The sequence below is a fragment of the Mesobacillus maritimus genome (assembly GCF_023715205.1).
GTDB lineage: Bacteria > Bacillota > Bacilli > Bacillales > Cytobacillaceae > Mesobacillus_B > Mesobacillus_B maritimus_C.
On record NZ_JAMBNR010000024.1, the window covers coordinates 1 to 43,088 of the forward strand.

Genomic DNA, 43,088 nt, shown 5'->3' on the forward strand with positions numbered 1-43,088 from the left:
TTGAAATCACTTGGATACCACCTACATACATTTGATAACAATATTATAAAGTAAAAAGGCAGTTGAAAGTTCATTAGATTGAACTTTCAACTGCCTTTAATAAAAATTAGACTTTTTCAGTGCCCTCCATCTAGTCAGGTGGTTCTTTTATAAGGTTCTTTTCACAAACTTTGTGCTGTGAAGGAAAAATATGAATGTATGAACACTGTTATGGCTATAATAGCTTCATCTTTAATAAACTTCTGGTAAGTTATGGACGGATGATAAATCAATTTCACTTGAAGTTAGTTCATTCTCACTTAAGTTAGCTGTAGCGAGGCTTCCACCTTCAATTTCTGCAAGCGCTTTTCGGTAGGAAATCACTCTTCCTTCAGAAGTTAAGAAAGAGATCGCTTCTCCTGCATGGTTTCGGTAGACTCCTGTTAATTGTTCTCCGCTCATTGTATCACTCCTATTCATTAATCTAGTATTCCTTATTTTTCAGGAGTTAAACAATTCTTATGATGATTTCCTAAATTTAAAAGTCTTTTCCCTAGAGTTTCTATCCTGGTTAAACTCGTATTGGTGTCGTTCTTGAACTGCCCATACTCTAACTAATTTATGTGAATACTATAGTTAAACCTTGGTAATTATTGGATGGTAGACAGGAAGATTCGTGGGGCACACCGCCTGTAGAAAGTGAAGTACCTGGAATGGAACCATAGTTAAATCATTCTATATTTTCTTTAAAAAGTAATAATGGTTGAGAAACGAGCCTAAAAAAGACTGTAGTCATTCCGAATTCCATCGAAATTGTCTACAGTCTGAAAAGAGCAGTCTCTATAAGAGAATGCTCTTTTGGCTCTTTCATTTCCACTCAAATGGAGTTTCTTGGTAAACATAGTAGTTCAACCAGTTCGAGAAGAATAAATGTGCATGGGAACGCCAAGTGTTAACCGGTTTTTGTGCTGGGTTATCATCAGGAAAGTAATGGGAAGGAATTGGGACAGTGAGCCCTCTTTCCAAATCTCGAATATATTCTTCGGCTAAAGTATCGGTCTCGTATTCTAAGTGGCCGGTTACCATGATATGTTTCCGGTCTAAAGATTGAACAATAAATGGACCTGCTTCTTTAGAAGAAGCGAGTAATCTTAGTTCAGGTGATTGAAGTATCGCATTTTCCGAGTTGTCTGTATGGCGTGAATGTGGTGCGAAAAAGACATCATCAAAGCCGCGCAGCAACTTTTCTTTGTTATCAAAAATTTGATGGGCATAGATTCCGGAACATTTCTCTGGTAACTCATATTTATCGATCCCATAGTGGTAATAAAGAGCAGCTTGTGCTCCCCAACAAATATGAAGGGTAGAGGTAACATTTGTTTTCGTCCAATCAAAGATAGTTTCTAATTCATTCCAATAACTAACTTCATGGAAAGGAATTAATTCCACCGGTGCCCCAGTAACAATCATACCATCAAACTTTTTGTGCCTAATTTTTTCAAAGGTTGTATAAAACTGTTCCAGATGATATCGGCTAGTGTTTTTAGATTCATAAGTAGCTGTTTTTAAAAAGGTAATATTAACTTGGAGCGGCGTATTGCCAAGTAAACGTAAAAACTGTGCTTCTGCTTTCTCTTTTTCTGGCATTAAATTTAAAATTAAAATATTTAATGGTCGTATATCCTGAGTACTTGCCCTATCTTCATCCATAATAAAAATATTTTCTTCTTCAAGAATCTCCCGTGCTGGAAGGCGCTTGGGAATAGTAATTGGCAATTCAAACCCCCCTTAATCAAAACATTCGTACGATTAATTATAAAGGTACTTACACTTTCTAGCAATTTAAGAATCCTTATTTTTTGGAAAATTGTTTTTTTCACTTGAATTCTAGTAGTGGTACAATGGCCATATCTAATAAGAATAGGTGATAAAGAAATGTTTGATCCAACAGCTTTTGATAACCTTAAAGTAATTGTAGAAGGCGCTATTTACGATCGAGACCTTGAAGGGGAAGTATTAGTCATTGACAGAAAAGATTTAGTCAATTTAGCGAATATGTCTAGAGACTTTCGCATGTCTTTTCGAATGAAGAATGAACAAAGAAATTCAATTTATGCTGAGCTGCAGCTTAAAGCAGATTTAGAAAATCTTGCGGCAGAATTGCTTGAACATAATCAACAGCAGAATCTCTCAGGATGTATCGTTTCAGTCGACTTCGTGTTAAGGCATCGTCATGATGAAAAAATATACAAAGATATAGAGACGAAACTGGAAGAAATTTGGGGTGTTGAAAGGTCGATTGAGCAAGTGATTCAGGTAAACCCTCTGAAAACAGATCCACAAATCAATAATCGAGTTTCAATTCAGTTCAACCGCCTGGTCTTTGAAGACCAAGTAGATGATCTTGTGGAAATGTTGAATTATATCGTTCTTTCTTTACAGGAATTAACACCTCTTATAACGAAATAAAGCATATGATTATACATAAGGGAAGGGGGAAGTATCATGAGGAAAATAGCATGGGTTACAGATGGTACAGCCGTATTGGATGAAGAGCTTCAAAATCATCCGGATTTATACATTGTTCCGTTATCCGTTATTTTAGATGGGGAAGTGTATACAGAAGGGGTAGATTTAACAGCTGAAGAATTATACGCAAAACTGAAGGTATTATCAGAACCTCCAAAAACTTCACAACCTGCCATCGGAGCGTTTAAAGAATTATATGAAAAGCTTGCGGAGGAGTATGATGAGATCATTGCTATTTTACTTTCTCAAAAGCTTAGTGGGACTTTGGACTCAAGTGAACAGGCATCCAAATTGCTTGAAAAGCCTGTAACGAATATTAACTCAAAAATTCTAACCTACCCGCAAACAGCTTTAATAAAAAAAGGGATGACACTTGCTAGAGAAGGGGCATCTGTTCAGGAAATAAAACAGAAATTAGAAGAAATCCGAGACCGGAATGAAACATATGTTTTGATTGGAAGCCTTGAGCAATTGCATCGAAGTGGGCGGATGTCGAGTGCTAAATTTTATTTGGGAAGTTTATTGAAAGTTAAACCAATTATTTCGATTCAAGATGGAGCTCTTGAAGTTACAGAAAAAGCCAGGAGTGAGAAAAAGGCGAAAGAGAAAATTTTTTCTCATTTGAGAGAGGCATATAAACGAAATAAAATTACGGAAGTTTGGCTGTTATACGGATTGTATCCACAAACTGCCAATGAATGGAAACGAGAATTGGAAGCGGAGTTTACAGAAATTCAGTTTAGCTGTTATCCATTAGGAGCCGTCATCGGAGTACATGCGGGGGAAGACACAATCGGGATAAGTTGGTATAATGAATTGCAGTAGGTGCCATTTGATGTGGCGCTTTTTTTTGGCTAAAAAGCGAATGGCTGTATAGCATTTGAAACGTGTTAAAATAACACTAGTAGAAGTAGAGGTGTACCGATGCAGGATCTCATAAAAAAGACAGAAGCGTATGTTCGAGAAATGCTAAAAAACGAAGGTACGGGTCATGACTGGTACCATATTGATAGAGTAAGGAAAAATGCCCTGTTGATTCAGAAGCAAGAAGGGATTGGTGATGTGTTTGTCATTGAAATGGCCGCTTTGCTTCATGATATCCCAGATGAAAAATTAAATATTACGGAAGAAGCAGGTTGGAGGAAGTTAGACACATACATAGATACCTTGGAACTTTCCAGTACCAAAGTCCAACATATAAAAGATTGCATTGAATCGGTATCTTTTAAGGGGGGGAGAGAAACAAATTTACGAACAATCGAAGCGGAAATTGTTCAAGACGCTGATCGTTTAGACGCGATTGGTGCAATCGGAATTGCCCGAACTTTTGCTTTTGGTGGAAAAAAAGCGCAACCCCTTTTTGATCCAGAAATTTCTGTCCGTACAGAGATGACAACGGAAGAATATCGAAATGGAAAAAGTTCCTCAATTCATCATTTTTACGAAAAATTACTAAAGTTAAAAGACTTAATGAATACTGCGTCTGCTCGCCAAATTGCGACCAAACGGCACGAGTACATGGAAGAGTTTTTAAATCAATTTTACAAGGAATGGAATGGTCAAGTTTGAAAATGATCTCGATTGAACAAGTAACGAAGTCTTATGGTGAAAAAGTGTTGTTTCAAGATATTGACTTTACAATTGGTGAACGTGACCGTGTGGGTCTAATAGGAGTGAATGGAACAGGGAAATCTTCTTTACTAAAAATTGTTGCAGGTATCGACCAAGCGGATAAGGGGGAGTTAACTTGTCCTAAAGATTATCAGATTAGTTACCTGGCTCAACAGCCAGACTTAAACCCCGATTTTAGTATATTAGAACAGGTTTTTTATGGAGATGCTCCAATCTTAAAATTGATGAAAGACTATGAGTCCATCATGATAAAATTAGAAAAGGACCCTAATAATGTGTCTGTTCAGGAAGAGTTAATGAACATACAACAACATATGGATCGGGCAGATGCATGGGATGCCAATACGGCAGCAAAAACCATCCTAACGAAACTTGGCATAACCGATTTTGATAAAAAAACATCGGAACTATCTGGTGGACAAAAGAAACGGGTAGCGCTTGCTCAAGTTTTAATTGAAGCACCTGATTTGCTTATTCTTGATGAACCCACCAACCATTTGGATTATGAAACTGTTAAATGGCTTGAAGAATATTTAAGTCGTTATCTTGGAGCTTTATTAATTGTAACACATGATCGGTATTTCCTTGATCGAGTAACCAATCGCATCTTTGAGTTGGATGGGGGATCTCTTTATAGCTATAAGGGGAACTACGCTAGTTTTTTGGAAGCGAAAGCAATTCGCGAAGAAAATGATGCGGCCACCCTAGAGAAGAAAAAAAATCTGTTTCGCAATGAACTAGAATGGATCCGTCGTGGAGCAAAAGCAAGAACGACAAAACAAAAAGCGAGGATTCAACGATTCGAAACATTGGAGACACAAGTTTCGTCGGGAAAGACAACGGACAAACTGGATATATCGTTAAGTGGGAGTCGGTTGGGTAAGCAAGTATTAGAGCTGAAGTCTGCTTCGAAATCTTTTCCGGATCGAAAGATACTAGATAATTTAGATTTGCTTATCAAACCCAAAGATCGCTTAGGAATTATTGGAAGGAACGGGACAGGGAAATCCACATTACTAAATATTCTTGCAGGAAGGATTCCGCTTGACTCGGGAGAATTGGTGACTGGCCAGACGGTGAAAATTGCCTATTATACACAGGAAAATGAGGACCTAGATGAAAATAAACGGATGATTGAGTATTTGAAAGAAACAGCTGAGATTGTCCATACTTCCGATGGGAAAACGATTTCTGCTGCACAAATGCTTGAACGTTTCTTGTTCCCACCATACACACACGGCACCCTGATTCGAAAACTATCTGGGGGGGAAAAACGCCGCTTATATCTATTGAAGCTTTTGATGGAAGAACCAAACGTTCTATTATTAGACGAGCCGACAAACGACCTTGATACCCAAACGTTAACAATACTGGAAGATTACCTTGAAGATTTTCCTGGTGTGGTCATTACTGTTTCACATGACCGTTATTTCCTTGATAAAGTGGTTGATACTTTATTAGTGCTTGAAGGAAACGGAGAGTTATCCTTGTATTTTGGTAATTACACGGATTACTTAGAAAAGCAATCCCAAAGGGAGATGGCACCGACTCAGGAAGCGAAAAAGCAACCGACCGAGTCAAAAGAAAAACCAAAGAAAAAGAAACTATCCTATATGGAAAAGAGAGAATGGGAAGAAATTGAAGGGAAAATTAGTGCAACAGAAACTCGACTAGAAGAAATAACAAAAGAAATGGCTCAAATCGGAAGTGACTTTGAAAAAGGTCAAAGATTAATGACTGAAGAGGTTGAGCTAAATGAACAGCTTGAATCATTAATTGAAAGATGGAGTTATTTATCGGAGTTAGTTGACTGATTATAGATGGCGGCCTTACTAGGCAGAGTCCATGAACATCCTATATGCTTGTGTTAAAATAGGTTTTATCCCGCATTAACTAAAAAAGTCAAAAGCCCGATTAGAAGAATTAATCAGGCTATGCGCGACTAACATTCAGTGGGGAATGAATAAAACCCCATCGTATGAAGTTTCACATTATCTAAAAAACATGTAGGAGTGGGAATATGAAAATTGTATCAATCGAACCAACTCCAAGCCCAAATACTATGAAGGTTAATCTCGACGAAGAACTTCCAATGGGAAAAAGCAATAACTATAAAAAAGATAAGCAAGAAGGTGCACCTGAAGTTGTTCAAAAGATTCTTGAGATTGAAGGGGTAAAAGGAGTGTATCATGTAGCGGACTTTTTAGCAGTCGAACGGAATGCTCGCTTTGACTGGAAAGTGATTTTACCCGAAGTTCGTAAAGCATTTGGCCAAGAGCAATCGAACGAAAGCGGCCATAACCATGAAATTGATGAACACTTTGGTGAAATTAAGGTCCAAGTCCATATGTATAAAGGGGTTCCTGTTCAAATTAAATTAACAGATGGCACAGAAGAAAAACGTTATGCTCTGCCTGAAACGTTTGCTAACGCAGCACTTGAAGTTCAGGGGCCTGACGATAATCTTGTCATGGTACGTCGGTGGAAGGATTATGGTGTACGTTATGGTGAGTGGGATGAAATTGGCTCGGAAATGAAAGAAGAGTTAATGGCAGCTTATCCTCCAGAGAGACTGAAAGCTCTAGTGGAGCAAGCAAAAAATCCTGAACATTATGCAATAGCCAAAGAACGTATACGTATCTCTTTAGAGGAGTTTAATCATCCCGATTGGCGTGTACGCTACCAATTATTAGAGCAAATGCCAGACCCAACTGTAGAGGATTTATCTTTACTTGAAAAGGCATTGGAAGATGAAAAAGCATCGATTCGTAGACTTTCAACTGTTTACTTAGGGATGATTGAGGATGAAGCTGTTCTTCCTTATCTCTATAAAGCATTAAAAGATAAAAGCGTAACCGTAAGGAGAACTGCGGGGGATTGTCTATCAGATCTTGGGTTCCCAGAAGCAATGGAAGCGATGATGGAAGCTTTAGAGGATAGCAGTAAACTTGTCCGTTGGCGTGCTGCGATGTTCTTATATGAAGTAGGAGATGAACGAGCACTTCTTGCTCTAAAAGAAGCAGAAAATGATCCTGAATTTGAAGTTAGCCTCCAGGTTAAACTTGCTATTGCCCGAATTGAACATGGGGAAGAAGCAAAAGGTTCAGTTTGGAAGCAAATGACTGAGGCTAGGAAAAATCAATAAACTTTAAGCCTGTTTCTTTCGAGAAGCAGGCTTTTTGCTAGGCAAAACCAATACATTTCGCAGTTTTCGTTGCCCACTAGCTTTTTGACTTCGACAAAATTAGGATAATTTAAGAAAGCCTATGTTAGAAAACAGCAAATCCTTTAAAATAATGTCAGAATACTAGAGAAAGAATCGATGGAAGTGGGTTTAAAACCTATTAGAAGTTTGTTAAATTGAAAATAATACCAAGTAAGGAACCATCTCCGTAAAAAGAAGTCAAATAAATAGGCGATTACCGCTTGTTAAAGGAGAATTTTATGGCGAAAAGAGAAGTTCTTACGCTTTTATTAGCTGGTGGAAAAGGAACAAGATTAAAAAAACTAACAGAATCAATGGCAAAACCTGCAGTTCCTTTTGGCGGGAAGTACCGAATCATTGATTTTGTCTTAAGTAATTGCCGGAATTCAGGAATGAGTACAGTAGGAATTCTGCTACAATATCAACCTCATACACTCCAAAATTATATTAGTAATGGGGGCACTTGGGAGTTGGACCGTAGAGAATCTGAAATCACTTTTCTCCCCCCATTTCAATGTGATGATATGGATCGCTGGTATGAAGGGACTGCTCATGCGGTTGCCCAAAATCATCAATTCATTGAGTCATATGATCCCGAATTTGTTTTAGTGCTTTCAGCTGATCAAATCTACAAAATGGACTACTCAAAATTAATTCATTTCCATAAACAAAAGGCTGCGGAGGTTACGGTTGCTGTGACTTCTGTCCCTTGGAAGGATGCTTCACGCTTTGGAACCATTCAGATAAATTCTAAAACAAAACGAATCCTCAAATTTGAAGAAAAACCTAACTCTCCTCAAACAAATCTCGTATCGATGGGGATCTATCTTTTCAATTGGCAAGCATTGAAAAATAAAATTTTGCAATTCCAGAATAAAAAAGAAACCTTCCATGACTTTGGTAAGGATATAATCCCTCAAATGCTCGAGTCCCGACACCGAATGTTTGCTTATGAATTTCATGATTACTGGAAAGATATTGGTACAGTTGAAAGTTATTGGGAAGCGAATATGGACTTATTATCTGCAAAAACAAATCCAATTCTGCGACAAAAACATTGGCCAATCTACACAACTGAATATTCTTTACCACCAAGTTATAACGACGAAACCGCTAATATTAGCCAATCAATAATTGGCGAGGGATGTGAAATTTATGGTGATATTCATAAATCCGTTATTTCATATGGATGCACCATAGGGAAGGGTTCGGTTATTAAGAATTCAGTTGTACTACCAAATACTGTTATTCATGAAAATGTCGTATGTGAAAATGTTGTAATATGTGGCAATACGGTGATTGATAGTTATCTAAAGATTAATCAAACATTTAGCAGTGTTCTCTCAATAGATAAAGAAAAAATAAAACACCAATGGTGAATAGAGGATCATTTCATCTTGATTGCATTACTTGGAAAAAGATAGTATGCTAACACTGCAACTAAAAATTGGAGTGATGAATATGTCAATGGCCTATGAAGAATATATGAGACAAATAGTCAAGCCAATGCGTGAGGAACTAGTTCAAGCAGGCTTTAAAGAATTATTAACACCTGAAGAAGTTGAGGGTTATGTAGAAAATGCAACAGGTACAACTTTAGTAGTCGTGAACTCTGTGTGTGGATGTGCGGCTGGATTGGCTAGACCTGCTGCAACGCAGGCACTGCTGCGTTCAGAAAAAAAACCAGATCATTTGGTTACTGTTTTTGCTGGACAGGAAAAAGATGCAACAGCAAAAATGCGCGAGTATTTCACAGGAATTGAACCTTCTTCTCCTTCGATGGCTTTGTTAAAAGGAAAAGAAGTGGTTCATTTTATTCCACGGGATGAGATTGAAGGGAAATCAATGGAAGAAGTAATGGAAAACCTTCAAACTGCTTTTGAGACAAATTGTTAAGAAGTTGAATGTTAAGCAAAGGATGCGATACATCCTTTGCTTTTTCTAATAGAATCTTATTTAACTTTTAAATGCAGGTGTTAATTATGTTGATTACAACAGCTGGTCGTACAGATGAAAAGATGATTGCAAGAGCACAGGAATTAGCTCACAAGTTTAACGCTCGGTATGTTCCAAGGAATAAAAAATCCGTGCTCATGATTATGAATGAATGGAAGAACGATTGTATTGTAGTTGGGAAAAACCGTTTAGAACTCTATCCTTTCGGAGAACAAGGGAATCCTTTTTTCTTCCATCCAAACTCCTCAATGTTTCGGATTAAGCGATTGCAAAAAGGTGAGTGCGATCCTTTTATAGATGCTGCCCGGTTGGAGTCAGGAATGAAGCTATTAGATTGTACCCTTGGGTTAGCTTCTGATAGTATTGTCGCTAGTTACATTGTCGGCTCAACTGGTAGTGTTATTGGGGTAGAGGGAAACCCATTTCTTGCTTATTTAGTAAAAGAAGGGTTACAAAGATGGGATTCAGAGGTAGATGATATAAATCGTGCCATGAGGAGAATCGATGTCATTCATAATCATGCACTAAATGTACTTAAGCAACAACCTAATAATAGTTTCGACTGTGTTTATTTTGATCCAATGTTTGAAGAGACCATCGTTGAATCTGATGGAATAAAAGGATTATCTAAATTTGCCTTGCAAGAAAGTCTCTCAGAAGAGCTGATTAAGGAGGCTCTCCGGGTAGCAAGTAAACGAATAGTTTTAAAAGATCACTTTAGAAGCAAAAGATTCTACCAATTTCCTTTTTCAATTATTAGAAGGAAAACAAGTAAATTTCATTTTGGTGTCATTGAAAAAACCTGAAAAATTTCTTTTCAGGTTTTTTAGGTCATTAATCTGTAGCGGTTAAATAAACAAAATACGCAAGCATACCTAAGCCGATAATTGTAACTGCCCAAGTCATGATAAAATCCCCCTTTACTATTTCTTAAAATTATGTACCAACAATGATGAGTTATACTTAAAAGAGAGATTTTCTTCACTAAAACCAGGTTATCTATTACCTAAAGAAAAAAATGCTGTATAATAAATTTATAAACTATTGATTTTAGAAAATAATAGATATTCCATAATTTCTATTGGCTAACAGAAGGGGGCAAGTTTATGCCACTATGGTTACGGAATTCGCTTGTAGTATTAATTTCGATCATAACATTTGGTTTGGTATCGCCAGCTCAGGCATCGGAACTATTATCACTTGAACCAAAGACGAACCATCAATCTGATACGTATGAAAATGTAACAGTTGAAGAAGAAGTATTTCAAAGCCAATCAGAGGAAGAGTCACGAAGTCTCTTTGTTCAGCGAATGGTGAGGGAAGCGGAACAAAAGTCTCTAGAAAAATTTGGAAACCGGATAGGTCCCGTCATTGAAGATGAATTTCGTCAACTTATTCTTCCGAATATGGAGATTGCAATTGCATCAGTAGCAGAGCAATTTCCACGAGAAGATTTAGAAACTCTTGAAATAACAGAAGTACCCAGTGGCGGTGTTGCTGAAAAGATTTTTCATATTATAAATGCGGAGAACAAAGATATTATTCGTTTCCACGTAAGAAGAGACCACCCACCACTTGAAGGTTATTGGTTTAACTTTCATTATCATACCCATCATGATCAGTTTCAAAAGCATTATGAGTTAGGGTTGATTTATTGGGATAAAAATACCCCTCCTAAATGGAAGAGTTGAGGGTAGTGAAGAGAGCATACATTGCTCTCTTTTTTTTGTTAATGGATAGTAGGAGCCGAGTCCTCAATTCGTTTTGTAATTCCCGAATATAAAAGTAAAAAATCGGCTTAAACACATTTACGCGATTCTTCTTTCAAGCTACTGAGTTCTCTTTATCTGCATGTGTAGAGTGAGTGAAATGATGAGATAGAGGTGAAATAGAATGGTTATAGGTACATAAATACTTGCTGGAATGTAAATGACCATGAACACAAAGAAAATGAGATAGATAATTACATCTAAAAGAATGAAATAACCTGAGGTTGTTACCTGTTGTAACAAGTTTAAATCTTCTGCAGTAGCGTTCCGTTGTTTTAAATGATTTTGTGTCATTGTTTGTTTCACCTACTTTTCTGTGTACTGAACTATATGCAACAGAAGGGGATTTGGTGAGGAATTCGGAAGCCTTCCTTATTCTGTAAGTTTTCTGTCGGACACCGATGTATGAAAAGGATATGTTATAATTTTAATAGTTTAATAACAACGAGAATTTAAGGGGGGCGATATGATGCGTAGACTGAGTCATATTCTCCTAATTACTGTCTTTGCATTAATACTCCCAAGTAGCTTACATGCAAATATTAATGGATTACCGTTAAAAAATCTTCCTAAACAATCTTTGTTATATGATTATTTGGAGATCAATCATATTGATTTGCTCGGAGAAATTATACTATTACCTGAAGAATCATTTGACCATCATGAAGTGGCTGCTATCTTATCCCGTTTCGATGCACTTCCAGAATCTATTTTGAGGAAGGTTATTGAGGAACGGATTTATGTCTCATTATTTAATGGGAAACTAACAGATAATCCGTCCGCCCGGAATTTGAGTGGGATCACTCCAAGGGGGTATAACTTAGGGAAAACATGGGATGAGGTCCCAGGTGTCGGTGGATCAAAAATGGTATTGGTGAAAATCGGAAGCAGTGATCGCGGATCAGGTCATGGTTCGGTAAATCTTGAATTACATGAACTTGCCCATTCCTTGGATCGACATGTGTACAAATTAATACGTGAAGACCCGGAGTTTCTTGGTATTTGGAAAATTGAATCCAAATTATTATTTCCAGGTAGGGATTACTTTTTGAATTTTCCCGAGGAATATTTTGCTGAAACGTTTGCAATGTATTATCTTGGTGGAGAATATCAGCAATTACTAAGAGAGATCGCGCCTCAGACGTATGGATATATTCATAAATTAAAGTGAGTTTGGCGGTAAGCAATTGTTTGCCGTCATTTTTTGGCTGGATTTGCCGGACTTTGTATTCTACAATATAGTAGATGTAATTAAGGTGGGTGATTTGATGAAACAGTATTTAGATTTATGCAAACATGTTTTAGAAAATGGGACAAAAAAGGAAGATCGTACCGGTACCGGAACCATTAGTACATTTGGATATCAGATGAGGTTTAATTTAAAAGAAGGATTTCCAGTTGTCACAACCAAAAAACTTCATCTGAAAAGTATTATTCATGAATTGCTCTGGTTCCTAAATGGTGATACAAATGTCAAATACCTACAAGATAATGGTGTGCGAATTTGGAATGAATGGGCGGATGAAAATGGAGAATTGGGTCCTGTATATGGCCATCAATGGAGATCTTGGCCGACACCGGATGGAAGAAGTATTGATCAAATCTCCAATTTAATTCACCAAATAAAAAATAACCCGGATTCTAGAAGGTTGATTGTCAATGCGTGGAATGTCGCGGACGTCGATAATATGGCACTCCCGCCATGTCACTGTTTGTTTCAATTTTATGTAGCCGATGGGAAACTTTCATGTCAGCTCTATCAAAGATCTGCAGACATTTTCTTAGGTGTACCTTTTAATATTGCTTCCTATGCATTGTTGACAATGATGATTGCACAAGTATGCGATTTGGAGCCTGGTGAATTTATTCATACGCTTGGAGATGCACATATCTACACAAATCATTTGGAACAGGTAGAACTACAATTAACTAGAAATCCGCGAGCTTTGCCGAAAATGAAATTGAATCCTGAAGTTAAAGACATTTTCAGTTTTCGCTTTGAGGATTTCACATTGGAAGATTATGACCCACATCCACATATCAAAGGAGTCGTGAGTGTATGATATCGCTAATTTGGGCAATGGATGAAAAACGGGTTATCGGAAGTTACAATAAACTCCCGTGGCATCTACCTGAGGATTTAAAGTTTTTTAAAAGAGTTACCATGGGACATCCGATTGTTATGGGACGGAAAACATATGAGTCAATCGGCAAACCTCTTCCTGGGCGTGAAAACATCATTATTACACGAGATAGACAATTTAAATGTGAAGGATGCACGGTTTTTCACTCCATTGATGAATTGATAGCATTCACATTAAATAAGGATGAAGAGGTCTTTGTAATTGGTGGAGCGGAAATTTTTAAAGAAGTAATTCAACATGCAGATCGTCTGTACTTGACAATAATTCATCACCAATTTGAAGGAGATACTTACTTTCCTGTCTTCCATATGGATGAATGGGAATTGGATTCACGCCAAATGGGTATTAAAGATGAGAAAAATCCGTATGACTATGAATTCTTACTTTATAAACGAAAACAATGAGGCAGCCACTGTGCTGTCTTTTTTCTTTATCTCGAACCCTTGATTAAACCCTCCTAATTTGAAGTAGCGTGTGGAAAATAAAAATAATGACAATTCGCGCAATAAGTTGTTTATTAGGTATAATGGGATTTGGCAAAAAATGAAGGAGGAATCAAATGCTTCGGTTGTTGTTCGTTTTCTTTTATATGAGTGCATACTTGGTATACAGTATACCTAAGTTAAAAAAAATGCAGGCGCTGCCTGAGGAGATGTCTGTTAGGGACCGTGACTTCCTAATCCATATTACACCTCAAAAATGGTCTAAACAAATTATGAAAATGACGGGTTCTAAAATTAACGTTTTAGGGGAGAATCATTTACCTAACGGCCCTGTTTTATTAGTAAGTAATCACGAGGGAGATTTTGATATCCCTTTACTCCTAGGCTTTATCAAAAAACCCTTTGGCTTTATCTCGAAAGTCGAAGTGAAAAAGGTTCCAATTTTATCGAAGTGGATGGAAATAATGAATTGCGTGTTTTTAGACCGTAGAGACCGACGTCAATCTGTTCGCTCAATTAGGGAAGGGATTAGCCATTTAAAACAGGGACATTCCATTCTAATATTCCCAGAGGGGACTCGTAGTAAAGGTGGGCCGATTGGAGATTTTAAATCCGGTAGTTTTAGATTAGCTAAAGAAGCAAAAGTGGCTATTGTCCCGATCTCTATTCAAGGGACTGCAGATGTGTTTGAGAAGAATAATCGACTGATTAAGCCGGCTACTATTACTCTAACCATATGTAACCCAATTTCTTACGACGAATATAAAGAGAAGGATTTAAGTAGAGTAGCACAGGATGTTAAAGGAATTATACAAACATGTCAAACCTCTAAAAAAGTAGCTTAATTAAATAAAAGAAATAGTACAGAAAATCATTCCTATATCAATTATCAGAATCCCCTAGCACATTTGTTGTGCTAGGGGATCTCTTTTTTTCGGAAGTGAAAATATTTTAAAATTTTCTTCAATTAATGATTTTTCATGATATAATGTACCAATTAATTATTTTATAAAAAGCGAGGGTGCTGTATGGAACAAAAAACAGTGACAAAAAAAATTGTGCAAGTTGAGGATATCTTGATTGCTTATAGGCATCTAAAAGAAATTGTAGCCCATACACCACTACAGAAAAATGAACGGCTTTCTGAAAAATATGGGTGTACGGTTTATTTAAAAAGAGAGGACTTACAGCATGTTCGCTCATTTAAGCTTCGAGGCGCCTATTACTCAATGAAACTATTAGGTGACAATCTTGAAAATGGAGTTGTATGTGCCAGTGCCGGCAACCATGCTCAAGGAGTAGCATTTGCTTGTAGACAGCTAGGAGTGCAAGGGAAAATTTTTGTACCTGCTACAACTCCGCAACAGAAAGTAAAACAAATTGAAATGTTCGGACGTGAATATATCGAAATAATCCTTGCTGGAGATTCTTTTGATGATGCTTACAATGAAGCGGTAAAATGTGCAGAGAAAGAAGAGCGTACGTTTATTCATCCTTTTGATGATGAACAAGTAATCGCTGGTCAAGGGACGGTTGCGGTTGAGGTAGTAAATGATTGTGAGGAACCGATTGACTTCATCCTTGGTAGTATTGGCGGAGGCGGCTTAATGTCAGGTGTAGGCACTTACATAAAAAGTGTTTCTCCGGGGACTAAAGTGATTGGAGTTGAACCGGAGGGAGCCGCATCAATGAAGGCTTCTATTGCCAATGAGGCGGTTTTCCCTCTAAATAATATTGATACCTTTGTTGATGGAGCGGCTGTTAAATGTGTAGGCTCGAAAACATATGAAATTTGTAAAGAGTTGCTTGACGATATTGTGGTTGTTCCAGAAGGAAAGGTTTGTACGTCGATTCTTCAGCTGTATAACGAACATGCAATTGTCGCTGAACCTGCAGGGGCATTACCGTTTGCGGCATTAGATTATATAAAAGATGAAATCAAAGGGAAAACGGTTGTTTGTGTGATTAGTGGAGGCAATAATGATATTAGCCGAATGCAGGAAATTAAGGAACGTTCGCTTCTATTCGAAGGTCTCCTCCATTATTTTATCGTTGATTTCCCACAACGAGCGGGAGCACTAAGGGAATTCCTTGATGATGTTCTTGGTCCACAGGATGACATTACAAGATTTGAATATACGAAAAAGCATAATAAAGAAAGTGGACCAGCTTTAGTGGGTATTGAATTGAAAGATAAAAATGAATATCCTCGTTTGAAAGAAAGCCTGAATCGTAAGGGCTTTTCATACCTTGAGTTAAATAAAGATAATCAATTATTTAATTTACTTGTTTAATAACAATAATAGAGATAAAATGACAAATGGAATCAGTTAGAAATGTTACACTTTCGGCACTTATTAATTTTATGTGAAAGTCTTATGAACATTTCTTCAAAAACTCGCATCGTAATAACAAATACACTATAATTATGGTAGATTTCCAATATGAAAGGGGATGTTGATCAATGTTGTCGAACATCGGTGTACCCGGATTAATCCTAATCCTTGTTTTGGCCTTAATTATTTTTGGTCCCAAAAAACTTCCAGAAATCGGGCGTGCTTTTGGTCAAACGCTTCGTGAATTTAAAAAATCTACTCGTGAGTTAACAAGTGATGTCATGGATGATTTTGAAGAAGAAAAAAAAGAAGTCCAAAAAGCACTAAAATAAGCTAAATCAATTAGTTATTGATCGAGATGATTATTGAGAATCTAAAAGCTACAGCGCATAAGGTGTGCTGTAGCTTTTCTAAATAGCATATAGTTTGGCAGGGGAGACTTATGGAAGATAAAGAATTAAATGTAGTAGACCACCTGGATGAATTAAGAAAAAGGTTAATTATTACGGTTTTTGCGTTTTTAGTCTTTTTCGTTGTAGGATTTCTCTTTGTGGAGGAAATCTATCAATTCTTTGTTCGAGACTTGGATGTTAAGCTTGTTGTCTTGGGACCAAGTGATATTGTTTGGATTTATTTTATGATTGCCACAGTCATAGCTGTTGCAGGAACGATTCCCGTGTTGGCTACACAAATTTGGCTTTTTGTAAAACCAGCCTTAAAACCAATTGAAAGAAAAGTGACACTCTCCTATATTCCAGCTCTTTTTATTCTCTTTATTGTGGGGTTACTTTTTGGTTATTTTGTGATTTTCCCTACCGTATTAAATTTTCTGATTGAACTTAGTGGTGAAATGGTAGCGACAAACTTTACTGCTGATAAATATTTCCGATTTATCATGACAATGACAATTCCATTTGGGGTGTTATTTTTAATGCCAGTTGTGGTGATGTTCTTAACATCTTTGGGTATTATTAATCCGTATGTATTATCAAAAGTACGAAAGTATGCTTACTTTGTACTTGTTGTGATCGCAGTTGTTATTTCACCTCCAGATATGATGTCTGATTTTCTCGTAACCATTCCACTTCTATTCCTTTATGAGATTAGTATTAATCTCTCGAAAGTGGTTTATAAGCGAAAGTTGAAAAAGGAGAAGGAATGGGAAACTCAGATGGAATACGATAAGGAAGATAAGGATTCATAATGAATCAAATATGGAAGTAGTACGAAATTGCATAATTCGACACATTTGAATATTTTTAAGGTATAATATCTTTAAATGAATGTAATAAAGCTATTTGTTGTTAAACTGCAAGATATGGTTACTAGCACTTTTTAAAATTGAACGAGAGAATTGCCAAGAAGCTTTGCTCATTTTGAGATTTAAAACTGTTTGAAAACTCCTGGTCTGAATTATTTTACAGGTTTCTAAGTTTGAGATATTTTAGCCTTTTGGTGCCTATCACAGGCACCTTTATTTTTATATTTCTAGCTTCACAACATTATCAAGAGACTAAAAAATTGAGCTTTTAGGAAGTGTTAAACCTTGGTTAAAATTAAGATTGTTACTGATTCTACTGTGGATTTAAGTCAAGCTGAAATTGATACATATGGGATACATGTCGTTCCATTATCCATTTCCATTAATGACGAGCATTATTTAGACAGGGTTGATATTACCCCAAGTGAATTTATGCAGAAAATGCGCGCGTCAGAAGAGTTACCAAAAAGTTCGCAGCCACCAGCTGGTGAGTTTTTGAGAGTATATGATTACTATGCTGCAGAAGGCTATGATATTTTGTCCATTCATATGACAGGTGGGATGAGTGGGACAGTAAACTCCGCGGAAAGCGCTGCTGGGATGACGAAAGCAAACGTTAAGGTGATGGACTCTAGATTTATTTCAAGAGCCCTTTCCTATCAAGTTCTGGAGGCTGCCAAAATGGCGTTGCTAGGAAAGACCATGGATGAAATCATTTCAAAAGTGGAAGAAATCAAAAGTCAAACACAATTATATGTTGTGGTGAATACGCTTGAAAATCTTGTAAAGGGCGGACGGATTGGAAAAGGAAGGGCGATGATTGGTTCGTTATTAAACATTAAACCTATTGCATCATTAGAAGGAGGCGTATATACGCCAGTTTCTAAGGCTAGGAGCCATAATCAAGTCGTTAAATTTCTCGCAAATAAGTTTGTTGAAGATACAGAAGGTAAAGAGATTAAAGCCGTTAGCATTGCCCATGCGGACGGTTATGAGCTTGCGCTTAAACTAAAAGAGAAACTCATTGAGCTTACACAATATAAGAATATTGAGATTGGAGAGACCACTCCAATTGTGAGTACACATACAGGACCAGGGGCAATAGGGTTTATGTATTATTTTGGTTGAGGTCTTCTGTAAATTAGGTAAAACTTTTAAACTTTTGTTTTGGATTTAAATGGTTCCTTGGTAATGGTCTCTGATAGAATGAAATTGCTCTTATTAAAAATAATGATGGTGGGGGAAGGCATGAAGAAACGAGTGCTTACAGTTACAATTATAATGGCTTTATTTCTGTTATCGGCATGTGGTCAAAAACTAGAAGGAGCTTTAGACTGGCCGATAGAGGAATTCAAATTTACTAATCACAGTGGCGAAACATATTCACTGAATGATTTAGACGGAAAAGTATGGGTAGCAGATTTTATTTTTACAAACTGTGCGGATGTTTGTCCACCAATGACAGCGAATATGAAAAAACTCCAAGATATGGTGAAAGAAGAAGGACTTGAAAATGTTGAGTTTGTTTCATTTACTGTTGATCCTGAGGTGGATACACCAGAGGTACTTAAAGCTTATGGGGAGCAGTTCCATGTAGACTTTTCAAACTGGAACTTCTTAACGGGTTATGGGCAAAAGGATATTGAAACATTTGCGATGGACAATTTCAAAACCATAGTCGTTAAACCAGAAGAAGGTGACCAAGTCGTTCATCAAACGTATTTTTACCTTGTTGATCAAGACGGTAAAATTCAAAAACAATATTCTGGTTTAAATGATATTCCATTTGAAGAAATCATTTCAGATATTAAAACGATTCAATAGGAATTCTCTATTCTTAATGGATCAGGAAGCATTTAAAGCTCGCCAAATGGCGAGCTTGTTTTTGGCTATAGACAGTTTCGTGTATTCCTGCTTTTTTCATTCAATAGCTAATAGGGGCGAGTGTAAAGATAAGTTTGGGATGATATAATAGAGTCAACATTCAGGTTATAAGAATGAAAAAACACTGAATGCATAGAGAATCATTAAGATAAGATGAAAGAAAACCACTTAAAGTCATCTTTTTTGAATCTGATGGATTTAAATTGTTAAAATGAACAAGTAATCCGAGAAGATGGGATTTCGAGAATGCTTTATAGCTTTTTAGGACGATTCACTTAACAAACTAAAGTAAAAGGTAATTAGTGCTTAAAGAGAAAGGCGTAGATAAATGGATAATAAGTGGAAAATAAGTTTTTTTGTTTTACTTGGGATTGTAATTTTTTTTCTTGTCTCAATCTTAATAATGGTGATGAGACCTGTTCATTCCCCAGAAGATTCAGTTGAGCGGCAGCCACTAACTGAATCAGGAGAGAAGCAAGTATCATTTTTGGTTCGAACCAATAAAGCGGACTTAACAAGAGTCATTAATCATTATTTAGTCTCAGAAGGTTTTACAGGACCAATTGATTATAAGGTGATTGTGAAAGATGAAGTAGAATTGTATGGGACATTTCCGGTTTTTGGTCAAGAATTGGAAATGATGTTAACCTTTGAACCGCAAGCTTTAGAAAATGGTGATCTTGTACTAAATCAAAAATCGATTTCACTCGGTTCATTAAATTTACCGGTATCTAATGTTATGAAAATAATCCAAAGTAATTATAGCCTTCCAGATTGGGTGCGTTTTCAACCGAATGAAAAAAAAGTATATGTCTCCTTACAAGAAATGGAGTTAAAAAGTGATATAAAGGTAAGAGCGACTTCCTTTGACTTAAAACGGGATGATATTTCCTTTACTTTACTGATTCCAGTTGACTAAAAAGCGGGTTGTTAAACTGTGTACCGAGTTATGCTTTGATGTACAAAATACGAATTAACATTATTTATCGTATAGGAATTAGCACTAGAATAAAAGCAATTTAGCAAGTAAGGCAGTAAAGGAAATGCTTGGAGACATATGATTTGCTCCAAGCATTTTTTATCCTAAGATAAGCACAGATTCAGCGATTTCCAAACCTCAAGAATCGCCAGAAATTAGGTGCTAAACTAAGCGGAAAAATTCCTCTTATTGAGGAGTTGGGACGATAAATAGATAAGAATAGACGGAAAGATTCTGCCTATTTAATCGAAAATCATGAAAATGAACCATTTTGCTTTTCTTAACAGGAAATTCTCCGATTTTATCTTCCGAACCGAGCTCTGTTCAACAGCTAACCGGAAAACCTCCGATTATTTTAATTCTCAGAGGTTACTAATTAAGGATAAGAAAGAATGTCTGCTTCATTATCTGCCTCTCAGACATCAACACCCTCCCCCTGATTGATAGTTAAATATCATAATTAGCACATGCTTGGAAATTCCAACCCGTTGATTTGCTTTCAACCCGAGAAAAGAGCGTTTAAGACAGAAAAAACCCCAGTATATAGTTTGTACTGGGGAACATTAAAAATAATCACGAACTAACTCAATTTCATCATCAGAGAGCATCGCGGTGTATGTGACGTTAGCAAATAAGTTAAACTCTGGAAGCTTTTTGACAACCTCGTTTGTACCTGCTTTTCGAATTTCTAGATTCAACTTCATTGGATTTAAACCAAGATATGTTGTTGCGTTCATATAAGATAAGTTCGAAAAGATAACATCTCTGTTCTGTACAGCTATGTCATAAGTTTCGTTTTTTTGATTGAGGTGGATAAAACGTAGTTTCGCTTCACCGCTAGGTACAAGCGGGTGATCTTCAAAGCCAAATACTTGTGGTTTTTGTTGATCTCCTGTCACAATTAAAGTATAAAATTTACCTGGTAACAATTGTACTTTTTTTACATAAGTAGAGATTTCTCGATCTGTAGGAGCTAACTCAATGGTATGCTCTCCTGGACGAATACACATGTAATGATTATATTCTCGATAGGATAAGGGAGTGGCAAATGGAAATCCATCAACTTGGATTGATAATGATGGACAAATGGGGTTTGAGTGAAAAATCCTAATATTTGCCGGCTGTTTATCATCTTTGGAATTACTGCTTGGCTTCCTATTTATGTTTTTTATCTTATTCAGGTCATAATATAAGGGGAGACTTGGATTATGATACTCATTGAGAATCGGTAAATTTGGGTACATGGCCGCTTGGTACGAAGCATTATGCTGACTTTGGTTCACGGTCATATCCTTCTCCTTTTAGATTTTTCTTAGTTGTGACTGCTCTTTATATATTATGGAATTCAAGCAGACTTGTGCCAGAAATTAAGAGTAAGCATTTTCTAGGATGTGAATAAGTAAAGGTGATAAAGAGTAAAATACATCTATTCAAACGAACTATATTGCTCCAATATTTTTAGTTTCACATATAGAGGTTCCCTTCATAATATGTTTCGATTCAATATGGTGTCAGTGCGTATTAGTTGACAACCTTTAGATTGAATCTTAAAATGAACATTTCAGGTTATTGAAAGGATGTATTGTTCTATGTTGAAAAAGTTATTTGGAAAGAAAGAAGTAATCAAAACCATCCAAGTATTTTCTCCAATTACTGGGACTGCTTTGTCTCTTGAAAACGTTCCAGATCCAGTTTTTGCTGAAAAAATGATGGGGGATGGATTAGCAATTGACCCAAGTGAAGGGATTGCCGTTTCACCTGTAGATGGCGAAATTATTCAAGTCTTCCCTACAAAACATGCCATTGGCATTCGTGCAAAAAACGGTGCGGAAATTCTTATTCATATTGGTTTAGAAACTGTTTCATTAAGCGGTGAGGGTTTCGAGACGTTTGTTAGCGAAGGAGACAAGGTAAAAGTTGGGGACAAGCTCGTTTCTTTTGACCTTGATATCATTAAATCGAAAGCAAAGAGCACTGTAACACCATTAATTATTACAAATACAGACCAAGCAGCTTCCTTAAAAAAATTAGCAGAAGGTCAAGTAGAAAAAGGCGCAACGCCGCTCCTCGAAGTCACGTTCAATTAATCTAAAGGTGAGTACATTACGTACTCGCCTTTTTTTTGTGAAAATACATCTTTCTCTACACTATGGCTTTAATTTCCTTACGAAAGGCGAATTTGCGTTTTACTCTCCTTTAGGAATTTAACAACAATTTTTTCAAAATAGCCATCACCAAATGTTTATTTCTGTTCATACAGATAATCATTTTAATAACAAATAGGGAACCAACTTTTGGTTAAAAGATAAAATAGGCAGATGCACAAACAGGTCAAGTACCCACAGCATAGAGTAAGAGTGTAAGAAATATAGTAAAACAGTGAGGAGAGATGTTCATGCATTACACTCATCATCAATTTGACAATGTTGCACCTGCGGTTACCGCACCTGTAGCAGGGGTTGCGGATTATGGCTATTGTGGCTACCCTTATGCCGGCCCTGTAGCTGGAGTAGGTTATGGCGGATGTGGTACTTTTGTACTCGTGGTCGTATTATTTATCTTGTTAATTATCATTGGATGCAGCTGCGGTACTTGGTAATAGATTGGAAATTGCTCGGAATTACCGGGCAATTTTTTTTTGTCGATTAGACAGTAGGATATTAACTTTATTCGCTCTTAGAATAAGCGAGTATACTTTATTTCATTTTAAGGGGTCCTATTAACGGAAAAATATGGTTTAATGGTAGAAAAGAGGGAAAATTCGATTGACATCGACAATTTAATAGCTTATATATAAATCAGAATCTTGAAAAATTTAAAAATATGACTAGAGGGATAATAATGAAATTTGCCACGAGGTTGTACATAGGGTTTGGGATTATTATTTTCATGATGACTATTTTAATTATTGTCAATATAAATGTACAAAGCAGACAAACAGAGGAAATTAAAGAACTTGTTAAGGAACGGTATCAAAAGGTGAAATTATTAAATGAGGTTAGGGAAGATACCTTTTATGTTCATGCCGAGTTGGAAGGAGATTATACATCAGAGACGGACAATAATCTAAAATCGATGAATGAAATCCTTTTTGAGGTGAATTCCAATATTGATTCTCTGATTGATATGAGTTCCACACCAACTGAAAAAGAGGAATTATTGCAATTAAAGTATAGAATTGAAAGGTTTGAAGAAAACACCAATAAAATAAATGAGGATATGGCAGAGTTAGCTAGTATCGACGAAGGTCTTCGGTTAGTGCGGCAAGACCGTGATGCAATTCTCTCTTTTATTACCTTATTAATCGAGAATCAAGAGACTGAAATGGACAAGGTGATTTCAGAAACCGAGCAGAGAATGAAGGCTGCAGTCAATGTAGGAATGATCTCAATTGTGACAGGGGTTGTTTTAGGAATTGCGCTGTCCTTTTGGTCGATTTATACGATTACCTATCGGTTAGGAAGACTTAAAGAAGTAATGAAGAGTGTAGAGAATGGGCTAAAGGAACTTCCACGCATCAATGTTACAAAACCAGATGAAATTGGTGAAATTGCCACGGCTTATAATCAAATGGCGTCGGCGTTAGAATCCCACGAGAAAACAGAAACCCTTTATAAAGAGAGTATGAAAGAACAGCATATGATTAAGACACATCTAGCTGAACTATCCATTTTATCTCAGGATTTACATGATTTAAAGAGTTTAGGTAAAGCCTACTTGCAAGCTATTATTCCTTCGATTCAAGCTGGTTACGGGGTCCTTTATTTAAAGGAGGAAAAAGGAAGACGGCTCTATTTAAGTAAATTAGCTTCTTATGCTACGTCAACGGTTAAAGAAACAATTGAGATGGGAGAGGACCTAACAGGACAATGTCTTCAAGATGGTAAGGCGAAAAAACTGTCTCAGCTTCCCGATGACTATATCTCGATTTCCTCAGGGATAGGGGAAGCATCCCCTAAAAATCTTCTGATTTTACCAGTAGAGTTAGAAGGAGAAGTTTTAGCAGTTTTAGAAGTTGGAAGTTTATATGAGTTTACCCAAACACATGAAAGCTTATTAGAGCAAACAACAGAGCAGTTGGGAATTATTATTAATCGAATCCAGAAGCAAATGCAGGTCAAACAATTGTTAGAAGCAACGAAGACACTAAATGAAGAACTTCAGAATCAGTCAGAAGAGCTGCAGTTACAACAAGAAGAATTAAAAACAATGAATGAGGAGCTTGAAGCACAATATCGTCAATCTGAGGAGAGATCCAATGACCTACAAGAAGCGAAAGCTGCATTAGAAGAAAAAACGAGACAAGTGCTATTAAGCTCTCAATATAAATCTGAGTTTCTAGCAAACATGTCCCATGAATTGAGAACACCACTGAATAGCATCCTAATTTTAGCTCAAATTCTATTGGAAAACAAAGAGGGAAACCTTTCCGAAAAGCAAACAAATTATGCGAATACCATCTACTCTTCTGGGAAGGATTTGCTAGAATTAATTAATGATATTTTAGATTTATCTAAAATTGAGTCGGGAAAATCTCAACTTGATATTGGTGAAATAGATATACGAGCGATTGTTTCTTTTGTTAAGAACCAATTTACCCCAGTCGCAGATCAAAAAGGAATTTCTTTTATGGTTGAGATTCAGGAACAAGTACCAACGATTCTTTATTCAGACGAACAGAAAATATATCAAGTACTAAAAAATTTACTCTCAAACGCTTTAAAATTCACTCAACAAGGATCTGTTCATTTGGCCGTATCGATATTACAGCAAGATAATAATGTAGATAAAAACTTGCTCGTATTTACAGTCCGGGATACAGGTATTGGAATTTCTCAAGATAAACAAGATTTAATTTTTGAAGCTTTCCAGCAGGCAGATGGAACCACAAGCCGTAAATTTGGTGGGACGGGGCTAGGTCTTTCGATCAGTAAGGGGCTCGCAGACCTCATTGGTGGTTTTATCACGGTTGATAGTAAAGAAGGGGTAGGAAGTACTTTTTCATTCTTTGTGCCACTCAACCAATCAGAAACGGAAAGACCTATTATTCATTTAAATGAAGTTGCCGTATCGCTTGAAGAAGAGAGAGAAAAGGTAAAACCTGTACGTCCTGATTCTAGTCATCTAATTCAACAGGAAGGACTTAGTCTGATTAAGGGGGACATCTTATCAGGAAAACATATCCTGTTAGTGGACGATGACATGAGAAATGTTTTTGCGCTAACTACTGCCCTGGAAGAAGTTGGCCTTCAAGTAAGCTTTGCTGAAAATGGGAAAGAGGCCTTGGAAATTTTAACCGAAAAGAAAGAACTCGATTTAGTTCTAATGGATATTATGATGCCGGAAATGGACGGATACGAGGCAATGCGACGAATTAGGACTTTAGAAGCTTTCAAAGAACTACCAATTATTGCACTAACTGCAAAAGCAATGAAGGATGATCGTGAAAAATGTTTAAAGGCAGGTGCTTCAGACTATATTAGTAAACCTGTCAATCTTGAACAACTTCTCTCTTTATTAAAGGTTTGGCTATATAAATAGGTTGGAGGTTTTCGTCATTGTTAACTTAATAAATGAAAAGGACCATATAATGTCCGACCAAAATGATGACCTAGAAAGACTTGAAATACAGCTTTTGCTAGAAGGGATTTATCAGCATTATGGATTTGATTTTCGTAAATATTCTTTCTCCTCGATTCAACGTAGAATATGGCATCGGATTAAAACAGAGAAACTGAAAACCATTACTGCCCTTTTAGATAAGGTTTTACACGACCCTATTATGATGGAAAAATTATATCTAGATTTTTCTATTAATGTAACAGAAATGTTTAGAGATCCATCCTTTTTCAAAGCGATTCGAAATGAGGTTTTCCCCTTGTTACGTGACCTTCCCAATATTAGAATCTGGCACGCTGGTTGCTCTACGGGAGAAGAAGCCTATTCGATGGCTATTCTTCTTAAAGAAGAAGGTCTTTACGATAAAACAAGAATCTATGCAACAGATATGAATCATCATGTAATTAGGCAGGCTAAGCAAGGCTATTTTGCTTTGAAAAAGATGCAGGGATATACATGTAATTATGTTCATGCAGGTGGAAAAAATGATTTCTCAGAATATTATACAGTCAACAACAATTATGCTGTTTTCCGTGAAGAGTTATCTCGGAATATCATATTCGCTCAGCATAATCTTGTAACGGACGGGTCGTTTAATGAGTTTCATCTAATAATTTGTAGGAATGTTCTAATTTACTTTAATCATGAGCTTCAATCTAGGGTCCATGAGTTATTTCTTAATAGCTTAAGTTCAGAAGGATTTTTGGCTTTAGGAAATCGTGAAGGCTTATCCTTTCCGAAACATGAACAATATTATGATCACTTTAATTGTGAAGAAAAAATTTATCGAAGGACGGAAGGAGGGCAGAATGGAAATGGATAATCAAATTGTTAAGATATTACTGGTTGATGACAGGGAGGAAAATTTATTAGCTTTAGAGGCTGTTCTTACTTCTCCTAAATATCAGCTTATCAAAGCCCTTTCAGGTGAAGAAGCATTAAGGTGGGTGCTCCGCGAAGAGTTTGCCGTTATTATTATGGATGTACAAATGCCTGGAATGAGTGGCTTCGAAACAGCAAAATTGATTCGGCAAAGAGAAAAAACAAGAGATGTTCCAATCATTTTTGTAACCGCATTAAATCAAACGGATGAAAATGTCATGCAGGGGTATTCAGTTGGTGCTATAGATTTTATTATTAAACCGTTCAACCCCAATATTCTCAATTGGAAAGTAAATGGATTTGTCTCTTTGTATTTAAATCAGAAAAAGATCGAAGAACAAGCAAAGGTGATTGCGAAGCGAACAGAAGAATTAGAGCAAGCAAACCAGGCGTTAAGGGATAATGAAGAAATGCTTGAAGCGCTCGTAAAGGAAAGAACAAATGAATTACTAGTTGCGAATAAGAAACTTCTGGAGAGTGAAAAAAAGTATCGTAAGCTTGTTGAGGAATCGCCTGAGGCAATCATTCTGACCGAAAAACATAAAGAGAAGCCCTTTTTTGTGAATCAAACGGGTGTCAAACTTCTCAAGGCGCAAACGAAAGAGCAAATTGAGAGACAATCTTTATTTGATTTTATTCATCCAGAAGATCATAAAAAGGTAAGAAAAATATTCACACTGAATCGTAGCGGACGAAATATGTATGAATGTCGATTAATTTGTCTTACTGGGGAAGTAATTCATGTAGAAGTGAAAAGCATACCCTTTGATTATCAAGGTGTTTCTTGTTTACATATTTTGGTTCGTGATATGACTGAGTTAAAGCAAAGCCGAGAATTTATGCATCAGACCGAAAAGTTAACAGTTGTAGGAGAATTGGCTGCTGGAATTGCTCATGAAATTCGAAATCCACTAACAAGTTTGAAAGGGTTTACGCAACTGCTTGGGGATAAAATCGATTCTAATCACGATTATATGGAAATTATGATTACAGAAATTGAAAGAATTAATACCATTGTGAGTGAGCTGCTATTATTAGCAAAACCAAGAAAACTTGACTTTAAGAGAATTGATATTGGGGTTATCTTAAAAAATATTATTACGCTAATGGAAGCGCAAGCTAATTTATATGGAGTTACCATTCAATGTTCTAAAAATCAGGGTCTTCCAAGTCTTATCATTCATGGTGAGGAGAATAAGTTAAAACAAGTATTTATTAACCTCCTAAAAAATGCAATTGAAGCAATGCAAGATGGGGGAGAAATTATTATTTCTATTGAACAAATCGGTAGCGAAGTGGAAATTAAAGTCATTGATGGCGGGTGTGGGATTCCCACAGAATTATTATCTAAAATTGGTCAACCTTTCTTTACAACAAAAGATAAAGGTACTGGTTTAGGGCTAATGGTATGTCATAGTATTGTAGAAAGTCATCAAGGAACTATGCAGATAGATAGTATCAAAGGGAAAGGTACGACAGTTTCCATCAGGCTGCCTTTGTATCAAGAAAACATGGAGTATAAGGCTCTTTAAGAAAGTCAAATATAGTAGGTAATGAGGGGAATTCAAATGTTTGCACAAAGATTAACACCAGGTGACGAAATTCGAGTAATTGCACCCTCGACAAGTATGGCTGTTGTGAAAGGGAAACAAATAGAATTGGCCTTGAAGAGGCTAAATGATTTAGGGTTTGTTGTGACATTTGGCAAATCAACAGAGGTCCATGATGAATTTTTTAGTTCATCTGTAGAAGAACGTTTGATCGATTTGCACGAAGCTTTTGGAGATCCACAAGTCAAAGGGATTTTTTCTGCTTTTGGGGGATATAATGCGAATCATCTTTTGCGTTCCATTGATTACCGTTTAATCTCTCAAAACCCTAAAATTTTCTGTGGACACGGAGATATAACGGCTCTTCAGTTGGCGATGTACCAAAAAACAGGTCTTGTTTCTTATTATGGTCCACACTTTTCAACCTTTGGAATGAAAGGCGGTCTAGACTATACGTTACGGTATTTTCTTGAAGCTGTAACTAATGATGCCCCTTTTGAAATTGAGCCTTCTGAAACTTGGTCTGATGACCCATGGTATTTAGAAATCGATCAACGTACATACATGAAAAATGACGGGAACTTGGTTCTTCAAGAAGGAGAGGCTTCTGGGATTTTAATTGGTGGAAATTTAGCGACTATGAGTCTTCTTCATGGAACTGAATTGATGCCTTCGTTGAAGAATGCAGTTCTATTCATAGAGGATGATGAAGAGACACATGCTAGAATCTTTGATCGGCAACTACAATCTTTATTATATCAACCAGGAGCACATGAAATTAGAGCAATTTTAATCGGACGTTTTCAACAAAACTCCCAAATGACCAATGATGCATTAAAGAAAATCATTGCTTCAAAACAAGGGTTACAAGGAATTCCAATTATTGCGAATGTTAATATTGGTCATGTCCATCCTTTCGCGACAATTCCAATTGGTAGTGTCGTTAATGTTTCTGCAGTGGATGGGGAAGTAGAAATAACAATTGAACAGACAGAATAAAAACAAAATAACGTTTTCCCATAAATATTAACAGCCCCAGTTCTGTATTATGAACTAGGGGCTTTTGTGTTGTAAAATGTAGCATCATTTATGAGGCACTTTTCTAAAAAGCGTTGTTTTAAGAATGAGGCTGTTTTCGTAAAACGCTGTTAAAATCCTAAAGTCAATTTTAACGAGTAATAAGCTTTTCTCTGCGTTACTACTTAGTTTGTAAGCTCTTTTCTCCTCTAGCAAACAAATTGGAATGGAATAATAACTAAATCATTCTATGATGGCTTAAAAAAACAACAATTTTTGAGAAAAGAGCCAAAAATAAAAACTCTTAGTAAACATAGAAGCCATTTAGTCAGTTATTTTTTAAGAATGAATCTTCTATGAAAGAATAATCGAATTCGTTCATACAATTTTAAAGAAAGCTGTTTTAGTGAGATCCGATCATAACGTAAAGGTCATTTTAAAGGGAAATAGGCTGTTTGTTCGTGAAGAAATTTTTAAATGCCTCTTTTTAAATCCTATTTACTGTGTGCACATAATTAATTGGCTGTGTTAAGTTACGTTTTCCGCTCAATGTACTTCGCTATCCGCGGCAGATCTCACTCCTCCTAGTCGCTTTGTTACTTGGGCTCTCTTTTCATCCACTCCCGCAGAAGTATACGTACCATCAGCTGCAATCAATCTGCTCAAAATCAACAGGAAAATTACACAGCCATATAAAAAATCTTGACTAGTTGAGATAGAGGTTCAAAGAATGAGCTTTAAGAATTGAAAATGGGTAAATAAAGGGCGGATTGAGAATGGATCGAACTTATCTAATTAAGCCTAATCTTGAGGAACAGTACCCAATGATTTCCTATGGAAAGGGGGTATATTTATACGACGTGGCTGGAAAACAATACTTGGATGCTTCGTCAGGTGCTGTTACAGCGAATATTGGCCACGGCGTTCAGGAAATCATTAAAGCAATGAATGACCAGGCCTCAAAAGTATCTTTTGTTTACCGGTCACAATTTACCAGTGAAGTTGCTGAGGAACTGGCTAAGAAAATTGCCCACTCTTTCCCTGGAGATCTAAATTGGAGTTTCTTCGTCAACAGTGGGTCTGAAGCAACAGAGACTGCAATGAAGATTGCCATTCAATATTGGCAAGAGAAGGGATTACCAACAAAAATAAAAATTCTTTCACGCTGGGTAAGCTATCACGGAATAACTCAAGGAGCATTATCGATGTCCGGGCATCCTATTCGAAGATCCAGATTTGTCCCAATCTTAGACGAACTCCCCGTAATATCCCCGCCTTATTGTTATCGTTGCCCTTATAATAAAAAACCAGATAGCTGTCAATTAGAATGTGCACAGGAACTTGATATTGCGATTAAGCGGATTGGTTCCCATTCGATTGCAGCATTTATTGCTGAACCGATTATTGGTGCCGCTGGAGGTGCAATTACACCACCTAAGGGGTATTACAAGCTGATTAAAGAAATCTGTGAAACACATCAAATTCTTTTTATTGCTGATGAAGTTATGACAGGATTTGGGCGTGCAGGAACCATGCTCGCCTGTGAGTTCTGGGATGTCGTTCCTGATATCGTTTCTCTTGGCAAAGGGATGGGAGCTGGTTATGCTCCGATTGCGGCGACTTTGGTAACGGAGGAGGTATTAGAACCCATCCGAAAAGGATCAAAGAGTATCATGGGAGGACATACATTAAGTGCAAATCCTCAATCGTCAGCCATTGCTTTAGCAGTATTGAATTATTTGAAACAAAATCAAGTGATTAAAAATGTTGAGTCAAAAGGAACCTATTTACTGAGTTTGCTTGTAAAATTACAAAAACAGTTTCCTTTTATCGGTGATATTAGAGGTAGAGGATTACTTATTGGTATCGAGTTCGTTCAAAATAGTGCAACCAAAAAATCGTTTAAACGTGAGTTAATGGTGACGGAAAAAACAGTAAAGATTGCACAATCCCTGGGACTTTTACTTTATCCTGCTTCGGCGGGATTGGATGGTAAGAGCGGAGATGCAATAATCATTGCCCCTCCGTTAACGATAACAAAGCGAGAAATTGAAAAGCTCGTTAACCTCTTAACTTCTGCTTTAAAATTATTGGGGAAATATATAGAGGAACAAGGAGTTTACTTAAATGATTGAAATCGAGAATCCGTTTGGTAAAATCGCTACTCTGGAACAAGCGCTTGCTTTTTTTAAGGAAGAGATGACCGTCATGTTTGGGGGATTCGGGGGTGTAGGGTCCCCTCCTAATTTAATTGAGGGCATTCTTGCTAAAGAGATAAAAAACTTAACGTTAATTGGGAATGATACAGGATTTCCGAATATTGGGATTGGAAAACTTGTTAGTCAAGGGCGAGCCAAAAAAGTGATTGCTTCGCACATTGGCTCTAACCCAATTGCAGGAAAATTAATGAATCAAGGCGTATTAGAAGTGGAATTTTCTCCACAAGGAACGTTAGTGGAGAGAATACGAGCAGGCGGTATGGGGTTGGGGGCAATTTTAACGGATGTGGGGCTGGATAACACAAGTGTTACAAAAGGGAAACAGCAAATGGAGTTGAACGGAAGGTCGTATTTGGTAGAAACAGCTTTAACTGCGGAGGTTTCGATTGTATACGCTGAGAAAGCTGATCCTTATGGAAACTTGGTTTATGACAAGAGTGCTAGAAACACCAATCCTCTTGTGGCAATGGCTGGGGATTTTACAATTGCAGAAGTTAAGGAAATTGTTCCTTTAGGAGGATTAGATCCGGAAGAAATTGTAACACCTGGGATTTTTGTTGATATGGTGATTCTATCTAATGGTGTGAATTGGAAATGGGTTTGGGAGGAAAATTAAGGATAAAGAGGGATGTCGATGGCCTCAGAGCTTGATATTAGGAATCTAATGGCGAAAAGGGCTGCGAGGGAAATCGTTGGAGGGATGGTTGTAAACCTCGGTATTGGGATACCGTCTCTTGTTCCAAATCATCTTCCAGAAACAACTAAGGTAATGTTTCATGCAGAGAACGGAATTCTAGGAATGGGACCTAGCCCGGGGAGTGGGTTGGAGGATGGAAATCTATGCAATGCTGGAGGATATCCAGTTACGATTGTTCCAGGTGCTTCTTATTGCGATAGCGTAACTGCTTTTGGAATGATAAGACGTGGCAGGATAGATGTTTCTATTTTAGGTTCTTTACAGGTCAGCCGACAGGGGGATTTAGCGAATTGGATTATTCCAGGAAAAAAGGTTCCCGGAATGGGGGGAGCAATGGATTTGGCTTCAAAAGCAAAAAAGCTAATTGTATTAATGAGCCATACAGATAAAAAAGGCAATCCAAAAATTCTGGAGCAATGTACATTACCCCTTACAGCAACTCGATGCGTTGATATGATTATCACTGATAAGGCAGTTTTTGAGATAAAAAATTGTGAATTGGTGTTAATGGAGTATTTTTCGACAACGTCCGTAAGTCGAATAACGGCGCAAACTGCTTGTAGATTCTCAGTTAGCGAGGATTTGAAGGTTATAGAAGTATAGCTTAAGTGGAAAGGGGCAAAGTTGTATGGAGGGTGAACTTAGAAAGGTAAAAGAGTATATTTGCACCCACAAAATCAAGGGAGCGGAGTATCTCCAAAGACTTGTCCAAGAAGGGAGTGTTCGTGGAAGGGAGAGTAGTGCCCAAGCAATTATCATCGAGAAGTGCCGTGAACTTGGGCTGAAGATGGATATTTGGGAACTCGATAAAAAAGAACTAATAGACCATCCTGCATTCTGTTCGGATCGTGGTGAATTTGCGGGGAATCCTAATGTAGTGGGAGTTTTAGCCGGAACGGGTGGGGGCAAATCACTCATTTTAAATGGCCATATCGATGTAGTACCTGTTGGCGATTTAAGTTCTTGGGAACATGATCCTTTTAGTGGATTGATAAAAGATGGAAAGCTATATGGACGTGGCTCAACGGATATGAAAGGTGGTACAGTATCGATCCTTCTGGCAATGGAGGCCATTATTCATAGCGGGATACGTTTGAAAGGAGATGTTATTTTTCAAAGCGTCATAGAAGAAGAAAGTGGTGGTGCTGGTACGCTAGCAGCGGTTTTAAGAGGATACAAAGCAGATGGTGCGATTATCCCAGAACCAACAAATATGAAGCTTTTTCCGAAGCAACAAGGGTCAATGTGGTTTAGGATTAATGTCAAAGGAAAGCAAGCCCATGGTGGCACTAGGTATGAAGGAGTTAGCGCTATCGAGAAGGCAGAACAACTGCTACGAGGTATTCGAGAGTTAGAGACGAAAAGAAATCAACACATAAAAGATCCCTTGTTTGCGAGTATCCCGATTCCGATTCCGATTAATATTGGTAGGATTCATAGTGGAGACTGGCCTTCTTCGGTACCAGATCTAGCGGTCATTGAAGGCAGGATGGGTGTAGCGCCAGAAGAAACGACGGAAGAAGCAAAACAACAAATGGAGGAAATGGTTCAAAAAGTAGCCAAACTAGATCAATGGCTTAAAGATAACCCACCAAATGTAGAATGGTTTGGTGCAAGATGGCTCCCTGGCGATCTTGAGGTCGACCATGAATTGGTATCAGTGCTGCAGAAAAGCTTTGAACAGGTTAAAGGAAACCTTCCTGTAATTGAGGCATCTCCATGGGCTACAGATGGAGGGATTTTGAATAAGGTTGGAGGAGTTCCAGTTGTCGTCTTTGGACCGGGGGTTACGAAAATGGCCCATGATGCCAACGAATATATAATTTTGGAAGATGTATTTGAAACAGCAGAAATTATTGCACTAGCAATCTTGAACTGGTGTGGAATTGAATAAAATGAAAGAGGTTGACCTGGCTCTCATTTGCCAGGTTTTTTGAAAAGGATTCATTAGTTCACAAAAAAAGAAACTACGCCTTAGAAAGAGGGGTTAGCTAAAAGGAGGGAGAGTTGTTTGCAAGAAAGTAAATCGGTTGTCCACAAGCAAGAAGATTTGCTAATAAATATTTATTTAGACCCTTATAATAAACGTGTCCGTGTGGAAGACTCCCAAGGAAATTTATCTAAAATTATAAGTGAAAGTGAGAAAATAGCCAAGATTCATAATGCCGAAAAACTAATTTTTAAAGCGCGTAAGGAACAAATGCAAATGCTTTTGGAGCGAGGGTTTCGCTTTGAGGGTATCATTGATCGGTATTTCCTTGGGTCTGATTGTTTCTTATTTTCGAAGTTTTATAGAAGTGAACGTTATGCTAATCACCATTGGGTAAAAGAAGATGAAATCCTCCATCATGTTTTGTTATTGGAGCGACAATCCGAAATAATAAAACCTCCTATTGTTTATCAATTTCATAAACTAGGGGAAGCTGACGTATCTGAACTAGCTAATCTATATCGGAGCGTGTTTGAAGTTTATCCAACGCCCTTGAATAATCCAGATTTTATTCGTAAAACGATGGAGGATGGAACGATTTATGTAGGGTTCAAGGTTAAAAATAAAATTGTTAGTGCAGCATCAGCTGAGGTTAACTCGCTTTTTCAGAATGCAGAATTGACGGATTGTGCCACGCTTAAAGAACATCGGAAATATGGTCTAATGAAAGTTCTGTTAAAAAAACTTGAAGAAGAATTGATAACAAGAGGGATTTATTGCGCATATTCCCTTGCGCGATCATTGTCATTTGGGATGAATGCAGCCCTTTTTCAGTTAGGATACTGCTATCGTGGGCGTATGACGAATAATTGCTATATTTATAATAAACTCGAGGATATGAATATATGGGTTCGGGATTTAAGCTCTTCAAGCACCTCATTCGGTAACCTTCCAAAGGTTGAGATTACCGAATGATTAAATACTGTTTTGAGTTCTTTAAAGGGGACAATTTTAATGAGCTGTATGAGTTGCCATTGCAGAATAATGCCAGATGCCTTTTACTTGTTTCTTTTTAATTTTCCCTTGTAGTTCTAAATAGTCTAGGTGACTGACCACTTCTGACATGACTAAGGAAAATTGTGCTAAGTATGTCTTTTTATAATAAGTTTCAGCAATTTCACTAGCTGTAGAAAATCCTGTTAGGATAAGTTGATAAAACCGCTCTGCCTTATCTTCAATCCGTTCTAGCCTCAATTGGATGAGACGATTCGGTTCAGAGATGACTTGACCATGACCGGAGAAAACAATTTCAGGTTGGAGCTTTAAACATTTCAGCAAAGAGTCTCGTTGTTGAATAAGAGTTTGAAGTCGATTGCCATTTTCATCCGGTTCAATAAGAGCATTACTGGAAATATGTTCGAGTAAAAGATCGCCGGAGAACAGCCAATTCCTTTCTTTATCCCAAAATGCTAAATGGTCTGGTGCATGGCCGGGAATTTCAAGCACCGAAAAGTGTTGGAAGGTGGATGCAGTGATTGGCGAAATCTCACATTGTAGGGCTTGATGTTTATTTTTTTCTAGTGCTTTATTTAGATATTGAATTTGTTTTTTGCCTAATTCTCCACAACCCATTTCTTGATAAAACCTTTCATAAAATGCCAATCTATTCTTCATAAAAACCGAATCTCGTTTTAAACGCTTGATAGACAGAGGGGAGGCGTAGACGGGAATAGGATGCTCTTGAACAATTCTATTTACTAAGCCAATATGATCAAAATGATGATGGGTAAGGATGATTTCGGTTATATCCCTAATACTAAAACCGTTCTCATTTAAAGTTTTGTTTAATGCACCCCAGCACAATTCATCGTCTATCCCTGCATCAATTAATAATAGTCTTTTTTCTTTTCTAACTAAAAAGAAATTAATGGTTTTCAACCCATACTCTACTGGCACAATAATGGGAAAAACCTCACAATCTTCTTTCACGTAGCTCAAAATCAATCACCTCATCTATAATTGTTTGAAATTTTAATAAATTTTATTAGCCCAATCATACATGATGACAAGGATTTGACCAAGTATTTAGTCTCAATGAAGAAAAAATGGAGTTTGAAATACTTAAAAATGGATTTGAGCCGAAATTTTTGCTATGAATGCCAGATTTTTTGCACCATGTCCATTGAAACAATGATAGGGAGTTGAACGAATGGTACTATTGCCCAAAATTTCAGAGGAGTTTTTAGTTGCAATCTTGGCGAGTATTGATGAGGCAATTCATGCGGTCAATACCGACGGTGTTACGATTTATTACAATGAAGTAGCCGCCAAGCATGACGGCCTCCGAATTAATGAGGTTTTGGGGAAGCCATTACTTGAGATTTTTCCATCTTTAAATGAAAAGTCGAGTACACTCATAAAAGTATTAAAGACCAAGAAACCAATCTACAATCAATCACAGAGTTTTATTAATTTATACGGTAAAAAGATAGAAACGATAAACACAACCCTCCCAATTTTTTCAAGTGGTAAATTCCTAGGGGCCGTGGAGATTGCTAAAGACTATTCAAAAATCAAAGAGCTTGCTGAAAAATTAGCAGATATCCAAAAAAGCTTAAAGGTAAAATCAACAAAGGAAACGGAGCCGCAAGCTCATTTTCAATTTGAAGATATTCTTACGAAAAATAAGGTTTTTCTAGAAACGAAAAAAAAAGCGGAAAAACTGGCAAAGTCTCAATCTCCCATTCTTATTTTTGGGGAAAGTGGCACCGGAAAAGAGTTATTTGTGCATGCCATTCACCAGGCTTCAACAAGGCAGAAAGGTCCTTTCATCGCACAAAATTGTGCAGCTATACCGGAAAGCCTCTTAGAAAGCATCTTGTTTGGAACAACGAAAGGAAGCTATACAAGTGCAGTGGATCGACCAGGACTATTTGAACTTGCAGATGGAGGTACCCTATTTTTGGATGAGTTGCATACGATGCCGCTTGTGCTCCAAGCAAAATTATTACGCGTACTTGAAGACGGTTCCGTACGAAGAGTTGGTAGTACTAAAGAACAAAAAGTAAATGTCAGGGTTGTATCAGCAATGAACATTGACCCACTGAAAGCGTTAGAAAATAAGCTGTTAAGAGAGGATCTATTTTACCGTTTAAATGTTTTGACTTTCGAGCTAGTCCCTTTAAGAGAGCGGAAAGAGGATATCCTCTTTTTAACAAACAGGTTTATTCAGTCCTTTAATCTTCAACTGGTAAAAACGGTAGAAGGTTTAGATGAAGAGGTAAGTTCACTTTTTTTATCCCATGCCTGGCCAGGGAATGTAAGGGAGTTAAAACACACCATCGAATATATGATGAATTTATGTGAAGAGAGATTACTAACGACTACAGATTTGCCACCGATTTTCAAAACAAAAATCTATGAATCCTCCAAAGAGAAACCTAAGAATTTAAATACTAAATTACGTCAATATGAGAAAGAGTTAATTGAAGAAGCACTTAATGAAAGTGGCGGGAATATTCAACAAGCAGCCCGTTTACTGGGAATACCTAGGCAAACTCTACAATATAAACTGAAAAAATAACAACAGTCTGCTCAAAAATCGGCAGGCTGTTTTCTTTTTTTCTTCTTTTGCTTACTCTCTTCCTAAAATACATTTTGGCATGGTAATTGCATGTATATAAATAAACTGTTTTTAGGGGGAGCACATCATGAAATCATTTGTTTATAAACCTTCGCGTCATTGGAAGGAGATTGAACTATGGAAAGATGTAACGGAAGAACAATGGAACGATTGGCTATGGCAATTGACAAATACGATACGGACTTTAGATGACTTAAAAAAAGTCATTCATTTAACTCCAGAAGAAGAAGAAGGTGTTCGAATTTCAACGAAAACGATACCCTTAAATATTACTCCTTATTATGCTTCGCTTATGGATCGAGACGATCCTCGATGCCCTGTGAGAATGCAATCCGTTCCAATTGGAAAAGAGATCTATAAAACGAAATACGACCTTGAAGACCCTCTACATGAAGATGAGGATTCACCAGTACCGGGACTTACGCATCGTTATCCAGACCGCGTTTTGTTTCTTGTTACCAATCAATGCTCAATGTATTGTCGGTATTGTACAAGAAGAAGATTTTCAGGGCAAATTGGCATGGGGGTACCGAAGAAACAACTTGATGCTGCAATCGATTATATCCGAAGTGCAGAAGAAGTTAGAGATGTCCTTATTTCTGGAGGAGATGGATTATTAATTAACGATACGATTTTGGAATATATTTTGAAGAACTTACGGGAAATCGACCATGTTGAGATTATCCGGATTGGAACGAGAGCACCTGTTGTCTTTCCACAAAGGATAACAGAAAACCTCTGTAATATTTTGAAGAAGTATCATCCGATTTGGTTAAATACACACTTTAACACTTCCATCGAGATTACAGAAGAATCAAAGCGTGCATGTGAAATGCTCGCAAATGCTGGAGTTCCTGTTGGAAATCAGGCTGTGATCCTTGCCGGAATTAATGACAGTGTTCCGATTATGAAAAAGCTTATGCATGATCTCGTAAAGATTCGAGTTCGTCCTTATTATATTTATCAATGTGATTTGTCGGAAGGAATTGGCCATTTCCGAGCTCCAGTTTCGAAAGGGCTCGAAATTATCGAGGGATTAAGAGGACATACAAGTGGATACGCTGTACCGACTTTTGTCGTCGATGCGCCTGGTGGTGGAGGCAAGATTGCCCTTCAACCCAATTATTTAATTTCACAAAGTCCGGAGAAGGTTGTATTGCGCAACTTTGAGGGGGTTATTACTTCCTATCCAGAACCGGAATCGTATGTTCCAGGGCAAGCCGAAAATTATTTTAAGAAAATTTATCCAGAATATGATAAGAAAAAATCAAATGTTGGAATTGCTGCGGTAATGAATGACAGTAAATTTAACTTAGTCCCTGAAGATTTACAACGTCTAGATAGACGACAAAAATATGAAACCGATCCAAAACACGCATCCTTAAAAGATAAGCGACAAAAGCGGGACGAATTAAAAGAAAAGAAGTTCCAAGCCCAGCAGAAAAAAATTAGTAGTGATAGTAGTCAACCTGAGCAGAAAGGGGATTGAAATGGATAATAAAACGAAGAAAGAACAAGTTTGTGATTGGTGTAGCAGTTTGGCAGAAGAAGAACAGCATACGGTATTTTGGGAATTACCAGATGGTACAAGAGCAATTGAAATTTCGAATGTACCTTGCATCCATTGTTCAAGCTGCGGAATGATTTACTCGACTGATAAAATAACAAAGGATATAGAAGATCAATTATTATTAGTTGATACGAAACAAATACCAAAGACCATCAATTATAACGAATTGATGTCGCTACCGAGATTATTAAAACGTAACTATTTTGACTTTTTTTCTTGATAAAGAATTCCCATTTGGGGAATTCTTTTTTTGTTGTTTTTTAAATTTATTTGACGAAGTTTATGAATAATAAGTAGAAAAATTATCTTAAGTAAATGGAGAAACTTTTCCGGGGATTTCATCTTTAAATCCCTAATAGCATTGTTCTTATAATAGGTAAGGTTAAGATTTCAACCTGACTTATAATAGACGTTATTTTGTTAAAAAGAAAAGGCGTTATGGTAAAGATTGTTGATAAAATCCTAATAAGTTAGTAGGCTCTTTTCACCTAATGTAAAGTTATTTTCCAATGGAAACTTTGCTAATTCTTAACATTTTTTCTCTAAAAGCGTTAAAGTTTAAGAAAAAAGCCATAGAAAAAAGGATTGTTATATGGTCACTTAGTATGGTATATTCGAGAACGTGTTGTTAAGTTTATTTCAGAATATTAACGGAGTTATTTTAATTCACATATAAATGATTTTCCGTTGTCTATTATTACGTTGTTCGCAATATCGTAAAAGTTATTTGGAGGGCTTTTCTTGTCTAAGAATCAGACTAGTTCTATTGTGGTTATTTTGGGGTTTACGCTGTTTGCCTTGTTTTTTGGAGCAGGAAACCTTATTTTTCCTGTAATGCTTGGACAAATGTCGGGTACGAATGTTTGGATAGCTGTAGCAGGTTTTATTGTTACAGGGGTTGGACTTCCGCTCCTAGGTGTTCTTGCTTTTAGTTTTGCGGGGAGTGGTGATTTACGAACCATATCAAACCGAGTTCACCCTGTATTTGGACTTGTATTCACGACAACCTTATATTTAGCGATTGGACCGCTATTTGCAATTCCTAGAACAGGTACAGTGTCCTACGAGGTCGGAATTAAGCCATTTATTACAAACGTGGACAGTCCTGTTCCATTAGCTATTTTCACCGTGCTATTCTTTGGAATTACTTGTTATCTTTCGTTAAATTCTTCGAAAATAGTGGATCTCATGGGGAAAGTTTTGACTCCTCTGTTATTAACAAGTATTAGCATATTAATTATAACGGCATTATTAAATCCGGTTAATCGCCTTTATGCTCCAGTTGACTCCTTTGAAAAATCAGCTTTTTTTAAAGGTTTCCAAGAAGGATATTTAACGATGGATGCTTTAGCATCGTTTGTCTTTGGCATTTTTATCATTCAGGCGATTAGAGAAAAAGGGATTACGGAAAAAAAACAAGCGATGGTGATTTCCCTAAAAGCCGCGCTTTTAGCCGCAGCTTTGTTAGCAATCATTTATGCTTCGCTTGCCTATATTGGTGCAGGAAGTGTTGCAACATTAGGATATTTGGAAAATGGTGGATTGGTTATTAGTAGAGTCGCAGAGCTATATTTTGGCTCATTCGGTCAACTTCTATTAGGTGGAATTGTAGTCGCAGCCTGTTTGACGACAAGTGTGGGCTTAATAACTTCCTGTGCGTCATATTTTCATCAACTAATCCCTGCTGTTTCATACAGAAAGTTCGCGATCTTATTTTCTTTGCTTAGTGGAATTTTTGCTAACGTTGGCTTAACGGAACTCATTTCTATATCTGTTCCTGTTTTGACGACCATTTATCCTGTTGCAATAGTCTTGATGGTACTAGTGTTTCTGAATCGTTTTATCGATGGGAAGTCTAATATTTATCTGACAAGCATTGTCTTCACATTATTTGTGAGTATATTTGATGGGTTGACCGCTGCGGAAATTCATTTTCCTGTTATCAATCACTTATTCAGTGAATGGCTGCCTCTTTATGATGTGGGTTTGGGATGGACTCTGCCAGCGATTATTGGAGGGCTCATTGGGAGTTTAATTGAATGGATTAAAAGTAAAAAGCATTTTCAATACAAAGGTATAACGATACAGAAAAACACCTCTTATAAATAATAAGAGGTGTTTTTCTGTATCTCTAATAATAAAAGCTTATAAGGATAAATTTTTCGCATCTTGACTTGAAATAGGTAAGGAAATAACTTTTCCTCCAATTTGTACATGGATGGTATCCTTGAAAATAGCCTTAACAATTCCTTTAAGAGATATAGTCGAATCTACAGATAGTGTGTTTTTTTCTTGATTCTCTGCTTTCATCTGATTATCACCTTCCATAGGTTTTTGTTAAAACTGAGGTTTAAACATACTATAAGTTAAGTTAATTTAATTCAATTTACTGCCCCTTCATGCTAAAACATGAAGTGTAGTTCAAGTATTCCATATGCAATAACCATTGTCAATAAAAACACTTACATACTGTTGGTTGCCTGGAAAGTTTTATTTCCGTTGATCTGCATGTTACTCCCCATCCCTACTCATACTAAAATAAAGCTACGATGATAGGGGTTGTTAGATGAGAAAATATATCATGCTTTTCATCTTAATACTATTTATTACATCAGCTGGTGCCTTGGTTGTGGCCAACCCACTAACTAAAAGGAGTTCTAATAATAATGCAGATATAAGGATAATTGATCGTAATAAAACCAATCAACCTATCCAACTAGAAGCCAACATCCCCTACAAAAAAATTGGAAAAAAACAGCTAGCTATTCATTTGCTTATTCCTAAAAATACGAAAAAGGAACTCCCTCTAATAATATTCATTAAAGGGAGTAGTTGGGGAAAATATCAGCCACAGGATACCTATCAATTTATTCCACAACTCGTTAAGCTAGCCGAAAGGGGTTATATCGTCGCTAGTATAGAGCATCGAACTAGCCATGAAGCAAAGTTTCCTGCGCAACTGGAGGATGTAAGATCCGCTGTTGTATTTTTAAAGGAATATGCCCATAAATACAACATAAATCCAAACGCTATTGGTTTATGGGGGACTTCTTCTGGAGCACATTTGTCAGCTCTATTAGCGACGAGTTGTCAAAGTAAGGAATTTGTGGTGAAAGGTAAGCCATCTAGTGATACCTGTGTCCAAGCAGTTGTGGACTGGTATGGTCCAACAGACTTTTTGCAAATGACGAAGGCTTCCCAATCCTACAATGCAGAGCATCCAAAATCTGCTGAGTCATTGTTAATAGGTGGGCCAATTCTTGAACATAAGGAATTGGTTAAAAAGGCAAACCCAATTACTTACGTTACTCCAGATGCACCACCTTTTTTGATTATGCACGGAGATAAAGATGAAAGGGTTCCATTTCATCAAAGTGAGTTATTGTATAATGCCTTAAAAAGAAAGAATGCTGATGTGACTTTATATAGAGTTAAGGGTGGAGGTCATGGAACAACGAGTTTTTTAAGCCAGGAAATTTTAGAAACCGTATATCAATTTTTTGATGAACACTTAAAATCTAAATAGTATCACTCATGAAGGAGGTTCTTTCTTGAAAAATAAACAAAGTTATTTAGATCAAAGAAATGATTTTACTGGTCCAGAAAAAGGGAAACGAGGCTATCCTAATCGGCCGGAAAAAGTTCAAATTAAAGATGAGAATGCAAATAAATCAACCAAATAAAATAGAATTTACTCAAAAAACTGTCATAGTTGACAGTTTTTTGTGCGACGGGCAGTCGCATTGAGTGTTGACTGAAGTCAACACTCTTCTTGCATTTTCGGACAGAGACGTCATTTCGATGAAACGACTGAAAGAAGAAAATGTAATAGAATCCCAGATGG

At 37.0% G+C, this 43,088-nt stretch carries 42 protein-coding genes; 36 read left to right on the plus strand and 6 right to left on the minus strand.

Translation table 11 applies throughout. The features are described 5' to 3' along the window. Positions 1-231: 231 nt before the first annotated feature. On the minus strand, positions 232-441 hold the full coding sequence (locus tag M3182_RS23470; protein ID WP_251436812.1) for a hypothetical protein: 210 nt from the start codon (positions 439-441) through the stop codon (positions 232-234). A gap of 405 nt (positions 442-846) precedes the next feature. After that, entirely contained in the window at positions 847-1,755 is a 909-nt protein-coding gene (gene metA, locus M3182_RS23475) for a homoserine O-acetyltransferase MetA (RefSeq protein WP_251436810.1), read from the minus strand. A 159-nt stretch (positions 1,756-1,914) separates the two neighbouring features. Between metA and M3182_RS23480 the strand changes: the two genes are divergently transcribed. From M3182_RS23480 to M3182_RS23520, 9 genes are all read left to right on the plus strand, one after another. Next, the gene (locus tag M3182_RS23480) at positions 1,915-2,448 is read left to right on the plus strand and encodes a hypothetical protein (protein ID WP_251436808.1); all 534 of its coding nucleotides are present in this window, start codon (positions 1,915-1,917) and stop codon (positions 2,446-2,448) included. 36 nt (positions 2,449-2,484) lie between these two features. Next, positions 2,485-3,333, plus strand: coding sequence for a DegV family protein (locus M3182_RS23485; RefSeq protein ID WP_251560317.1), 849 nt, complete (start codon positions 2,485-2,487; stop codon positions 3,331-3,333). Positions 3,334-3,432: 99 nt separating this feature from the next. Then, positions 3,433-4,077, plus strand: coding sequence for an HD domain-containing protein (locus M3182_RS23490; RefSeq protein WP_251436804.1), 645 nt, complete (start codon positions 3,433-3,435; stop codon positions 4,075-4,077). Continuing rightward, a complete protein-coding gene (locus tag M3182_RS23495; protein ID WP_251436802.1) occupies positions 4,074-5,954 on the plus strand; it encodes an ABC-F family ATP-binding cassette domain-containing protein in 1,881 nt (626 codons plus the stop codon). The genes M3182_RS23490 and M3182_RS23495 overlap by 4 nt, the downstream gene beginning before the upstream one ends. A gap of 206 nt (positions 5,955-6,160) precedes the next feature. Then, positions 6,161-7,285, plus strand: coding sequence for a conserved virulence factor C family protein (locus M3182_RS23500; protein ID WP_251436800.1), 1,125 nt, complete (start codon positions 6,161-6,163; stop codon positions 7,283-7,285). A 299-nt stretch (positions 7,286-7,584) separates the two neighbouring features. Continuing rightward, positions 7,585-8,724: a glucose-1-phosphate adenylyltransferase gene (locus M3182_RS23505; RefSeq protein WP_251560319.1), complete on the plus strand. Its 1,140-nt coding sequence runs from the start codon at positions 7,585-7,587 to the stop codon at positions 8,722-8,724. Positions 8,725-8,806: 82 nt separating this feature from the next. Continuing rightward, on the plus strand, positions 8,807-9,241 hold the full coding sequence (locus tag M3182_RS23510; protein ID WP_251436796.1) for a BrxA/BrxB family bacilliredoxin: 435 nt from the start codon (positions 8,807-8,809) through the stop codon (positions 9,239-9,241). An 86-nt stretch (positions 9,242-9,327) separates the two neighbouring features. Continuing rightward, a complete protein-coding gene (locus M3182_RS23515; RefSeq protein ID WP_251436793.1) occupies positions 9,328-10,107 on the plus strand; it encodes a class I SAM-dependent methyltransferase in 780 nt (259 codons plus the stop codon). 300 nt (positions 10,108-10,407) lie between these two features. Continuing rightward, complete coding sequence (locus M3182_RS23520) at positions 10,408-10,992, plus strand: YpjP family protein (protein ID WP_251436791.1); 585 nt, start codon at positions 10,408-10,410, stop codon at positions 10,990-10,992. 138 nt (positions 10,993-11,130) lie between these two features. Here the strand turns inward: M3182_RS23520 and M3182_RS23525 are convergent, their stop codons facing one another. Continuing rightward, the gene (locus M3182_RS23525; RefSeq protein WP_251436789.1) at positions 11,131-11,364 is read right to left on the minus strand and encodes a hypothetical protein; all 234 of its coding nucleotides are present in this window, start codon (positions 11,362-11,364) and stop codon (positions 11,131-11,133) included. Positions 11,365-11,536: 172 nt separating this feature from the next. On the opposite strand from M3182_RS23525, the gene M3182_RS23530 reads away from it, so the two are divergent. From M3182_RS23530 to M3182_RS23575, 10 genes are all read left to right on the plus strand, one after another. Next, on the plus strand, positions 11,537-12,241 hold the full coding sequence (locus M3182_RS23530) for an anthrax toxin lethal factor-related metalloendopeptidase (RefSeq protein WP_251436787.1): 705 nt from the start codon (positions 11,537-11,539) through the stop codon (positions 12,239-12,241). Positions 12,242-12,338: 97 nt separating this feature from the next. Then, positions 12,339-13,133, plus strand: coding sequence for a thymidylate synthase (locus M3182_RS23535; RefSeq protein WP_251436785.1), 795 nt, complete (start codon positions 12,339-12,341; stop codon positions 13,131-13,133). After that, positions 13,130-13,618 (plus strand): dihydrofolate reductase, encoded by a 489-nt coding sequence (locus M3182_RS23540; protein ID WP_251436783.1) that lies wholly within the window; start codon positions 13,130-13,132, stop codon positions 13,616-13,618. The genes M3182_RS23535 and M3182_RS23540 overlap by 4 nt, the downstream gene beginning before the upstream one ends. Before the next feature lie 155 nt (positions 13,619-13,773). Next, on the plus strand, positions 13,774-14,502 hold the full coding sequence (locus M3182_RS23545; protein ID WP_251436782.1) for a lysophospholipid acyltransferase family protein: 729 nt from the start codon (positions 13,774-13,776) through the stop codon (positions 14,500-14,502). Positions 14,503-14,685: 183 nt separating this feature from the next. Continuing rightward, the gene (ilvA, locus tag M3182_RS23550) at positions 14,686-15,951 is read left to right on the plus strand and encodes a threonine ammonia-lyase IlvA (protein WP_251436779.1); all 1,266 of its coding nucleotides are present in this window, start codon (positions 14,686-14,688) and stop codon (positions 15,949-15,951) included. Positions 15,952-16,121: 170 nt separating this feature from the next. Continuing rightward, the gene (locus M3182_RS23555; RefSeq protein ID WP_251436776.1) at positions 16,122-16,325 is read left to right on the plus strand and encodes a twin-arginine translocase TatA/TatE family subunit; all 204 of its coding nucleotides are present in this window, start codon (positions 16,122-16,124) and stop codon (positions 16,323-16,325) included. Between the two features lie 110 nt (positions 16,326-16,435). Beyond that, positions 16,436-17,197, plus strand: a complete 762-nt coding sequence (gene tatC, locus M3182_RS23560; protein ID WP_251436774.1) for a twin-arginine translocase subunit TatC — start codon at positions 16,436-16,438, stop codon at positions 17,195-17,197. A gap of 342 nt (positions 17,198-17,539) precedes the next feature. Next, entirely contained in the window at positions 17,540-18,382 is an 843-nt protein-coding gene (locus tag M3182_RS23565) for a DegV family protein (protein WP_251560321.1), read from the plus strand. A 120-nt stretch (positions 18,383-18,502) separates the two neighbouring features. Further along, positions 18,503-19,078 (plus strand): SCO family protein, encoded by a 576-nt coding sequence (locus M3182_RS23570; RefSeq protein WP_251436768.1) that lies wholly within the window; start codon positions 18,503-18,505, stop codon positions 19,076-19,078. Positions 19,079-19,466: 388 nt separating this feature from the next. Continuing rightward, positions 19,467-20,057, plus strand: a complete 591-nt coding sequence (locus M3182_RS23575; RefSeq protein ID WP_251560323.1) for a YpmS family protein — start codon at positions 19,467-19,469, stop codon at positions 20,055-20,057. 623 nt (positions 20,058-20,680) lie between these two features. Here M3182_RS23575 and M3182_RS23580 read toward each other — a convergent pair. Beyond that, a complete protein-coding gene (locus tag M3182_RS23580) occupies positions 20,681-21,406 on the minus strand; it encodes a DUF4397 domain-containing protein (protein WP_251436762.1) in 726 nt (241 codons plus the stop codon). Positions 21,407-21,706: 300 nt separating this feature from the next. On the opposite strand from M3182_RS23580, the gene M3182_RS23585 reads away from it, so the two are divergent. From M3182_RS23585 to ablB, 11 genes are all read left to right on the plus strand, one after another. Then, positions 21,707-22,204: a PTS sugar transporter subunit IIA gene (locus M3182_RS23585; protein ID WP_251436760.1), complete on the plus strand. Its 498-nt coding sequence runs from the start codon at positions 21,707-21,709 to the stop codon at positions 22,202-22,204. Positions 22,205-22,512: 308 nt separating this feature from the next. Beyond that, positions 22,513-22,716 (plus strand): YjcZ family sporulation protein, encoded by a 204-nt coding sequence (locus M3182_RS26535; protein ID WP_432806648.1) that lies wholly within the window; start codon positions 22,513-22,515, stop codon positions 22,714-22,716. 242 nt (positions 22,717-22,958) lie between these two features. Continuing rightward, on the plus strand, positions 22,959-25,658 hold the full coding sequence (locus M3182_RS23595) for a response regulator (RefSeq protein ID WP_251560325.1): 2,700 nt from the start codon (positions 22,959-22,961) through the stop codon (positions 25,656-25,658). Positions 25,659-25,707: 49 nt separating this feature from the next. Next, positions 25,708-26,559: a CheR family methyltransferase gene (locus M3182_RS23600; protein ID WP_251436754.1), complete on the plus strand. Its 852-nt coding sequence runs from the start codon at positions 25,708-25,710 to the stop codon at positions 26,557-26,559. After that, entirely contained in the window at positions 26,546-28,150 is a 1,605-nt protein-coding gene (locus tag M3182_RS23605) for an ATP-binding protein (RefSeq protein WP_251560327.1), read from the plus strand. Before M3182_RS23600 ends, M3182_RS23605 begins: the two co-directional genes overlap by 14 nt. 36 nt (positions 28,151-28,186) lie before the next feature. Continuing rightward, the gene (locus tag M3182_RS23610; protein ID WP_251436748.1) at positions 28,187-29,167 is read left to right on the plus strand and encodes a S66 family peptidase; all 981 of its coding nucleotides are present in this window, start codon (positions 28,187-28,189) and stop codon (positions 29,165-29,167) included. A gap of 794 nt (positions 29,168-29,961) precedes the next feature. Continuing rightward, positions 29,962-31,320: an aspartate aminotransferase family protein gene (locus tag M3182_RS23615; RefSeq protein ID WP_251436745.1), complete on the plus strand. Its 1,359-nt coding sequence runs from the start codon at positions 29,962-29,964 to the stop codon at positions 31,318-31,320. After that, on the plus strand, positions 31,313-32,020 hold the full coding sequence (locus M3182_RS23620) for a CoA transferase subunit A (protein ID WP_251560329.1): 708 nt from the start codon (positions 31,313-31,315) through the stop codon (positions 32,018-32,020). Before M3182_RS23615 ends, M3182_RS23620 begins: the two co-directional genes overlap by 8 nt. Positions 32,021-32,038: 18 nt before the next feature. Then, complete coding sequence (locus M3182_RS23625) at positions 32,039-32,704, plus strand: 3-oxoacid CoA-transferase subunit B (RefSeq protein ID WP_251436739.1); 666 nt, start codon at positions 32,039-32,041, stop codon at positions 32,702-32,704. Between the two features lie 25 nt (positions 32,705-32,729). Continuing rightward, positions 32,730-33,995, plus strand: coding sequence for a peptidase (locus M3182_RS23630; RefSeq protein ID WP_251436736.1), 1,266 nt, complete (start codon positions 32,730-32,732; stop codon positions 33,993-33,995). 117 nt (positions 33,996-34,112) lie between these two features. Continuing rightward, positions 34,113-35,006: a putative beta-lysine N-acetyltransferase gene (gene ablB, locus M3182_RS23635; protein ID WP_251560330.1), complete on the plus strand. Its 894-nt coding sequence runs from the start codon at positions 34,113-34,115 to the stop codon at positions 35,004-35,006. A 36-nt stretch (positions 35,007-35,042) separates the two neighbouring features. Here ablB and M3182_RS23640 read toward each other — a convergent pair whose 3' ends face one another. Beyond that, a complete protein-coding gene (locus M3182_RS23640) occupies positions 35,043-36,020 on the minus strand; it encodes an MBL fold metallo-hydrolase (RefSeq protein ID WP_251560338.1) in 978 nt (325 codons plus the stop codon). A 220-nt stretch (positions 36,021-36,240) separates the two neighbouring features. Between M3182_RS23640 and M3182_RS23645 the strand changes: the two genes are divergently transcribed. The 4 genes from M3182_RS23645 (at position 36,241) to brnQ (ending at position 41,353) form a co-directional block, all read left to right on the plus strand. Beyond that, positions 36,241-37,614 carry a sigma-54 interaction domain-containing protein gene (locus M3182_RS23645; protein ID WP_251560332.1) on the plus strand — a complete coding sequence of 458 codons (1,374 nt, stop codon included), beginning with the start codon at positions 36,241-36,243 and terminating at the stop codon, positions 37,612-37,614. A gap of 127 nt (positions 37,615-37,741) precedes the next feature. Next, complete coding sequence (kamA, locus tag M3182_RS23650; RefSeq protein WP_251560334.1) at positions 37,742-39,163, plus strand: lysine 2,3-aminomutase; 1,422 nt, start codon at positions 37,742-37,744, stop codon at positions 39,161-39,163. A 1-nt stretch (position 39,164) separates the two neighbouring features. Further along, entirely contained in the window at positions 39,165-39,464 is a 300-nt protein-coding gene (locus M3182_RS23655; protein WP_251436723.1) for a YokU family protein, read from the plus strand. 521 nt (positions 39,465-39,985) lie between these two features. Continuing rightward, positions 39,986-41,353, plus strand: a complete 1,368-nt coding sequence (brnQ, locus tag M3182_RS23660; protein WP_251436720.1) for a branched-chain amino acid transport system II carrier protein — start codon at positions 39,986-39,988, stop codon at positions 41,351-41,353. Positions 41,354-41,389: 36 nt separating this feature from the next. Here brnQ and M3182_RS23665 read toward each other — a convergent pair whose 3' ends face one another. Beyond that, positions 41,390-41,554: a hypothetical protein gene (locus M3182_RS23665; protein ID WP_251437729.1), complete on the minus strand. Its 165-nt coding sequence runs from the start codon at positions 41,552-41,554 to the stop codon at positions 41,390-41,392. Positions 41,555-41,810: 256 nt separating this feature from the next. On the opposite strand from M3182_RS23665, the gene M3182_RS23670 reads away from it, so the two are divergent. Beyond that, positions 41,811-42,770, plus strand: coding sequence for a prolyl oligopeptidase family serine peptidase (locus tag M3182_RS23670; RefSeq protein ID WP_251560336.1), 960 nt, complete (start codon positions 41,811-41,813; stop codon positions 42,768-42,770). 25 nt (positions 42,771-42,795) lie between these two features. After that, positions 42,796-42,927 (plus strand): hypothetical protein, encoded by a 132-nt coding sequence (locus M3182_RS26265; RefSeq protein ID WP_285869383.1) that lies wholly within the window; start codon positions 42,796-42,798, stop codon positions 42,925-42,927. Positions 42,928-43,088: the final 161 nt, after the last annotated feature.

Excerpts from the sequence above, each read along its gene's own strand:
- M3182_RS23530 (WP_251436787.1), top strand. The coding sequence starts at position 11,537 with ATGATGCGTAGACTGAGTCATATTCTCCTAATTACTGTCTTTGCATTA.
- M3182_RS23655 (WP_251436723.1), top strand. The coding sequence starts at position 39,165 with ATGGATAATAAAACGAAGAAAGAACAAGTTTGTGATTGGTGTAGCAGT.
- M3182_RS23605 (WP_251560327.1), top strand. The coding sequence starts at position 26,546 with ATGGAAATGGATAATCAAATTGTTAAGATATTACTGGTTGATGACAGG.
- M3182_RS23600 (WP_251436754.1), top strand. The coding sequence starts at position 25,708 with ATGTCCGACCAAAATGATGACCTAGAAAGACTTGAAATACAGCTTTTG.
- M3182_RS23520 (WP_251436791.1), top strand. The coding sequence starts at position 10,408 with ATGCCACTATGGTTACGGAATTCGCTTGTAGTATTAATTTCGATCATA.
- M3182_RS23485 (WP_251560317.1), top strand. The coding sequence starts at position 2,485 with ATGAGGAAAATAGCATGGGTTACAGATGGTACAGCCGTATTGGATGAA.
- M3182_RS23570 (WP_251436768.1), top strand. The coding sequence starts at position 18,503 with ATGAAGAAACGAGTGCTTACAGTTACAATTATAATGGCTTTATTTCTG.
- M3182_RS23540 (WP_251436783.1), top strand. The coding sequence starts at position 13,130 with ATGATATCGCTAATTTGGGCAATGGATGAAAAACGGGTTATCGGAAGT.
- M3182_RS23610 (WP_251436748.1), top strand. The coding sequence starts at position 28,187 with ATGTTTGCACAAAGATTAACACCAGGTGACGAAATTCGAGTAATTGCA.
- kamA (WP_251560334.1), top strand. The coding sequence starts at position 37,742 with ATGAAATCATTTGTTTATAAACCTTCGCGTCATTGGAAGGAGATTGAA.
- M3182_RS23630 (WP_251436736.1), top strand. The coding sequence starts at position 32,730 with ATGGAGGGTGAACTTAGAAAGGTAAAAGAGTATATTTGCACCCACAAA.
- M3182_RS23470 (WP_251436812.1), bottom strand. The coding sequence starts at position 441 with ATGAGCGGAGAACAATTAACAGGAGTCTACCGAAACCATGCAGGAGAA.
- tatC (WP_251436774.1), top strand. The coding sequence starts at position 16,436 with ATGGAAGATAAAGAATTAAATGTAGTAGACCACCTGGATGAATTAAGA.
- M3182_RS23645 (WP_251560332.1), top strand. The coding sequence starts at position 36,241 with ATGGTACTATTGCCCAAAATTTCAGAGGAGTTTTTAGTTGCAATCTTG.
- M3182_RS23535 (WP_251436785.1), top strand. The coding sequence starts at position 12,339 with ATGAAACAGTATTTAGATTTATGCAAACATGTTTTAGAAAATGGGACA.
- M3182_RS23480 (WP_251436808.1), top strand. The coding sequence starts at position 1,915 with ATGTTTGATCCAACAGCTTTTGATAACCTTAAAGTAATTGTAGAAGGC.
- M3182_RS23505 (WP_251560319.1), top strand. The coding sequence starts at position 7,585 with ATGGCGAAAAGAGAAGTTCTTACGCTTTTATTAGCTGGTGGAAAAGGA.
- ilvA (WP_251436779.1), top strand. The coding sequence starts at position 14,686 with ATGGAACAAAAAACAGTGACAAAAAAAATTGTGCAAGTTGAGGATATC.
- M3182_RS23525 (WP_251436789.1), bottom strand. The coding sequence starts at position 11,364 with ATGACACAAAATCATTTAAAACAACGGAACGCTACTGCAGAAGATTTA.
- M3182_RS26535 (WP_432806648.1), top strand. The coding sequence starts at position 22,513 with ATGCATTACACTCATCATCAATTTGACAATGTTGCACCTGCGGTTACC.
- M3182_RS23510 (WP_251436796.1), top strand. The coding sequence starts at position 8,807 with ATGTCAATGGCCTATGAAGAATATATGAGACAAATAGTCAAGCCAATG.
- M3182_RS23500 (WP_251436800.1), top strand. The coding sequence starts at position 6,161 with ATGAAAATTGTATCAATCGAACCAACTCCAAGCCCAAATACTATGAAG.
- M3182_RS23575 (WP_251560323.1), top strand. The coding sequence starts at position 19,467 with ATGGATAATAAGTGGAAAATAAGTTTTTTTGTTTTACTTGGGATTGTA.
- M3182_RS23595 (WP_251560325.1), top strand. The coding sequence starts at position 22,959 with ATGAAATTTGCCACGAGGTTGTACATAGGGTTTGGGATTATTATTTTC.
- M3182_RS23670 (WP_251560336.1), top strand. The coding sequence starts at position 41,811 with ATGAGAAAATATATCATGCTTTTCATCTTAATACTATTTATTACATCA.
- M3182_RS23545 (WP_251436782.1), top strand. The coding sequence starts at position 13,774 with ATGCTTCGGTTGTTGTTCGTTTTCTTTTATATGAGTGCATACTTGGTA.
- M3182_RS23620 (WP_251560329.1), top strand. The coding sequence starts at position 31,313 with ATGATTGAAATCGAGAATCCGTTTGGTAAAATCGCTACTCTGGAACAA.
- M3182_RS23665 (WP_251437729.1), bottom strand. The coding sequence starts at position 41,554 with ATGAAAGCAGAGAATCAAGAAAAAAACACACTATCTGTAGATTCGACT.
- M3182_RS23615 (WP_251436745.1), top strand. The coding sequence starts at position 29,962 with ATGGATCGAACTTATCTAATTAAGCCTAATCTTGAGGAACAGTACCCA.
- M3182_RS23580 (WP_251436762.1), bottom strand. The coding sequence starts at position 21,406 with ATGACCGTGAACCAAAGTCAGCATAATGCTTCGTACCAAGCGGCCATG.
- M3182_RS23515 (WP_251436793.1), top strand. The coding sequence starts at position 9,328 with ATGTTGATTACAACAGCTGGTCGTACAGATGAAAAGATGATTGCAAGA.
- M3182_RS23490 (WP_251436804.1), top strand. The coding sequence starts at position 3,433 with ATGCAGGATCTCATAAAAAAGACAGAAGCGTATGTTCGAGAAATGCTA.
- M3182_RS23625 (WP_251436739.1), top strand. The coding sequence starts at position 32,039 with ATGGCCTCAGAGCTTGATATTAGGAATCTAATGGCGAAAAGGGCTGCG.
- M3182_RS23585 (WP_251436760.1), top strand. The coding sequence starts at position 21,707 with ATGTTGAAAAAGTTATTTGGAAAGAAAGAAGTAATCAAAACCATCCAA.
- M3182_RS23555 (WP_251436776.1), top strand. The coding sequence starts at position 16,122 with ATGTTGTCGAACATCGGTGTACCCGGATTAATCCTAATCCTTGTTTTG.